This is a genomic window from Prosthecobacter sp., assembly GCF_044222345.1.
Taxonomy (GTDB): Bacteria; Verrucomicrobiota; Verrucomicrobiia; order Verrucomicrobiales; family Verrucomicrobiaceae; genus Prosthecobacter.
On record NZ_JBGANL010000011.1, the window covers coordinates 1 to 57,671 of the forward strand.

The 57,671-nt window shown below is 60.6% G+C and carries 46 protein-coding genes, 1 tRNA gene and 1 riboswitch (1 of these 48 running past the window's edge); of the genes, 23 read left to right on the plus strand and 24 right to left on the minus strand.

The window, feature by feature from the left end:
• The first annotated feature begins 374 nt into the window (after positions 1-374).
• Complete coding sequence (locus ACILSL_RS08235) at positions 375-1,922, plus strand: pyridoxal-phosphate dependent enzyme (RefSeq protein WP_395731526.1); 1,548 nt, start codon at positions 375-377, stop codon at positions 1,920-1,922.
• 38 nt (positions 1,923-1,960) lie between these two features.
• Here the strand turns inward: ACILSL_RS08235 and ACILSL_RS08240 are convergent.
• The 4 genes from ACILSL_RS08240 to ACILSL_RS08255 all read right to left on the minus strand — a co-directional run bounded on the left by ACILSL_RS08240 (position 1,961) and on the right by ACILSL_RS08255 (position 5,025).
• Positions 1,961-2,034 (minus strand) — tRNA-Gly (locus tag ACILSL_RS08240).
• A gap of 62 nt (positions 2,035-2,096) precedes the next feature.
• Positions 2,097-2,552: a hypothetical protein gene (locus ACILSL_RS08245; RefSeq protein WP_395731527.1), complete on the minus strand. Its 456-nt coding sequence runs from the start codon at positions 2,550-2,552 to the stop codon at positions 2,097-2,099.
• A gap of 119 nt (positions 2,553-2,671) precedes the next feature.
• Entirely contained in the window at positions 2,672-4,465 is a 1,794-nt protein-coding gene (locus ACILSL_RS08250; RefSeq protein WP_395731528.1) for an SPFH domain-containing protein, read from the minus strand.
• A 41-nt stretch (positions 4,466-4,506) separates the two neighbouring features.
• Positions 4,507-5,025, minus strand: coding sequence for a PH domain-containing protein (locus ACILSL_RS08255; RefSeq protein WP_395731529.1), 519 nt, complete (start codon positions 5,023-5,025; stop codon positions 4,507-4,509).
• A 350-nt stretch (positions 5,026-5,375) separates the two neighbouring features.
• Positions 5,376-5,545, minus strand: a riboswitch (cyclic di-AMP (ydaO/yuaA leader).
• Between the two features lie 228 nt (positions 5,546-5,773).
• Here ACILSL_RS08255 and ACILSL_RS08260 point away from each other — a divergent pair.
• The 5 genes from ACILSL_RS08260 (at position 5,774) to ACILSL_RS08280 (ending at position 12,754) form a co-directional block, all read left to right on the plus strand.
• Positions 5,774-6,904, plus strand: a complete 1,131-nt coding sequence (locus ACILSL_RS08260; protein WP_395731530.1) for a tetratricopeptide repeat protein — start codon at positions 5,774-5,776, stop codon at positions 6,902-6,904.
• Positions 6,905-7,068: 164 nt separating this feature from the next.
• Positions 7,069-8,838: a polyprenyl synthetase family protein gene (locus tag ACILSL_RS08265; protein WP_395731531.1), complete on the plus strand. Its 1,770-nt coding sequence runs from the start codon at positions 7,069-7,071 to the stop codon at positions 8,836-8,838.
• A 41-nt stretch (positions 8,839-8,879) separates the two neighbouring features.
• The gene (locus tag ACILSL_RS08270) at positions 8,880-10,352 is read left to right on the plus strand and encodes a sulfatase (RefSeq protein ID WP_395731532.1); all 1,473 of its coding nucleotides are present in this window, start codon (positions 8,880-8,882) and stop codon (positions 10,350-10,352) included.
• A gap of 3 nt (positions 10,353-10,355) precedes the next feature.
• Positions 10,356-11,510 carry a sensor histidine kinase gene (locus ACILSL_RS08275; protein WP_395731533.1) on the plus strand — a complete coding sequence of 385 codons (1,155 nt, stop codon included), beginning with the start codon at positions 10,356-10,358 and terminating at the stop codon, positions 11,508-11,510.
• The gene (locus ACILSL_RS08280) at positions 11,507-12,754 is read left to right on the plus strand and encodes a sigma-54-dependent transcriptional regulator (RefSeq protein WP_395731534.1); all 1,248 of its coding nucleotides are present in this window, start codon (positions 11,507-11,509) and stop codon (positions 12,752-12,754) included. Before ACILSL_RS08275 ends, ACILSL_RS08280 begins: the two co-directional genes overlap by 4 nt.
• Positions 12,755-12,938: 184 nt before the next feature.
• Here ACILSL_RS08280 and ggt read toward each other — a convergent pair whose 3' ends face one another.
• Together ggt and ACILSL_RS08290 are read right to left on the minus strand one after the other, a co-directional pair.
• Positions 12,939-14,600, minus strand: coding sequence for a gamma-glutamyltransferase (gene ggt / locus ACILSL_RS08285; RefSeq protein WP_395731535.1), 1,662 nt, complete (start codon positions 14,598-14,600; stop codon positions 12,939-12,941).
• A gap of 69 nt (positions 14,601-14,669) precedes the next feature.
• Positions 14,670-14,909, minus strand: coding sequence for a PEP-CTERM sorting domain-containing protein (locus tag ACILSL_RS08290; protein WP_395731536.1), 240 nt, complete (start codon positions 14,907-14,909; stop codon positions 14,670-14,672).
• Between the two features lie 205 nt (positions 14,910-15,114).
• Here ACILSL_RS08290 and ACILSL_RS08295 point away from each other — a divergent pair, with 205 nt between their 5' ends.
• Together ACILSL_RS08295 and lpxD are read left to right on the plus strand one after the other, a co-directional pair.
• On the plus strand, positions 15,115-16,437 hold the full coding sequence (locus ACILSL_RS08295; RefSeq protein ID WP_395731537.1) for a homoserine dehydrogenase: 1,323 nt from the start codon (positions 15,115-15,117) through the stop codon (positions 16,435-16,437).
• 75 nt (positions 16,438-16,512) lie between these two features.
• Positions 16,513-17,550, plus strand: coding sequence for a UDP-3-O-(3-hydroxymyristoyl)glucosamine N-acyltransferase (gene lpxD, locus ACILSL_RS08300; protein ID WP_395731538.1), 1,038 nt, complete (start codon positions 16,513-16,515; stop codon positions 17,548-17,550).
• Between the two features lie 611 nt (positions 17,551-18,161).
• Here lpxD and ACILSL_RS08305 read toward each other — a convergent pair.
• The 7 genes from ACILSL_RS08305 to ACILSL_RS08335 all read right to left on the minus strand — a co-directional run bounded on the left by ACILSL_RS08305 (position 18,162) and on the right by ACILSL_RS08335 (position 27,383).
• Positions 18,162-18,908: a CAAX prenyl protease-related protein gene (locus ACILSL_RS08305; RefSeq protein ID WP_395731539.1), complete on the minus strand. Its 747-nt coding sequence runs from the start codon at positions 18,906-18,908 to the stop codon at positions 18,162-18,164.
• A 190-nt stretch (positions 18,909-19,098) separates the two neighbouring features.
• Positions 19,099-20,388, minus strand: coding sequence for an NAD(P)/FAD-dependent oxidoreductase (locus tag ACILSL_RS08310; protein ID WP_395731540.1), 1,290 nt, complete (start codon positions 20,386-20,388; stop codon positions 19,099-19,101).
• Positions 20,389-20,391: 3 nt separating this feature from the next.
• Positions 20,392-21,762 (minus strand): class I adenylate-forming enzyme family protein, encoded by a 1,371-nt coding sequence (locus ACILSL_RS08315; RefSeq protein WP_395731541.1) that lies wholly within the window; start codon positions 21,760-21,762, stop codon positions 20,392-20,394.
• Positions 21,759-23,057, minus strand: a complete 1,299-nt coding sequence (locus ACILSL_RS08320) for an FAD-dependent oxidoreductase (protein ID WP_395731542.1) — start codon at positions 23,055-23,057, stop codon at positions 21,759-21,761. Before ACILSL_RS08320 ends, ACILSL_RS08315 begins: the two co-directional genes overlap by 4 nt.
• Positions 23,058-23,099: 42 nt before the next feature.
• Positions 23,100-25,238 (minus strand): fused MFS/spermidine synthase, encoded by a 2,139-nt coding sequence (locus ACILSL_RS08325; protein WP_395731543.1) that lies wholly within the window; start codon positions 25,236-25,238, stop codon positions 23,100-23,102.
• Between the two features lie 4 nt (positions 25,239-25,242).
• A complete protein-coding gene (locus tag ACILSL_RS08330; RefSeq protein ID WP_395731544.1) occupies positions 25,243-26,085 on the minus strand; it encodes a sugar phosphate isomerase/epimerase family protein in 843 nt (280 codons plus the stop codon).
• 53 nt (positions 26,086-26,138) lie between these two features.
• Positions 26,139-27,383 carry an RsmB/NOP family class I SAM-dependent RNA methyltransferase gene (locus tag ACILSL_RS08335; protein WP_395731545.1) on the minus strand — a complete coding sequence of 415 codons (1,245 nt, stop codon included), beginning with the start codon at positions 27,381-27,383 and terminating at the stop codon, positions 26,139-26,141.
• Positions 27,384-27,521: 138 nt separating this feature from the next.
• Between ACILSL_RS08335 and ACILSL_RS08340 the strand changes: the two genes are divergently transcribed.
• The 3 genes from ACILSL_RS08340 (at position 27,522) to ACILSL_RS08350 (ending at position 30,774) form a co-directional block, all read left to right on the plus strand.
• Positions 27,522-28,688: a pyridoxal phosphate-dependent aminotransferase gene (locus ACILSL_RS08340; RefSeq protein WP_395731546.1), complete on the plus strand. Its 1,167-nt coding sequence runs from the start codon at positions 27,522-27,524 to the stop codon at positions 28,686-28,688.
• Between the two features lie 57 nt (positions 28,689-28,745).
• Complete coding sequence (cysK, locus tag ACILSL_RS08345; RefSeq protein WP_395731547.1) at positions 28,746-29,726, plus strand: cysteine synthase A; 981 nt, start codon at positions 28,746-28,748, stop codon at positions 29,724-29,726.
• A gap of 115 nt (positions 29,727-29,841) precedes the next feature.
• Positions 29,842-30,774, plus strand: coding sequence for a tol-pal system YbgF family protein (locus ACILSL_RS08350; protein ID WP_395731548.1), 933 nt, complete (start codon positions 29,842-29,844; stop codon positions 30,772-30,774).
• 72 nt (positions 30,775-30,846) lie between these two features.
• Here the strand turns inward: ACILSL_RS08350 and ACILSL_RS08355 are convergent, their stop codons facing one another.
• The 10 genes from ACILSL_RS08355 to ACILSL_RS08400 all read right to left on the minus strand — a co-directional run bounded on the left by ACILSL_RS08355 (position 30,847) and on the right by ACILSL_RS08400 (position 42,965).
• On the minus strand, positions 30,847-32,034 hold the full coding sequence (locus ACILSL_RS08355; protein ID WP_395731549.1) for a DegT/DnrJ/EryC1/StrS family aminotransferase: 1,188 nt from the start codon (positions 32,032-32,034) through the stop codon (positions 30,847-30,849).
• A gap of 164 nt (positions 32,035-32,198) precedes the next feature.
• Positions 32,199-33,950, minus strand: coding sequence for an arginine--tRNA ligase (gene argS, locus ACILSL_RS08360; protein WP_395731550.1), 1,752 nt, complete (start codon positions 33,948-33,950; stop codon positions 32,199-32,201).
• A gap of 68 nt (positions 33,951-34,018) precedes the next feature.
• Positions 34,019-37,291 carry a WD40 repeat domain-containing serine/threonine protein kinase gene (locus ACILSL_RS08365; RefSeq protein ID WP_395731551.1) on the minus strand — a complete coding sequence of 1,091 codons (3,273 nt, stop codon included), beginning with the start codon at positions 37,289-37,291 and terminating at the stop codon, positions 34,019-34,021.
• A 124-nt stretch (positions 37,292-37,415) separates the two neighbouring features.
• Entirely contained in the window at positions 37,416-38,192 is a 777-nt protein-coding gene (locus ACILSL_RS08370) for a biotin--[acetyl-CoA-carboxylase] ligase (protein WP_395731552.1), read from the minus strand.
• The gene (locus ACILSL_RS08375) at positions 38,189-39,115 is read right to left on the minus strand and encodes a cation diffusion facilitator family transporter (RefSeq protein WP_395731553.1); all 927 of its coding nucleotides are present in this window, start codon (positions 39,113-39,115) and stop codon (positions 38,189-38,191) included. The genes ACILSL_RS08370 and ACILSL_RS08375 overlap by 4 nt, the downstream gene beginning before the upstream one ends.
• Positions 39,116-39,121: 6 nt before the next feature.
• Positions 39,122-39,814 carry an HAD family hydrolase gene (locus ACILSL_RS08380; protein WP_395731554.1) on the minus strand — a complete coding sequence of 231 codons (693 nt, stop codon included), beginning with the start codon at positions 39,812-39,814 and terminating at the stop codon, positions 39,122-39,124.
• A gap of 1 nt (position 39,815) precedes the next feature.
• On the minus strand, positions 39,816-40,379 hold the full coding sequence (locus ACILSL_RS08385) for a hypothetical protein (protein WP_395731555.1): 564 nt from the start codon (positions 40,377-40,379) through the stop codon (positions 39,816-39,818).
• Positions 40,380-40,806: 427 nt separating this feature from the next.
• Positions 40,807-41,265 carry an acyl-CoA thioesterase gene (locus ACILSL_RS08390; protein WP_395731556.1) on the minus strand — a complete coding sequence of 153 codons (459 nt, stop codon included), beginning with the start codon at positions 41,263-41,265 and terminating at the stop codon, positions 40,807-40,809.
• Positions 41,266-41,316: 51 nt separating this feature from the next.
• Positions 41,317-41,775, minus strand: coding sequence for a hypothetical protein (locus tag ACILSL_RS08395; protein WP_395731557.1), 459 nt, complete (start codon positions 41,773-41,775; stop codon positions 41,317-41,319).
• A 20-nt stretch (positions 41,776-41,795) separates the two neighbouring features.
• Entirely contained in the window at positions 41,796-42,965 is a 1,170-nt protein-coding gene (locus tag ACILSL_RS08400; protein ID WP_395731558.1) for a cysteine desulfurase family protein, read from the minus strand.
• Between the two features lie 87 nt (positions 42,966-43,052).
• Between ACILSL_RS08400 and serS the strand changes: the two genes are divergently transcribed.
• The 5 genes from serS to ACILSL_RS08425 all read left to right on the plus strand — a co-directional run bounded on the left by serS (position 43,053) and on the right by ACILSL_RS08425 (position 49,144).
• Positions 43,053-44,324 carry a serine--tRNA ligase gene (serS, locus tag ACILSL_RS08405; protein ID WP_395731559.1) on the plus strand — a complete coding sequence of 424 codons (1,272 nt, stop codon included), beginning with the start codon at positions 43,053-43,055 and terminating at the stop codon, positions 44,322-44,324.
• 272 nt (positions 44,325-44,596) lie between these two features.
• The gene (locus tag ACILSL_RS08410; protein ID WP_395731629.1) at positions 44,597-45,268 is read left to right on the plus strand and encodes a serine protease; all 672 of its coding nucleotides are present in this window, start codon (positions 44,597-44,599) and stop codon (positions 45,266-45,268) included.
• Positions 45,269-45,312: 44 nt separating this feature from the next.
• Entirely contained in the window at positions 45,313-46,464 is a 1,152-nt protein-coding gene (locus ACILSL_RS08415; RefSeq protein ID WP_395731560.1) for an alpha/beta hydrolase fold domain-containing protein, read from the plus strand.
• Between the two features lie 66 nt (positions 46,465-46,530).
• Entirely contained in the window at positions 46,531-47,487 is a 957-nt protein-coding gene (locus ACILSL_RS08420) for a hypothetical protein (RefSeq protein ID WP_395731561.1), read from the plus strand.
• Between the two features lie 55 nt (positions 47,488-47,542).
• Positions 47,543-49,144, plus strand: a complete 1,602-nt coding sequence (locus ACILSL_RS08425; protein WP_395731562.1) for an NAD(P)/FAD-dependent oxidoreductase — start codon at positions 47,543-47,545, stop codon at positions 49,142-49,144.
• On the opposite strand, the gene ACILSL_RS08430 is transcribed toward ACILSL_RS08425, so the two are convergent.
• The gene (locus ACILSL_RS08430; protein WP_395731563.1) at positions 49,130-49,612 is read right to left on the minus strand and encodes a low molecular weight protein-tyrosine-phosphatase; all 483 of its coding nucleotides are present in this window, start codon (positions 49,610-49,612) and stop codon (positions 49,130-49,132) included. The genes ACILSL_RS08425 and ACILSL_RS08430 overlap by 15 nt on opposite strands.
• A gap of 172 nt (positions 49,613-49,784) precedes the next feature.
• On the opposite strand from ACILSL_RS08430, the gene ACILSL_RS08435 reads away from it, so the two are divergent.
• The 7 genes from ACILSL_RS08435 to ACILSL_RS08465 all read left to right on the plus strand — a co-directional run.
• Positions 49,785-50,906, plus strand: a complete 1,122-nt coding sequence (locus ACILSL_RS08435; RefSeq protein WP_395731564.1) for a citrate synthase — start codon at positions 49,785-49,787, stop codon at positions 50,904-50,906.
• 87 nt (positions 50,907-50,993) lie between these two features.
• Entirely contained in the window at positions 50,994-52,817 is a 1,824-nt protein-coding gene (locus ACILSL_RS08440; protein ID WP_395731565.1) for a hypothetical protein, read from the plus strand.
• Positions 52,818-52,875: 58 nt separating this feature from the next.
• Positions 52,876-53,913 carry a GTPase ObgE gene (obgE, locus tag ACILSL_RS08445; RefSeq protein WP_395731566.1) on the plus strand — a complete coding sequence of 346 codons (1,038 nt, stop codon included), beginning with the start codon at positions 52,876-52,878 and terminating at the stop codon, positions 53,911-53,913.
• Between the two features lie 6 nt (positions 53,914-53,919).
• Positions 53,920-54,702, plus strand: coding sequence for an ABC transporter permease (locus ACILSL_RS08450; RefSeq protein ID WP_395731567.1), 783 nt, complete (start codon positions 53,920-53,922; stop codon positions 54,700-54,702).
• Positions 54,699-55,349 (plus strand): ATP-binding cassette domain-containing protein, encoded by a 651-nt coding sequence (locus ACILSL_RS08455; RefSeq protein WP_395731568.1) that lies wholly within the window; start codon positions 54,699-54,701, stop codon positions 55,347-55,349. The genes ACILSL_RS08450 and ACILSL_RS08455 overlap by 4 nt, the downstream gene beginning before the upstream one ends.
• A 63-nt stretch (positions 55,350-55,412) precedes the next feature.
• On the plus strand, positions 55,413-56,876 hold the full coding sequence (locus ACILSL_RS08460) for a hypothetical protein (RefSeq protein WP_395731569.1): 1,464 nt from the start codon (positions 55,413-55,415) through the stop codon (positions 56,874-56,876).
• A 5-nt stretch (positions 56,877-56,881) separates the two neighbouring features.
• A protein-coding gene (locus ACILSL_RS08465) for a GTPase domain-containing protein (protein ID WP_395731570.1) crosses the window boundary here: on the plus strand, positions 56,882-57,671 show its 5' portion. The gene runs 749 nt beyond the window's last position; the window shows 790 of its 1,539 coding nt (coding positions 1-790); its start codon is at positions 56,882-56,884; its stop codon lies beyond the right edge, outside the window.

A 57,671-nucleotide genomic window follows, 5' to 3' on the forward strand; every position in this document is an offset into this window, starting at 1 on the left:
GCTGCTCAAACGCGGCAAGCCCTTCAAAGTCGCCATCACCGCAGTCATGCGCAAAATGCTCTGCGTCCTCAATCGCTTGATCGCCGATCCAAAATTCCAGCTTGCCAACTGACACAGTTGCTGTCTGTCGATCAGCGCTCCCCAATCCCCCTGGCAAGCGAATCAACCAAGTTGGTCTGAATAGCTTTCTCAAGCTCTGAAGACATGGTACAACCCAACGCCGTATTGTAGTCCGGCTTCAGCCGGAATCTGGAAGCTTTCTTCGTGCAAGCGGCTCCCAAGTGACTCCTCGTTCCACAGCTCATTCAGCCCTCCCATTGAAATAGCGAAACCTCTTGCTCAAGCATGCACGGCGGGAATGTATGCCCCCACGAATGGAACGCGAAAATCTGCCTCTCGACCGCCGCTTGCGGCAGGAAATCTTGTTTGCCCGTGAGCGGGTCTACCGCTTCGGCCAGCCCACGCCCATGGAGCGTCTCATCCTGCCCGGCTCCGAGCCTGGCCCCGAGATCTGGGTGAAGCGCGAAGATCTCTCCCCCGTGAAATGCTACAAGTGGCGCGGCGCCTGCAATGCCATGACCGAGCTCACCCCTGAGCAGCGCGCCAAAGGCGTCGTCACCGCCTCCGCCGGCAATCACGCGCAGGGCGTCGCCCTTGCCGCCAAAACCCTTGGTATCCACGCCCGCATTTACATGCCGCGCTCCACACCCAAGGTGAAACAAAACGCCGTGCTGCACCACGGCGGCGAATTTGTCCGCATCGTGCTCGCAGGCGACAGCTACGACGAAGCCGTCACCTCCGCGCGTCAAGATGAGCGCAGTAGCGGCGCGACCTATGTGCACGCCTACGATGACCTCAAAGTCATGGCTGGGCAGGGGACCCTCGCAGACGAGGTCGTGCTCTCCGGTCACGGTCCTTTCGATGCCGCCTATCTGCAAATCGGCGGCGGCGGCATGGCCTCGGCGGTTTCCTGCTGGCTCAAAACCTACTGGCCCCACATGGAGGCCGTCGGCGTGGAAGGCGTGGGTCAGGCCTCCATGAAAGCCGCGCTCGCCGCAGGCAAGCCCGTCGAACTCCATGACCTCGACATCTTCTGCGATGGCACCGCCGTCCGCAAAGCCGGCACCCACCCCTTCGGCATCTGCCAGCAGTCTCTGGATCGCGTCGCCACCGTTACCAATGCCGAGGTCAGCGCCGCCATTCGCGTGCTCTGGGAGACGCTGCGCTGCGTCTCAGAGCCCTCCGGTGCCATGGGGCTCGCCGCCGTGCTGAAAGACCGCGCCGCACTCGCAGGAAAGAAAGTCCTCATCGTCATCACCGGTGCCAACATCGACTTCCTCCAGCTCGGCCTCATCGCCCAGTCCGAAGGCTCCAGCAGCACCGCCTCACGCGCCCTGCGCGTGCGCATCCCCGAGCGTCCCGGTGCCATGCTCGCGCTGTTGGATTCCTGCTTCGAAGGCCTCAACATCGCCGACTTCCAGTACGGCCTCCACCGCTCCGACGAAGCATGGCCCGTCTTCACCGTCACATCGGAAAACGCCGAAAAGCTTGCTTCGCTGCCCTCACGTCTCGAGTCCGGCGGTTACCTTTGGGAGGACCTCACCGGTGCCGTGGATGTCGCCTTCCGCGCCATCCCCTTGCGTGGCGATCTCCTCATCCATCCCGTCTTCCTGCGCCTCGACTTCTACGAGCGCTCCGGTGCCCTCCACGACTTCCTCTCCCGTCTCATCCGCGATCGCGCCAGCCTCTGCTACTTCAACTACCGCCAGTCCGGCGAGCGCATCGGCCGCGCTCTCATCGGTCTCGATTTCCAAACCACCGCAGCCCGCGCCGCCTTTCTCAGCGAGCTCCCCGAGCACGGTGAAGGTTACCGCTCCTGCAAACCAGTGGACGACGCTGTGCTCGCGCGCATGACTGCCTAGCCTGCTGACTCGCTTTAAAAAGCGGCCTTGATGCTCGCTGGAGCGGGTGATCAGAATCGAACTGACGTATGATGCTTGGGAAGCACCTGCTCTACCATTGAGCTACACCCGCGACTCATTCGAGCCATAAGTGCAGTCTGGCTGGCTGAGGCGGTGTTGTCAAATGCGCTCCGCTCAGATTGACGGCGGCATCGGCGGCATCATGAGCGCACGGTTCATCCCGCCCCGGCCATAACTGGCGGAGGGCACGGACATAAACGCGTCTCGCTTCGAGGAGTATTCCCGGTACAAGCGGCTGTACGTGGCCGCGAGCCGCTGGTGCAGCGCCTCATTTTCCGGTGTCCGGCTCAGTTTGCGCACACTGTGGCGCAGGTGGTTCATGGCCTGCCCCACCCCCACATAGCGCACATCCGGACTACCGGGCGGCGGAGTTGAATTCGTGGAGCCAAACCTCGCAACCACCTGCGTGTCCTTACCTTTGGGGCCGAGCAGGTCGCTGGCCATCGACTCCGTGCCAAAGTCATCATAGGCAAACGGCAGACCGGGAATCGCGTTCAAGTTGGCGTCGCAGCCGGCCAGAAAAAGAATGCTGAAGCAGGCAAACAGAGCAACGAGCGGAAGCGCTTTCATGTGCTCCCCATACCACAGTTGGAACTGAAAGCGAATGCAGGAACGTGAAAACGGGCCGCGGAAATGAATCCGCAGCCCGCTGTTTTTTTCAGAGCGCCAGCTGGCACCGATGCTGCCTTTCAAGGCGTTTCCAGCGTGGAGATGGGCAGGGATGCACGTTGCCTGGTGAGCATGGCCATGAGCGCGTCAAGGATGCCGCTGCTGTTCGGCCCGCTGTTCACGAGCACATCGGGGACGACACGGAGGTTTTTGTCGGCGATGATTTGGAAGGCCTGGAGCATGCCGTACACATCGGAACCAAGGGCGGTCACGCCTGCTTGATAGGCATCGGCCTTGGCCTGGCCCGTGGCGCGGATGGCTTCCGCTTCACCGCTTGCACGCAGCCGGGTGGAGGCGGCTTCACCTTCGCTTTTTTTCACGGCAGCCGTGGCGTGGAGTTCGGCAATGTTGACCCCCTGCTCGGCGCTCACCACCTGGTTTTGGATGTCGGCCAGCGACGTCTGGCGCACGAGCTGCTGGCGCTGCTTCTCGGCAGCTTCCTGCATCTCATAGGTTTTGCGGCTCTCTTCCGCCAGCTTGCGGTCCGTCTGTGTTTTCATCAGCGATTCGGGCGGCGTGATGTCGCCGATCAACGTGTCGATCCCTTCCACGTCATATTCACGCAGCGCGGTTTCGATGTGGCTGGCGGCCTCCCCCTGGCGCTGGCTGCGGGCGCTCAGGAAGTCCAGCACCGTGTAGTCCTGCGCGGAGTTGCGGAAGTAATTGCCAACGATGGGCTGCAGCACGTGGTCGATGAGGTTTTGCAGCGATCCCGCGCGGCTGATCACCTTGGGGGCTTCGTTCGCACCAATGTGGATGATCTGCGAGACGTCGAGGTTGAAGGCGAAGCCGTCACGTGAGCGCACGGTGATGCTGCTGAGCTTCGCATCAAAGTGGTGCGCCTCCGTGCGCGTTGCCCAGTTCAGCACGATGTTGGTGGTCGGCACCAGTTCCACCCGCATGATGCGTGTGTTCACGGGATGTTTGCCCGGCAGCAGCGGTTTGCCCCAGACACCTTTATGGCCCACGTCTACGAGGTCGCCGTGCTTGAACTCGGGCCCGCTGATGTCGAGGTGCGCCTTGCCCACATAAGAGATCACGACACCGACGTGCCCGATCGGAATCTCAAACCTGGGCACCTGCTCGATCTGCGCGAACCACGGATTGATGTTCCACTGGCCGCTGAGAAGCACCTGCTCTTGCAGGCCTCGATGGCCGCCGGCATTCAGGAAGGCCTGCGCATTCTGAAAGTTGTCGTGGCCGGCTACGATGGCTCCAGCGATTTCGGTTTGCTCAATGGGCATGCCATCCAGCGTCGTGACGATGCCGACGAGATCGGGATCCACGTGGCGGATGCGCAGCAGCTGCGGTTCAAGCCCGTGCTGCTGGGCATTTTCGGACGTGATGATGTTGAAGAGCGCAGGATTGATGCGATACGAACCTGCGGTGATGACACCGAGCTGACGGCCTTTTTCACCTCCGTGTTTTAGAAAGGCGCGGGCATCCTGGAAGTGGTCACAATCCACCGTGCGTGCCAGGATGCGGCCGGGTGGAATGGCTGCGCCGGTTTTTGCGACGATCAAAGCCAGCTCTCCCTGCGGGACTCTGACCATGGGCACTTTCTCGATGTAGTACTGCACGATCCAGAAACCAAAGTGCAGGCCCGGGGCCAGCGTGTCGGCCTGGTAACCCGCTTCACCATTGAGTGCGATGATTTCACCGGGAGGCAGGTTTTTGAAGGCAAAGCGTTTGACGACCACGCCGACTTTGCTCTCCGGAATGTAAACGCAGGAGACAAAGTAAAAAATGACAACGCCGACGACTGAGAGCGTGATGAGCCAGTGCTCGTAAGCAAATAAGAGAATGGAGTTCATGATGGAGGTGAAAAATTCAGGGTTCAGGAGTTCAAACGGGTTCAGGCATGGAGATGGGCACTCACGGCACGCGCAAAAGCCTCAGGATCGTCAGGAGAAAGCACCGCCGTGCGGTTGTTCATATGCACGATCACCGTGCGGTTGAGATCCGTGACGTAGGCACGGAAATGCCCGAGCTGCCTGCTCCAGTAGAAGCCCGTGAAGGAAAACATGCCGCCATTACCACAGGTGCGGAAGCTGTGGCTCAGCGCCAGCGGCTCCAATTCGACGGAACGCACCTCAGTGAAGGGCAGCACGGTATTCCACCACAGGCGTTTGATGAGAATGCCGTCCTTCGTGAGCACGTAGCCGCGAATCACGAAAGGCAGCGCCCCCAGCGGTATGAGCAGCACGGCGGCGATGACCAGTCCACGAGAAGGCAGTGCTGGCAGGTTGAGGAATGGCGGCGTTTGCCGCCCGAGAGTGAGAACGATGGCCGCTCCAAGCGTCACTAGCGTCATGAAAATGGAGATGATGAGCAAGGTGCGGCCCCAGGGGGCTTTGAAGTGATGATGTGTCATGAAGATGTCAGATTTTTGAAATGGAGTTTCAGGGGGTGGGTTCATTCCGCGTGGCGGAGCGGTGCGCTTTCTTGATCAGCAGCGCTCAGCGCCTGCTCTGCGTCCAGGTCTTGTGTTTCACGGTCCGGTTCGTGGATCACATGAATCCAGTTCAGCAGTGGGAAAGGCGGCGGCGGTGCGCCCCGGGCAGATGGATTGACCAAGCCCTCAGTCATGGGGCTTCGGTTCTCTTGGCAGTTCATGGGTATGGGTCTCGAAGGCCCCCGGTGTGTGAACGGTTTCCCGCCCACTCGCGGGTGCGGTGGTTCTGGGGAGACCATGGTCCCGGCGCACTCGCGACGGGCATAGGATCGCCCTTCCAATGTCGCCTGCGAGGTTAGCTGTCGGACTGGTCCTTGGAAGTGGACTGGTCGGTGGTTGCCCACCATCCTTCGCCCCGCCCTGGGTCTTTCGACTCAGGGTGTTTGGGTCCCCCGCGCCACCACTCTGGAAGGAGCGGCAGCTTCGGCTGCGGGGTAATTCACGCATGGAAGAGGCGTTTTGTCAAAACGCCGGCCCAAGATAAACGATGAGCAGGCGCTTGACATGGGTGGCGGTTTTTTGCTTTTTCAGGTGAGGAGTCATCGCTTGGCCACGGCTTTTTTCCTGGCCTCCGGTCTGCTGCGCCTTGAGGGGAAGGGGCCGCCAATTTACCCCGCACCTGCATTTTGATGGTTGAGACGGCCCCGGCCAGACGTAATTTCGCTCCATGAAGCATGCGTCCACTTCCCCCTTCCTTGCCGGCCTCCTCGTTGCTTTGCTGTTTGCTGCTTCCACCCTGACGGCGCAGCAGACTCAGCGCGTTGATGAAAAGGATCTTCGAGACTGGGCTGATCGCGGGGATGCCGATGCTCAGTTCGAGCTCGGGTTGCGCATGATCACGGGTGAAGGTTTGAAGAAAAACCTCGAAGCAGGCGTGAAGTCCGTCGAGAAAGCAGCCAGGCAGAAGCACCTGCGCGCGCAGCATGTTCTGGGTACCCTTTATGAAGACGGGGTGGGAGTAAAAAAGGATCTCGCTAAAGCAGCAGAGTGGTACCGCAGCTCCGCCGAACTCGGCTTTGCCCTCTCTCAGCACAGTCTCGCCGCCATGTATGAGGAAGGCAAAGGCGTGAAGAAGGATGCCGCCAAGGCGGCCGAATGGTTCAAGAAAGCCGCCGATCAGGGAAATCCCCCTTCGCAGACCGCCTATGCTTCAAAACTCGAACGGGGCGACGGCATCGACAAAAGCTCGGCCAAGGCGGCTCTCTGGTACCTCAAAGCCGCCCAGCAGGACTTCGTTCCCGCCATGACGCGCCTGGCCAATCTCTACTACACCGGTCAGGGCCTGCCGGTGGATTATCGCCGTGCCGGGGCCTGGTATCGCCGTGCTGCACGCTCCGAAGATCCCTGGGCTTCCAACAATCTCGCCTGGTTCCTGGCCACCTGCCCCGAGGACAATTTGCACAATGGCGAAAGCGCAGTTCTCCTCGCCCGGCGTGCCTTGAAGCTCGTGGCCGAAGTCGTCCAGAGCGACGAGCAGCCTTATGAAATGATCGACACCATGGCCGCAGCTCTCGCCCGCAACGGCGAATTCAAAGAGGCTGAACTCTGGCAGAAACGCTGCATCACCCTCCTCAAAGAGGACAAAGATCTTCCTGAAGAAGATCGCAAAAAGCTGCAGGAGGAATTCGACACCCGCCTCAAGCTCTACCAAAAGGCCACCCCTTTTGCCGAGCCTGACCCCAAAGGTGAGGATGGTGCGGAGCCGCTCCCTCAGGACACCATTCTCCAGGACGAAGGACTCCCTGAATCCAATCCCAAGAAAACCACGCCTAAAGGCGGCCGGGGCACGGTGGTTTGAGCTTGGTTTTTGCCGCTGCTGCATGACTCCTGCGGCCAGTCCGTATCCTTTCGTGGCGCAAGATTTGCATGCTTTAGCGCAATATCTGCAAGACTAAGCCCCTCTTACACGGTTAAACCGCCCACCCTTTTCATCCGGCATTCTGCCACTTTCCCTTTCCTCTCATGTCCGCTGCCGTCGTCCGTTCTGCCGCTCTTCCTCCGCCCATTCCCGGTCTGAACCGCCGTATCCGCCAGCCGAAGAAAAACATCCCGCAGACCAAGCAGGATCGTGATCAAATCCTGGGCTGGGTGCGCGCCTATGCCGAGGAGCAGAAACTCGTCCCCCCGGTGCCCTTGGCAGATCTGCAGGGCCACACGGATAAAATCGTCGCGATCCATGCCATCGACAAGATCCACCGTGACTACGTCGGCGTGCTGCTCGCCAACGAAACCTGGCGCGAATCCCTCGCCACCGTGCCGTTTGAAAAGCGTCTGCTGCTGATGCCGAAGTGTCTCCGCGTCGAAAGCAAATGCCCGGCCCCCTTTGATGAATTCGGCCTGCTCTGCAAGCAGTGCGGCCTCTGCTCCATCCAGGATTTCCAGAACGAGGCTGAAAAGCTCGGCTACGCCGTGCTCGTCGCCGAAGGCAGCGCCATCGTCATGTCCCTCATCCAGACCGGCAAGATCGAGGCCATCGTCGGTATCTCCTGCCTGCCCGTGCTGGAGCGCACCTTCCCCTACATCGAAGCCGCCGCCATCCCCGCTGTCGCCGTGCCCCTCCTTCAGGACGACTGCATCGACACCCTCGTCGATATCGACTGGGTCTGGGATTACATCCACCTCACCAGCGACGACAAAACCCGCCGCCTCAATCTAAACGCTCTGCACGATGAGGTGAAGACTTGGTTCACCTTGGACTCTCTCAATGCACTCATGGGCCCCTCCCGTGGTCACAGCGACGACATCGCTCGTGAATGGCTCGCCCGTGCCGGCAAACGCTGGCGTCCCTTCCTCACCGTCGCCGCCTATCAGGCCCTGCGCGAAGACCCCGAAGGCCCCATCTCTGACACCGTCAAGAAAGCCGCCATCGCCGTCGAAATCTTCCACAAGGCCTCCCTCGTTCACGACGACATCGAGGACGGCGATGCCGAGCGCTACGGCGAAACCACCCTGCACACCGAGCACGGCATTCCCGTGGCTCTGAATATCGGCGACCTTCTCATCGGTGAAGGCTACCGCCTCCTCGCCGACAATGATGCCGCCGCCCACGTCCGTAGCGCTGCCATCCTTGTGGCCGCCGAAGGCCAGCGCGAACTCTGCATCGGTCAGGGCGCGGAACTCCTCTGGACCCGCCACCCCGTCGCTCTCAGCAGCACGCAGGTTCTCGAAATCTTCCGCAGCAAAACCGCCCCCGCCTTTGAAGTCGCCCTCAAGGTCGGTGCCGCCCTCGCCGGTCAGCTTGATGAATGCGCCGACGTTCTCCACACCTACAGCGAAAACCTCGGCATCGCCTATCAGATCCGTGATGACCTCGACGATCTCGGCGAAGACTCCGCCGCCGGCAACGAATGGAACATGCGCCCCAGCATCGTCCTCTCCCTCCTGCGTGAGAAAGGCAAAGGCGAAGTCAAAGACCAGATGGAAGCCCTCTGGAACGGCCTCGCCAAAACCAAGCCCGACAACGCCACCATCCGCGATTGGGCCCTCGACAGCGGTGCTCACGAGAAGGCCATGACCCTCCTCGAAAGCTACAAGGAAGCCGCCATCCGTTCCCTTCAGGAAGTCGAGCTCCCCAATCTCAAAGGCCTCCTCCGCCGCGTCATCGGCAAGATCTTCAACGAACTTGAGATCAAAGGTTGGTGCCGCGAATTCGAACAGCAGAATCTCAATCCCGAACTCCGCGCCGAAGCCGCCAAAGCCGCCGAGCACCTCGTGCCAAACGTGGCCTCTTAATGCTGCTATTTTCATCGGTCGAGCTTCGTTTGAAGCCGACCATGAAGTTGTCCCTCCTGTTTGTCGCTTTAGCCTTTGCCTCCATCCACGCCGCTGACTCGCGGCCCAATGTTCTTTTCATCGCCATCGATGATCAGAACGACTGGATCGGCTGCCTGGGCGGGCATCCTCAGGTGAAGACACCTGCCATCGATGCCCTCGCCAAGCGCGGGACCCTCTTCGCCAGCGCCCACTGCCAGGCCCCCTTGTGCAATCCTTCGCGCAGCTCGCTGCTTACCGGCCTCCGTCCCTCCAGCACCGGCATCTACGGCCTCGCCCCCGGCATCCGCGAAGTGGAGCAAACGAAGCACCACGTCACCCTCCCGCAGACCTTCACGCAGGCCGGTTATTTCACCTTCAACAGCGGAAAAATCTACCACGACGGCTCCATGCGCGGCGGCGATCAAAAAGCCGAGTTCAACGAATGGGGCAATCGCGGCCCCATGCCAAAGCCGAAGACTCCCATCGCCCATCTCCCCGGCCCGGATCGCCATCCCGCCATGGACTGGGGCGTCTTCCCTGAGAAAGACCAGGACAACGCCGACTGGAAGATCGCCGACTCCGCCATCGACGCCCTGAAGCGCGCCCCTGCCGATAAGCCTTTCTTCATCGCCGCCGGCTTCCGCCTCCCCCACGTCCCATGCTTCGCCTCCCAGAAGTGGTTTGATCTCTATCCCGATGCCACGCTCCAGATGCCGCCCGTCAAAGAAGACGATCGCGCCGATCTCCCCAAGTTCGCTGATTTCCTCACTTGGAAGCTCCCCGAGCCACGCCTCTCCACCCTGCGTAAATTCAACGAATGGCGCCCCCTCGTCCGCGCCTACCTTGCCTGCGTCAGCTTCATGGACAGTCAGGTCGGTCGCTTGATGAAGGAGCTCGAAGCCACCGGTCGTTTGGACAACACCATCATCGTCGTCTGGGGCGATCACGGCTGGCATCTCGGCGAAAAACTCATCAGCGGAAAAAACACCCTCTGGGAGCGCAGCACCCGCGTGCCCCTCATCTTCGCCGGCCCCGGCATCAAGCCCGGCCAGGTCTGCACCAGCCCCGTCGAACTCCTCGACATCTTCCCCTCACTCCTCGCCCTCGCCAAACTGCCCGCCCGCCCCGACCTCGAAGGCCACAGCCTCGTGCCCCAGTTTCAAGACGCCAGCGCACCCCGCGAATGGCCCGCTATCACCACCCACAATCAGGGCAATCACACCATCCGCACCCAGGACTGGCGCTACATCCGCTACGCCGATGGCAGCGAAGAACTCTACGACATGAAGAACGATCCCAACGAGTGGACCAATCTCGCCAAAGATCCTCAGCACACCGTCAAAAAAACCGAGCTCGCCAAGTGGCTCCCCAAGATCGACAAAGCCCCCGTCCCCGGCAGCAAGAGTCGCGTCCTCACCTACGATCCCACCACCGGCGAAGCCATCTGGGAAGACAAGCCGATTGATAAAAGCGCCCCGCTGCCGGAACCGTAAGGCGTGTCCGCCTCTCCCCACAAGCTCCGCCTCACCCTCGGCCTCGGCTTCCTCGCCTTCATCATCGCGGGCTCGCTGCTTCTCCTCGCATGGCTGCGTCAGCGCGAGCGCGAGGAGTCCAACCGCCTTTTTCTGACTCTGGCAAAAGCGAACGCCGAATCCGTCAGGCAGATGAACCTGCCTCGCAGCGAAAAGCTCGCCAGAAGCCTGAAGGAGTTGCTCGGGGTGAGCGTCGCGTTCCTTGATCGCGAGACCATGATGCAAGCCGTGGAATCAACGATTCAGTCCGAGATCAAAGACGGCAGTGTTGAGGATTTCAATGATCACCAGCAGTCCGTGGTCGTTGAACTCGATAAGCGCCACTACATGCGTTTTTCCAGAAACACGCCTGCATCCTCCCTCTCTCTCCGCGATCCCGCCACCCGCAACGCCTTCATCACCTTCTGGCTCATCTCCGCCCTCGTCGGCTGGCTCCTTGTCCGCGAGCGCCTCAAGCGCGCCCAGTCAGAGCGCCTCGCCATGCTCGGCCGCGTCGCCACCAGCCTCGCCCACGACATCAAGAACCCCCTCGCCTCCATCCAGCTTCATGCGCAGCTGATGACCCCGCAGAATGAGGAAGACGCCCAGGCCATCAAACTCATCGAAAACGAATCCGAAGTCATCGCCGGCCTCGTGAACCAGTGGCTCCACCTAGCGAATCCTCTCCCGCCGAAACTCACCAAGCTCGATCTCACCGACTGCATTCGCCGCGTCGTCAAAAACATGGAGCCCCAGGCCCGCCACGCCGGCGTTGAAATCACCCTCGACCTTCCATCTCCCGTCTTCATCATGGGCGATTCCCCAAGGCTCGCCCAAGCCATGCGAAACCTCGTCATCAATGCCATTCAGGCCATGCCTCGCGGTGGCAAACTCATGATCAGCGGCCAGTCCACCGGCTCATGGTTTGAGCTCCGCTTCGCCGACTCCGGCACCGGCTTTTCCGAACTCGCTCTGGCCCAGGGCACCGAGCTTTTCTTCACCGAAAAAGAAGGCGGCATGGGCGTCGGCTTGAACATCGTCTCCAGCATCATCACCGCGCACGGCGGCAGCTTAAAGTTGCAAAATGACCCCAAGGGTGGAGCGGTGATCATCGTGCTGCTCCCCTTGCTCCCTGCATGACTCCCGCCATCCTCATCATCGAAGACGAATACGCCCTCGCTGCGGCACTCTCCACGGTGGTGCGCCGTCTGGATGCCACGCCGGTCGTGGCCGCTTCAGGGCAGGGCGGGATCGACAAGCTCGCGGCGCAAACCTTCGCGCTCATCATTCTCGATGTCGGCCTGCCGGACATGAGCGGCCTGAAGGTGCTGGAGAAAATCCAGTCTCTTCCACAATCACCTCCGGTGATGATCATCACCGCCCACGGCACGCTGGACACCGCCCTTGAGGCAAAGCGTCTCGGCGCTCGCGAGTATTTCCTCAAGCCGCTCAATCTCGCCGACATCCAGCGCGCCATCCGCGAAGTCTTCGCACCCGTGAAGACCGGGCAGCAGACTGAAACGACCATGATCGGCAACAGCGAGCCCATGCAGCGTGCGTTCGCTGTCATCGCCCAGGCCAGTGGCAATGACGCACCCGTCCTGCTTCAAGGTCCCCCCGGCAGTGGCAAGAGCCTGGCTGCGCAGGTCATTCATCGCCACAGTGCGCGCTCTGAAAAACCGCTGATCGTGTTTCGTGCCGATGAATGGCCTGAAAATCGCGCCGAAGCCGCGTTGGATGATGCCATCAGCAGAGCAGGGGACGGCGTCCTCTTTCTTGATGAAATCAGCGTGTGGTCCAAGCCGCTGCAAGCGGCACTCATGAATCGCCTCAGTTCAGGCACGCTCAAGGCGCGCCTCTTCAGCGCATCCAGTCAGGAGACCGCACCTCACCTGCGTGAAGACTTGTTTTACGCGCTCGCAGTTCTGCAGGTCCTCCTGCCCCCCTTGCGCGAGCGCACCTCGGACATCCCGGCTTTGGCAGTTTCCTTTCTGGCTGGCCAGGTGCTCTCCGCTGAGGCTCTCGCCGCGCTCAAAGCCCACACATGGCCGGGCAATGTGCGCGAGCTGAAAACCGCCATGGCCCATGCCGCCGCCGTCTGCAGTGGCAGCACCATTCTTCCTCATCATCTTCCCGCCAGCATCGTGAAGCCGGGGGAAACCAGTCATCTCGATGAAACGATGAAGCGCGCTCTCGCCGCCTGGCTGGATCAAAAGACCACCGGTTCCGATGAAATGATGCCTGCCTACGATGCCCTGCTCGAAACGGTGGAGGCCACCATGCTGGACACCCTCCTCAAGCGCTTCGATGGCAAGCCCACCCGCCTCGCCACCGCCCTCAAAATGAACCGCGCCACCCTCCGCCGAAAACTCCGCGAAGAGTGAACCTCTTCCCTCATGGTGTGGTGAAACATTGGTTGGCGAAGTAGGGCCATGAACCCTGCCGCACTTCTCTGGCCAATTTGAAATTCTCAGTTTTCAGTTCCCAGTTTACAATCCTCAGAAGTGCCGTCTACGCGTCCACCGTCCTATGGACCTGAGTCCTTTGCCGCAGAAAACAGGCCCCCACTCACTTCCCATCCGCCTTCCCCGGCACGCGCGGATCATTCGCAGGAAAAAAGAGCTTTTTGTCCTTATCAAAATAGATCGCCTGGCACGCTCCAAATCCTTCCGACTCCGCCAGCTTGTGCCCCAGAGCCTTCACTCGCGAAAGCGTATCTTCGCCAAACGCCTTCTCAATCTTCAGCTCGTCCGGATTCCACTGGTGGTGAAATCTCGGCTCCGCCAGCGCCTCCGCCGGCAGCATCCCGTCATCAATGATGTGCGTCAGCAGCAGCAGCGCCTGCGTGATGATGGTGGGCCCGCCCGCCGCTCCGGTCACGATCACCGGCTTGCCATCCTTCAGCACAATCGTCGGGCTCATGCTCGAAAGGGGGCGCTTGCCCGGTGCCACCGCATTCGCCTCCGCGCCCACCAGCTTGAAGGCATTCGGAATTCCAGGCTGCACCGCAAAGTCATCCATCTGGTTGTTGAGCAGCACCCCCGTCCCGGGAATCACCACCTTGCTGCCAAAGCCGGTGTTGATCGTCTGATTCAGCGCCACCCAGTTGCCCTCGGCGTCCGCCGTGCAGAGGAACGTGGTGTGCTTGCCAAAGATGTCTCCCTCCCAGTGCGGCGGCATGTTGTGCCCTGAAACGGCGGTGGCGTGATCCAGATCAATCTTCTTCGCCAGGTCCGCCGCATAAGCAGGATCCACGAGGCCCTTCGGCACCGGCGCAAAATCCGGATCCCCCAGCCAGTACGCACGATCCGCAAACGCCAGCTTCATCGCTTCCGTGATCACATGAATCCGGCTGCTGGCGCGGAAGTGGCGGATTGGGAAATGCTCCACAATATTGAGGATCTGCGCTACATGCACTCCGCCCGAACTCGGCGGCGGCATCGTGATCAGGTCGTAGCCACGATACTTCGAGCGGATCGCCGCACGCTCAGGCGCTTGATAGCTGGCGAAGTCCTGCGCCGTCATGAGCCCACCGTTGGCCGCCATCCATTCAGCAGTCCTTTGGGCGAATTCACCAGCGTAGAACCATTCGACCCCGTTTTCCGCCACAGACCGGTAAGTTTTTGCGAGGTCGTTTTGGATCAGCCGCTGACCTTTCTCCAGTGGCTTGCCATCCTTGATGAAGATGGCGGCTGAGGACGGAAACTTTGCGAGTTTGGCCGCCGTGGCCGCGAGCTTGCGCGCATACACCGCATCAATCTCAAATCCCTTTTCCGCAATGTCAGCGGCTGGCAGCAGCACATCGGCCAGCTTGAGTTTGCCATGCTTCGCCTGGGCCGTTGCACAGGCCTTCAGGTAGCCGGGCACTCCGGAGGCCAGTGCGCCCGTCTTACTGGCTTCATCGTCCAGTTTGCCATCGATCACATACATGTCGCGGCTTGCCTTGGCCGGCGCCATTTCACGGCCATCGATGCACGTCACCGTGCCATCTGCCGCATGAATGACAAAGAAGCAGCCCCCGCCGATGCCGGAGTTGTGCCCATCCACCACGCCCAGCGTCAGTCCCGCTGCAATGGCCGCGTCGATGGCATTGCCACCCTTTTCAAACGCCTGCTGGCCCGCCTCAGTCGCCAGGGGGTGCACCGTCGCGATGGCATGTTTCGCAAAGGCTGCATCCACGGCGGACAGTGCCGGTTGAGCTAGCAGGACAAGGGCGGCCAGGACTTTCATACCACGGATGCTAGTCGCGGCGGCGGATGCGTCGAATCAAAAAGACACGCCAAGTGAGATGGACTGTCTTCAGGACTGTGCACTGCGCTTCCAGCTCAGCCATGCGTGGCGGTAGGTGAAAGCCATGGCCATGATGCCTGCAAACATCATCAAAGCTCGGCTGGGTTCTGGCACCGCAATCACACTGCTGATGGCAGTTCCCGGCACTGTGAGATCCAGCGTTCTTGCCTGGTCAGGTTCCGTCGCTCCCACAGCCACGGCGGCAGCTATGCTGCTGGCTAACCAATAACTAAAGGAACGGAAGGACATGGATTTGAATTAATCTTTATCAGGTCCCCCCCGGGTCGAACAAGAATTTTTTTGTTCCGAAATTGATGCAGAAGGCTCAATTTCAGTTCTTTGCTTGGTGCCATGTAGGAGATTTGCTGAGTTTTGCATTGCCCGCCTTCTCGCTTGCGCGTTCCCTGTGCCTCCGCCATGACTACGGCCCCCCATCTCCGGCATCTTATCCATCATGTCTAACGTCAGTACTCCGCGTGTCATCAACATAGGCTTGGCCGGTTTAGGCAATGTGGGGGCTGGAGTGTTCAAGAATCTCCAAAAGAATCGCTCCCTGATCAGTCAGCGCATCGGTGCCGAACTCCGTGTCTCCAAAATAGCCGTCCGTGATCTCTCCCGCCCGCGGGATATTGAGGTGCCTGCGGAATTGCTCACCACAGATTGGAAGGTGCTCGTCAATGATCCTGCCATTCCAGTCATCGTCGAACTCATCGGTGGCACGACCACCGCCTACGATCTCGTGGCCGCTGCCTTGCGAGCCAGGAAAATCGTCGTCACCGGCAACAAGGCCCTGCTCGCGGAGCGCGGAAAAGAATTGTTCGCCCTGGCCGAGGAATGCGGCGTGCCGATTTACTTTGAGGCGGCGGTCGCAGGCGGAATTCCCATCATTCAGGTCCTGCAGGAAGGACTGGTTGGAAATCACATCCGCTCCATTCACGGCATCATCAACGGCACCTGCAATTACATCCTCACCCGCATGTCCCAGGCTGGTCTCAGCTATGCAGATGCTTTGCAGGAGGCTCAGGACAAGGGCTATGCCGAGGCAGATCCCACCCTCGATGTCAGCGGATGGGATGCCGCTCACAAGGCCATCATTCTGGCTTCCTTGAGCTATGGATTCTGGATTCCGCAGGACAAAGTCTATGTGGAAGGCGTGGATCGCGTCAGCATCACCGATTTCCGCTTTGCTGAACGTCTTGGCTACACCATCAAGCTGCTTTCGGTCATCCGCGCAGACGAAAACGGCCTCGTCGAAGTGCGCACGCAACCCTCCTTGGTGCCGCTCTCTCATGTCCTTGCCAATGTAAGCGGTGCCTTCAATGCGGTGCTCGTGAACGGTGATGTCGTCGGCGAAACCCTCTTCTACGGACGCGGTGCCGGTCAGGATCCGACCAGCAGCAGCGTCATCAGCGATCTCTGTGAAGCCGCCGCCGTTTTGCTGCATGGCGCCCGCCACAGCGGCTTTGTTCCGCACGGCCTTTACGGCAAGTCCAAGCCCATGGATGACACCGTTTCGCACTACTACCTGCGGCTGACGGTTGACGATGTTCCGGGTGTCCTGGCTCAGGTCGCCACAGCACTTGGAGAGCGCGGCATTGGCATTTCTTCCATGATCCAGCCGGAGGATCTTGAAGACACCAGTGGCGAAACCTCGCTCGTGCTCATGATCCACGATGCACGTCTGGGAGACATGAAGGCGGCTCTCGAGGCCATCAGCCGGCTCAAGTGTGTGCGCTGCGCTCCAAGCTGGATGCGCGTGGAAACTTTGCAGGGCTAGTGGTTGGATGAGCAAATCTAACGCCGATCAAAAATGGGCGTGGAATGCAGCTCTATCCATGAGATGATGCATTCCATGAAAATCGCTCTCTCCAATCTCGCCAGCCTTGTCGGAGGGACTGTTTTGTGCGGTGATCCCGCCGGGCAGATCACAGGTTTTGCATCCTTGAAGGAAGCCATGGCTGGAGATTTGAGTTTTTTTAACGATCCACGCTACAACGAGAGGCTGGTGAACACGAAGGCCAGCGCCATCCTTGTGCCCCTGGGGTGGAAAGAGTTTCCGCCAAACGCCTCCTGCATCGAAGTCGCGGACCCTTCACGCTCCTTTGAAAAGATTGTGGAAACTTATGGCTTCCAGCCCGCCCCCTTTGCGCCCGGAGTACATCCTTCCGCTGTGGTCGCTGACGGTGTCAAATTCGATCCCGCGCATGTGTGTATTGGGCCCAACGCCGTCATCGAAGCCGGAGTCGAACTCGGGGATGAAGTCGAGGTCGGCCCCGGTTGTTTTGTCGGCCGCAATGTCATCATCGGCAAAGGCTCCCGTCTCCATGCAAACTCCACCGTGCATGCCGAATGCATTCTCGGAGAAAATGTGTTTCTTCATTCCGGTGTCGTCATCGGTGCCGATGGTTTCGGTTATGAATTCGGTCACGGACGCCATCGCAAAGTGCGTCAGGCCGGCATCGTGCAGATCGACAACGATGTGGAGATCGGCGCTGGCAGCACCGTGGATCGTGCGCGTTTTGGCCGCACCTGGATCGGAGAGGGAACCAAGATCGACAACCTCGTGCAGATCGGGCACAACGTCGTCATTGGCAAACATTGCATCATCGTCGCCTGCACCGCCATTGCCGGCAGTGCGGTCATTGGGGATTATGTGGTGATCGCCGCCCAGGTCGGCATCGCCGGGCATGTTCATGTGGGCTCCCAGAGCACCCTCGCCGCACGTTGTGGAGTCACCCGTGATCTCCCAGGTGGAAAGACCTATCTGGGCTTTCCAGCGATCCCCTCCGGAGAAGAAAAGCGCCGCCTCGCCGGCATCAACCGGCTGCCTCAGCTCGTGGCACGTGTGAAAGAACTCGCCGCCCAGATTGCCGGCACCAAGCCAGCCTGATCACCCCAGGAGCCCCCGCTAACAGCCTGCTGAAAAGCTTCATCAGCATCTGAGCGACAACGCCCCATCTCCTGCAGGAGAGGGATCATTCTGATCCCTCATCACTCCGCTTCCTCCATCGCTCCGAACAGGCATCAAACTCAGCACCAAAAGCACGTCCGTTCGTCCTCCTGCGCAACGCATTGCGCTGACAGGAGAGGGATCACGTTCTCTGCTCCCTCTGCATCTCTGCCCCTCTGCGGCAAAATCGAACGTCTCATCGACTTCGAAACAAAATGTCGCCGAACCCTCTTTTCGAATATCCGTTTTGGAAAATCCTGTAGCCCCCACGGCTCGTCGTTTGTGCATCACCTGACGCGCGCTCTCACACGATGCTTTCGCAGCATGCCAGTCCTGAAGGGACTGCGGAACATAGAGCATTTTAAATAAAAATGTGGCCTCATCTGGGTTGAAAAATCCAAAGCTATCGCGAGGGCGACAGCAAAGTGGTCCGCACAGTCCCCTGTGCGGCGCTCCGCCACACCCATCAAATCCGCGTCCACCGCCGCCGCCCCATTAAGCTATAATATAATTTAAAATGCTCTAGCCTTGGGCCATGCAGCCCCCCCCGCTCACCAGAAACCCCACTGCTGCGTCTTCATCACATAAAGACCCAGCGCCAGATTCCCCACCGCGTGCATGAACACACACGCCCCCAGGCTCTTCGTGCGCACCGCCACAAAATAAACCAGCGCCCCCCACACGAACGCCCCCAGATAGTCCTCCGTGTTGTGAATCAGCATCACCGCCAGCGTCACAATCCAAAACACCTTCCACCCGTGCGTGCCAAACGGAACGCGTTCAAACCGCCCGTCCTCCGTCATCAAATAGCGCATCAAAAAACCGCGCCAAAACAACTCTTCCACAAACGGCACCACCAGCACCATGCGCGCAAAGCGCATGCCCACCACCAGACTGAACCACAGCGGTGACGCCTGCGCGATCATCGGATCAAAACCCTCCTTGCGCTCCGCAAGTCCCAGCCAGTTCCACCACCCAGCCGGCTCATGCCCCTGCTGGATCAGGCTCTCACGCAGCACCGACGGCGCCACCCACACAGCGATTCCAACAAGCCCCAGTGTGAACGCCAGTCCTAGACCCCGCCACGGTCTGAACGTGTAGTGCTGCCGAAACCACACCAGCGCTATGCCGCAAATCACCGTTTGCAGCGGATAGGCCCAGTGCTCCGGCGCACGCACATGCCACGGCAGTTCGGAATTCTCGATGCGGAAAAGCCCGGGCACACCATTCAGCAGCGTGAACAGCAGCAGCGGCAGCACATAGGCTGCAGTGGAGGAGGCGCGCAGGCGTGCAAACATCACTTCAGTCAGGTGAGTGTATTTTGAAGGGATCTCGCACCCTCTCCGGCTAGTCGCAGGATGCGGCCAAACAGCGAATCCCCTCGCCCCCTCGACGATGTGGCAATGCCCAGGATATCCATGGGGGAGAGACCGGGTGAGGGGGGCATCCCCATCCTGACGAAGCGCAGAAACGATGGTTTGAAATGTTTCACGGCAGCGCCAGATCCTTCGCACGGTCATTGTTCAGCAGCCACTTGGAGCAGCCCTTCAAATACATCCGGTTCCAGACGGAGAGCGTGCCAGCACCCGTCGCCATCAGCGCGATGGTCCGGTTGGAAATAAACTCCATCATGTTGCTGAAGCGGCCGGGATGGTCCGCCTTGAGCTGCGTGCCGCGTTCATAAAAAGCCACGATGCGGCCGTCGTAAAAATACTCGATCAGCTCATGCCACGCCTCATGCCAGGCACGCTGGCGCTGCTCATAGCGGCCCAGCTCCTTGGCCAGCCGCTCCGGGGAATCCAGCAGCTTCTCGCCATGCTTGGCAAACATCGCGCTCAGAGACTCAGCCGAGTCGAGCGCCAGAAACACCCCGGGCGAAAGCATCGGATCCACAAACCCAAACGCATCTCCTGCCGACACCCAGCCCGGACCCTGCGCGCGGTCTGAAATGAGCTGATAGTTGGTGTAGGTGTAAACATCCGTCACGCGCTTCCGGTTGGCCGTCAGCGGTGAAAGCACCGGATCAGTCGCCAGTACTCGGTCGAGCCGTTCTTCACCATTCGAGCCAAACTCCGGCAGCGCCTTGGGATTCATCACAATGCCAAAGCTCAGTTTGTCCGGCAGCGGAATCCGCCAGCTCCAGCCCCAGGGGTGATACATGATCGCAATCTGCCCCGGCTCATACGGATGTTCGATCCCGGTGAAGTGTGCAAAGTGCGCCGTGTCCCGGCGCTGCCCGGTCGCCGCCTTGATCCCCAGCAGCTTCGCCGACGTGCGCGCGCGTCCGCTGCAGTCGATGACCAGATCCGGCTTCGCGCCGTCGCAGAAACCGCCAGCCTCCAGCGCCGCCACATCCAGCTCCAGCTCCGGTGTGCCACCCGGATGCGCCACCAGTCCGGCACGGTGTTTCACAAACTTCACCCCCAGCTCCTTCGCGTAATCCTTCAACACATCATCAAACTCAGGGCGCGGTACATTGTAGGCATACGGCGGCAGGCGGCCTTCCACGGACTTGAAATTGAAATTCATGCGCGTGCCCAGATGGTGCAAAAAGCTCGCACCCGGCTTGAACTGAGAGATCGCAGCCACCCGGTCTTCAATGCCCATCCGTTGCAGAATCGCCACAATCGCGGGAATCAACGACTCGCCCACCAGCAGCGCCGGACGTTTCTCATCATCATAGACCAGCGTCTGGATGCCCTGCTTGGCGAGCATCGCTGCAAGCGCGCTGCCGGCAGGTCCGGCTCCGAGAATGGCAATGCGGGGAGATGGGTTCATGAGTCAATAGCGGCGGAGTTTGCCGCTGGCAGTCAGCGGCAGTTCGGAAACGAAGGTGTAGAACAGCGGCACTTTGTAGGCGGAGAGTCGCTGCTGGCAAAGTTTTCTCAATTCAATCGCCGCTGGCGGCGCCTCGGCGTTTTGCGGAATGATTTCTGCCGCAGGCATGGCTCCCAGTGCGGGATGGGCGCGCCCGGACACACGAGCGGCCTTGACCCCCGCATGGCTGCACAGCACCGCCTCCACCTCTTCAGGAAAGCACTTCAATCCACCCACATTGATCACGCTGCGCACCCGCCCTCGCAGATACAAACAGCCGTCCTCATCCATCTCCGCAATGTCTCCTGTCGCGAACCATCCGTCTCGCAAAACACTTTCGCGCGGCTGCCACGGCGTCAGATACGCATCAAACACTCCCGGCCCGCGTAGCATCAGCTCACCGTCATCCAGCTTCACCTCAAACGCTGGCAGCGGCTGGCCGATGGAAGTCGGCTTGTCCTTCGCATGCTTCAAATTCAAAATCGGCAGCCCCGCTTCGATGATGCCCATGCCCTGCGTCAGATGCAGCCCGGTCTTGCTGGCAAACAACTCCGCCACTTCAGCCGTCAGCGCAAACGCCGTCGAAACCGCGAGCCGCAGCGCCCCCAGACGCTCAGCGTCTGGCAGGCCTGACAGCATCGTATAATGGTAGGGCGATCCATACATCACCGTCGCCCCATGCGCCTGCATCATCTCCAGCATCACCTTGGGATCACTCGCCGGCGCAAGGATCGTCGTGGCTCCGTGATACAAATAGAGCACGATGGAAACCGCAAAGTGATGCGCCATCGGCAGCACCCACAGCACGCGATCCTGCGGCCCGATGCGCAATCCCTCGTTCGCCGCCGTGATGCGCGCCAGCAGCGTCTCATGTGAAATCACGATCCCCTTCGACGCTCCCGTGGTTCCGCTGCTGAAACGAATGAACGCCGGGTTCAAAGCCTCCAGCGCCGCTTCATCAAAAGCCGGCGGCGTATCATGCACCACCGCTTCCACACGCCACTCCTCCGCACTCTGCGCATGCACGATGGCATCCATCGCCGTCGCTTTGCCCAGTTGCTCACGCTCGCTGACCGTCAACTCATGCGGGATCGGAACAAAGCACGCGTTCTGCTGCAAAATCGCCAGCGCCACCACGATGTAGTCCGCTCCGCTCGGAGCATTCAATCCAATGCGCGGCCGCGCCTTCTTCGGCCAGTTCGGGTCGTCATTCAGTCGCTGTGCGCAGTTCTTCATGCGCGCCTCCAGTTCACCAAAGGTGAGTTGCAGTTCCGGGCTCACCACCGCTGAATGCGTGGGAGTGCTGCGTGCAAAAATAAGATCGACGATGTTCACTTGGCGGGTTCCAGTTGGCTCAAAATGCTTCGCACCTGCGGTGCCAGGTCAGCGGTGTCTTGTTCAGGAAAAGTCGCGGCAATCCCCGCCGCTTGGCCCGTGGCCAGCGCCGTGCCCATGACCCGCGTGCTCGCCTGCGCCCGATGCGTCGTGGAAATGCAGCGTCCCGCGATGAACACATTCCGCAAATCACGCGCCCTTAGCGCCCCCAGCGGAATGCCACAGGCCTTCGCTTCCTTCGGATACAGCAGACGCGGCCCCCTCGCTGTTTCCCGCAGCTCCATGGGCCACGTCGCATTCGCCACCGCATGCACATCGCTCCGGCTTTCAAGAATGTCGTCTTCCGTCAAAGTCGCTTCGCCAATCCATCTCCGGCTTTCCCGGATGCCAGCACGCACCGGCAGGGTCGTGATCCGCGCTTTGGCAAAACCCTCAAGCGCTGTCTTCAAATGCTCCACAATCGCATAAGCCACCTCGCGCCCCTGCATCTCAACCCACGTCAGACTTCGGGCATCCGTCGCATCAAACACGCACTCCGGCGAGTCACCCGTCAGATCCAGCGTTAGAAACGCCTCGTTCAAAACAGTGCTGCTTCTGAAGTGCGCACCCGCAGCTTCCGCCGGCAGCTTCTTCTCCTGAATCGCCCGTGCCAGGCATCCCGCAATTTTCAACGGACCATCGCCACTGAGGGCGGCGGCATCCACATCACCCAGCCCGACAATGTAGGCCGGACGTTGAAGCTCGTTTGCCGAAGTCGAATCCCACGGCTGTTTCGCCAAAGGGGCTAGCACCGCATCACCACTCGCATCGACTAGACTGCGCGGCTGCAGCGTCCAAGCCGTGCCGCGACATTGCAAAGTGACTTCCGCGATGCGCCTTTCTTCGACCCGGCATCCGGCCACCTCAGTATGCAGTAAAACCCGTAAGTTTTGCTGAATCCGACACAGGCTGTCAAAGAACAAAGCCAGTCTCATCGGCTGATGCATCAGCACATCCACCCGTCCCATCCGCACCGGTCCATGACCAATGCCCTGAGCCCGCATCTCACGTTCCAGTTCCACCACCAACCCAGGATTAGCTACGCGTGGCACCACACCAGGAGTCGGCAGATCATACAAACCGCAGAACGAATGCACCAGTGAAGCCGTGCCAGCCCCTCCCAAAATTCCATGACGTTCCACGAGCAGCGTGTTCATGCTCCGACGTGCGGCGGCCAGCGCTGCGGCCACGCCCGCACTGCCACCGCCGATGACGAGAACGTCAGGGTTCGTGGTGATGGCGTTGGAATCGGGCATGCAGATAGATGAACTGAAGCGCACGAAAGCGCAAATCACGGCTCAAGGATACTCATGGCCCAGATTATCGTCCGTGATGACCTCCGCACCACCCCAGGCCGCCTCCATGGCCGGGCGGCGGCACCAGTGCCACATGTCACCGGGAACCGGCAGAGCTTCACCCTTGAGGAAGTCCAGCACGCCTTCGATTTGATCCGCCGCGATGACGGGCTGGCCGTCGATCTGGTAAGAGGCGAGAATTTTCTGCCAGCGTTCCCGATTCGGCTCCAGCGGCGTGATGCTGGCGAGGCAGTGGTTCATGACCATCAGTGTGTGTGGAAACACCTCCATGCCGGTGCGTGCAGCACGAGGTGACTCAGTGCAGTTCCAGAAGGCGATGCCGTCGGGCGTCAGATGCGCTTTGACCTCGGTCAAAAATTCGCGCGAGAGCAGTGCTGAGGCAAACTCACGCCAGTGGTGCGTGGTGTTCATGACGATGGCGTCAAAACGCGCATCGGGATGCTGGCGCAACCAGCGGCGGCCATCGTCGATGACGAGCTCAAACTTGGGATTGGTGAGCAGGCTCGAGACTTCCGGACGAGCCCGAATGAGATCCAGGTAGCCATGGCTGAGCTCAATGGCGGTGACCTTCTTCACTTGGGGGTGATTGACCAGAATTTGTGTCCATGATCCGCTGGCGACACCGATGACGAGGACGTTTTCAATGCGATCCCGCACGGCGGAAAGAAAGTAAGGCCGCACCAGCCATGATTTCGGCTCCAGCTTCGTGCCGATCATCCCATCGTAGGCGCCGTTGCCATAAACGGCACCGCTGGTGTCCACCGTGATGACGCCGTGGCGTGATTCGATGGTCTGCGCGAAGTGCATGCCGTATTTGAAGTCATGCTTGTACTGCAGGCGCTCGTAGAAGCCTTGGAAGGTACCCAAGGCGACGGCAATGACGCACAGCGGCTGCAAACGCTGGCGAAGGGGCAGTTGAAATCGACCAATGGATTCAGCCCAGAGCCACGAAACGAGCAGCAATGCCACGCTGAGCGTCTGCATGCTCATCCATTCCATGAACAGAAAGCCGGTGAGCAGGCTGCCGGTTCCGGAGCCGATGATGTTGGCAAGATAGAGCCAGGACAAGCGGCTGCCGGTGTCTTTGCTGGGTGGAATGGCCGCCTGGCAGAGCAGGGGGAAGGTGACTCCCAGCAACGTGCCCGCTGCGATCACGAGGTAGAACCCATATTCCCAATAAGCCTGCGTCGCCAGGATGGCCGTGAGAGGCGCAATCATGAAAGCACCCACACTGGAAAGAAGCACCCAGCGCCCAAACTTAAGCCGCAGGTCGCGGGTTTGTTTCAGAGTCCGGGGACTGAGCAGAGAACCGAGCGCGAGTCCGAGCAGGTAGCTGCCAAGCATGTAACCAAATACCGGGGCCTTGGAGGCGCTGGCAAAGTTGAACACCCGTGACCAGATGATCTCCCAGGAGAGCGCCAGAAAGCCGGAGAACGCAGACCAGAGCAAGGCGGTGCGGAAAGGAATCTCGCAGCCCGCATTGGCAGCAGGTTCCTTGGCATTGTCAGCAGACCCTGCGGCGGGTTTTCTCAAGACGACCAGCACAATCAGCGCTGCGGCGGCATTCAAACAAGCCGCGATGCGCGTGGTGCCGCTCATGCCAAAGCTGCCGAGCAGCCAGTGTGCAGCGATGAAAGCTCCGAGCGCGGCCCCCAGCGTGTTCACAAAGTAGAGGCGGCTCACACTCTGGCCCACATGCGCAGTATCGCGCACCTGATGCGCCACCAGCAGCGGCAGTGTGGCCCCCATGAGCAGCGTGGGCAGAAACACCAGCAGGAAAACCAGAGCGCCGGTGGTGAGACCATGGGCTTGCACGGAAGTCAGAGCACCCACGGCGTCGAACAACTTCAGCGAAATGAGCCCATAGGCACCCACCCCCAGTTCGGCGAGGCCGAACAGCAGCACGAGCGGCGCGCGCGTCGATTTGGAAATCCAGCCGCCTGCGATGCTGCCGATGCCGAGCCCGGCCAGGAAGGCCGCCACCACCATCGCCACGGATTCGACGTTGCTGCCGTAGATCGTCAGCAGCGCGCGCTGCCACACGAGCTGATAGATCAGCGCCGAGATGCCCGAGAGGATGAAAACTCCATGCAGGATGATGGCGTGGAGACGGCGTGACATGGGATCACTCGAAGCCGTTGGCGCGCAGGAAGGTCAGGCTGTTGGGAATCTGCTCCAGGGAAGTGGGGGATTCGTCTTCGATGAAGTAGTGTTGCACTCCCTCCTTGCGGGCGGCGGCAAAAATGGCTTTCCAGTCCATCTGGCCGGTGCCGAGGGTGACATCGTTGGCGACGTCGGTCTTGCCAGTGAGGAAGCCGGTGGCGACGCCTTTTTTCAAGTCCTTGAGATGCATGAGCTTCCAGCGGCCGCTGTATTTTTCGAGCAGCTTCACGGGATCCTGGCCGGGGAAGATGATCCACAGGATGTCCATCTGCATGGAGACGAATTCAGGCTTCGTTTCGCGCAGGAAGAGATCCAGCAGCGTGCCGTCGCCGTAAGGCTCAAACTCGAAACCGTGGGCGTGGTAGAACATCGTGATGCCTTCCTTGGCCAAAGCCTCACCGGCTTTGTTGAAAACGGCGATTGCATCGCGGCACTCCGCTTCGTCAAAGCTGTCCTTGTGGTCGATCCACGCACAGCCCGCATACTTGAGGCCGAGGGTTTTCGCTTCCTTCACCACGTTGTCGAGGTCGTTCTTGTAGCGCGCGTAGGGGAAGTGGCTGCTGACAGCCTTCAGCCCGCGTTGCTCCAGTTCGGCTTTGAACTGCTCTGGCGTGAGATCGTAAGTGCCGGCGAGTTCAACCTCCTTGATGCCAAACTCCTTCACGCGGTCGAGCGTCCATGGCACGCCACGCAGTTTGAACTGGCTGCGCAGGCTGTAGAGCTGCAAACCGGCGGCGTTCGTTGCATCTGCGGCGAAGGCTTGCGCCGTTAGCGCAAGGGTGAGAAGGAGTGACGTGAGTTTCATAAATAGAGAGAATGATTTTTGAAGAATGGAGGAGCGAATGTCACGCATGAACTTCACACCCTCCGGATCGCCGCTGCAAAGGCTCCGTCCATTTGATCTTCTGGCGGAAAGCTGTGGCGGGTGGTGACGAGTTCGTAACCGGGCGTGGATTTGAGGACGCTGGCAACGAGCAGCTCGTTCTCGGCGGGTTCGATGCTGCAGGTACTGTAAACGAGGATGCCGCCGGGTTTGAGGACGCGGAGGCAGTTTTTGAGCAGCTGCGTCTGCGTTTCCACCTGAGCGGTGATGTCTTCCGGCGTTAAACGCCAGCGCACATCGACGCGACGGCGCATGACGCCGGTGTTGGAGCAGGGGACATCGAGCAGGATGCGGTCAAATCCGGCCTTGGCGAATTCAGGTATCTGCGGGTCGGCCCAGTCGTGCTGCTCGATGTGGGTATTGGCAACGTGGAGGCGCTGCAAATTTCCTTCCAGACGGCGCAGGCGACCCGGGGCGACATCGCAGGCGATGATCTCGCCGGTGTTTTCCATGAGCTGGGCCAGCAGGGCGGTTTTGCCGCCGGGGGCGGCACAGGCATCTAGCACGCGCTGGCCCGGCTGCGGGGCGAGCAGGCGCGGGGCCATGGCGGTGCTGGGGTCCTGCATGTACACTTTTCCCACGCTCAAATCTTCACGCGGCAGATGGTCGCAGACGATGAAGTCCTCCTCCGTCGTCTCGGTCATTTGCGGATAAAGGCGGTTGATGCGGGCGCAGATCGGAGCTGGGACCTGGTTCCATTCACAGAGAGCGATGGTTTTGGCTTCGCCGAACAGGCCGAGCCAGTGCTCGACAAGCCACTTCGGGTGCGAGGTGCGCGTTTCCAGTGGTAGCGTGGCTGCCATGGCCAGCAGTTCTTCGGATTCGCGGCAGGCACGACGCAGGACGGCATTGATCAGGCTTCGTGCGCGGCCGGTGGCGGCCACGGTTTCGTTCACGGCGGCATATTCTGAAACCTTGAGAATCAACACCTGACACAGGCCGATGCGCAGGCCCCAGCGGCTGCGGTGGTCGAGGTGCTTGTCCTCGGTGATCACGGCGATCCAGTGGTCTAGAAGGGAGAGATTGCGCAGGGTCGTGAGGACAATGTCGCGTAAAAAAGCGGCATCGGGCAGGCTGAGGCCGCAGTCTCGCTGGATGTGATCCATCAGATCGGCGGCAAAACGCTCCCCTGCGGACCATTCCCCCAAAACATCCAGCGCCATGCCTCGGATAGGGACGGCGGGCTGACGGGAAGGGGAGGGCGGGCGTGGTTGACTCATGGGCTTTACGACTAAGGCGGTGTGGCGCTGGACACAAGCCGCCCTTTGTCTGCGGTGGGAGGAATGATTGACAAACTTCCCGCCCCCGCCTTTATAGACGGCCCCCCGCCTTTTTCACCCGCCCAACCACATCTGACCATGGATTTTATCGCCAAGAACATCGCCGAAGTAGCCCCTTCAATGACTCTTTCCATCACCGCCCAGGCGAAGGCATTGAAGAAGCAGGGAGTGGACGTGCTGAGCTTTGGAGCCGGTGAGCCCGACTTCGACACGCCTGCACCGATCATCGCCGCTGCCGTGGAAGCCCTGAATTCCGGCAAAACCCGCTACACCGAAAGCGCCGGCATCCTCGAACTGCGCGAAGCCATCGCTGCCAAGCTGATGGTGGACAACAACGTGCAGTATGAGCCCTCCCAGATCAGCGTGAACTGCGGTGCCAAGCACTCCTGCTACAACGCCATTCTCGCCTGCGTGAATCCAGGTGACGAAGTGATCATTCCCGCCCCTTACTGGACCAGCTATCCTGAGATGGTGCGCATCGTCGGCGGTATTCCGGTGATCGTCGAAACCAAGCGTGAAAACGGCTGGAAGCTCACTCCTGATGAGTTCGAGGACGCCATGTCCCCGATGACGAAGATGATCATCCTGAACACCCCAGGCAATCCGACCGGCTCCATCTACAGCAAGGAAGAACTCACCGCCCTGGCCGAGATCGCCGTGGGTGAAGGCATCGTCATCCTGTCTGACGAAATCTATGAGAAGCTGGTCTATGGTGGCAACGAGCACATCAGCATCGCCTCCCTGAGCAAGGACATCTACGACCACACCATCACCATCAACGGCTTCTCCAAGGCTTATGCGATGACCGGCTGGCGTCTGGGTTACACCGCCGCTCCGAAGAAGATCGCCGAAGCCATCGACACCATCCAGAGCCACACCACCAGCAATCCGACCAGCTTTGCCCAATATGGCGCTCTGGCCGCCCTGCAGATGGACCAGCAGATCGTCAGCGACATGCGTGATGAGTTCGACGTGCGCCGCCAGTACATGCTGGGCCGCCTGAACAACATCAAGAACGTGCGCGTGGTCGAGCCTATGGGCGCCTTCTACTTCCTGGTGGACATCGAGCCGACGCAGATCAAGAGCGTGAACTTCTGCGAAAAACTGCTCAGCAAGCAGAAGGTCGCCGTCGTTCCCGGCGTCGCCTTTGGAGCGGAGCACACCGTGCGTTTCAGCTACGCCACCGGTCTGGACGTGATCAACGCCGGCATGGATCGCTTCGAAGAGTTCTGCAATCAGCATTAATCCCGCACCGTTGCCAAAACGGCCAGCCTCGTCTTCAACTGCTAACCTCCAAACATCATGGGCATCTACAACAACATCGTCGAAACCGTCGGCAAAACACCGCTGGTGAAGCTCAACAAAGTCACCGCCGGACTCAACGCCACGATCGCTTTGAAGTGTGAATTCTTCAATCCGCTCGGCAGCGTGAAGGATCGTATCGGTGCCGCCATGATCGAGGACGCAGAGAAGCGCGGGATTCTGAAGCCTGACACCGTCATCGTCGAGCCCACCAGTGGCAACACCGGCATCGCGCTGGCTTTTGTCGCTGCTGCGAAGGGCTACAGCCTGATTCTGACGATGCCGGAGACGATGTCCTTGGAGCGCCGCACTCTGCTGGCTCTTCTGGGTGCCGAACTCGTGCTCACGCCGGGTGCGCAGGGCATGAAGGGTGCCATCGCCAAGGCTACGGAAATCGTCGCCTCCACGCCGAACGCCTGGATGCCGCAGCAGTTTGAGAATCCGGCCAATCCGGCCATCCACTCGAAAACCACCGCTGAAGAGCTGTGGGCCGACACTGATGGCAAGATCGACATCCTCGTCGCCGCTGTCGGCACGGGTGGTACGATCACTGGCGTGACCGAAGTTCTCAAACCGCGCAAGCCCAGCTTCCAGGCCGTCGCCGTCGAGCCTGATGCGTCCCCGGTCATCAATCAAACTCTTGCTGGCCAGCCCTTGCAGCCTGGTCCGCACAAGATCCAAGGAACCGGTGCCGGATTCATTCCTGGCAATCTCCATCTCAAAGACAGCGCTGGAAACGTTCAGATCACCGAGTGCATCAAGGTCAGCAATGACGAAGCCTTCGCCATGGCACGCCGCCTGGCCAAGGAAGAAGGCATCCTCGTCGGCATCAGCACCGGTGCCAATGTGGTCGCCGCCATCGAAGTTGCCAAGCGTCCTGAAAACGCCGGCAAGCTGATCGTCACCGTCGCCTGCTCCACCGGCGAGCGCTACCTCTCCACCGCGCTGGCTGACGAAGCCCGTGCCAAAGTGGGGGCGTGAGCCTCACAATGACGATTGAAACCCGAATGCCAGGGCACCTTGACGGGTGACTGTCTTCTTTTCACTTCGTTATACTTCTGAACCAGCCGTTCACCGCCTCTCAAAACCACCCTTTATGTCCCAACTCGAATCCACCTCCCAAGAACTCCCGGCCACTGGCATGGAAAAGTTTCTGGAGGACAACCTCAGCAAGCTCGTCTGGCTTTTCGTCATCGTGGTGGTCTCGATCATTGCCTTCGGCGTGATCAAGCACCAAAACACCCTCAAGGCCAATGAGGCCGCTGAAGCCTTTACGGGGGCGAAAACGGTGGAGGACTGTGATCTCGTCATCTCGCGCTATCCCGGCTCCAATGCCGCCGCCAACGCGCTGCTGCTAAAAGCGGATCTGCTTTGGGACCAGAACAAAAAATCTTCCGCAGTGGAAGCCCTCAAGGAATTCACCACCAAGGACTCTGGCAATCCGCTGGCTGTTTTTGCACTGCTCGGTCTTGGCTCCAAGCTCGATGCCATGGGCGAAAGCAAAGAGGCGCAGGCCATTTTTGAGCGCATCACCAACGAATTCGCCTCCAGTGAGGCTGCTCCGCTGGCGCAAGTGCGTCTGGGTGACCTCCTGTGGGCGCAGGGCAAGGCCGATGCGGCCAAGAAGGCCTACGAAGAGCTTGCCGTGAAGTTCCCCGACATGCCTGAATTCCAGTCCATCAGTCAAAACCGTCTTGGCTGGATCGCCGCCTCACTTCCGACCAAGGAAGTCGATGCCCCGCCTGCCCCCAAAGTGGAGCCAAAACCTGCCGCAGCCGTCCCAGGAATGCCCAACATCAAGCTGAATGCGACCAACAGCGGCATCGGTGCCACCATCGCTCCGGTTTCAGTGCCTTCTCCTGCACCTGCACCTGCACCTGCACCTGCACCTGCCCCGGCTGCGACTACGCCTGCACCTGCAACGCCAGCACCAGCAGCTACGCCGCCACCAGCCGCTGCAGCGCCTGCTCCTCCGGCCACTCCTGCGCCTGCAGCCGCTGCACCCGTGCCGGCGGCTCCAAAGCCCTAAGCCGCACGACGGACAGTATTGCCCGTCGGTTGGTGTGAACTCAAAAGCCGGACAAGATTTGTCCGGCTTTTTTTATGCCAGCCACTCCGCAATCGCCGCGATCACTTCATTGCGCTGCGCTTCGGTGAGTTCGCCGTAGATCGGGATGCTGAGCACCTCACCTGCCACGCGATGGGAAACCTCGCAGCCTGAGAGCGAGGCTGCTGGAAGATCGGCAAAGCACTTCTGCTGATCGAGGGTGACGGGATAGTAAATGTCGCAGCCGATCTTTTTGGCCACGAGGTGGTCGCGCAGGGCGTCGCGCTGGCCGCCAAGCACACGGATGGTGAACTGGTTCCAGATGTGCTCATTGTGGGCGTAGCTGACGGGCAGCACGATCCTGGCATTCTGTGCGGTCAGCCAGGTGTCCTGGGTGCTGACACATTTGCAGTGGGCAGGATCCGCCTGCACCACGCCGGGAAGTTTCGAAAGGGCCTCGATGTAGTGCGCGGCGTTGCGCTGGCGGTCCGCCGTGTATTGCGCATAGCGCTTCACCTTCACGCTCAGCAGGGCGCATTGCAGCGTGTCCATGCGGAAATTGCCACCCACATAATGGTGGTAGTACTTGGGCTTGCCGCCGTGGACGCGGAGGATGCGCGCGTATTCGGCCAGGGCGTCGTCATTCGTCACCAGCATGCCGCCATCGCCAAAGCCGCCGAGGTTCTTGCTGGGGAAGAAGCTGTAGGTGCCGAAGTCGCCCAGCGTGCCGCTGCTTTGGCCGCGGTACCTGGCGCCGATGGACTGCGCGGCGTCTTCGATGACTTTGAGTCCGTGTTCTTTCGCCAAAGCGAGGATGGGAATCATGTCCGCACACTGGCCGAAGAGATGGACGGGGATGATCGCCCGGGTCTTTTCGGTGATCTTTTTCCGCGCATCGTTCACATCCATGTTGAAGCAGATGGGGCAGACATCGGTGAACACCGGCACAGCGCCGAGGCGTGAGACGGCTCCCGCTGTGGCAAAGAAGGTGAACGCAGGGCAGAGCACTTCATCGCCGGCCTTGATGTCCAGCGCCATGAGGGCCAGCAGCAGGGCATCGGTGCCGGAGGAGACGGACAGCGCATGCTTCACGCCCACCATTTCCGCGATTTCTTTTTCAAAGGTCTCCAACTCCGGCCCCATGATGAACCTGCCATGATGCAGCACCTGCGTGAAGGCGGCCTGGAGTTCGGATTCGAGGGGCAGGTTCTGGGCGTTGACGTCGAGAAGTGGGACGGGCATGGGAGGAGGGAAATGACGAATGCGGGATGATGAATGACGAATGGCAGGCGTGCCAGCGATTCCTTATTTCGTCAGTTCAGGCCAGCCACCCCATCGTTTTGAAAGCGGACCACGGGCTGGAATTGTTTCTCACGCGCACGGTTGATGATGCAAGGCCTGCCTGATCACATCCTCTCAGTCGTCTGAATGCCAAGCAGGCCGAGACCGGTCTTGAGCACACGGCTGGTGGCTTCGCAGAGGGTCAGGCGGGTGTTGCGGGCCGTGCCTTCGGAACGCAGAACGTGGCAGGCTTCGTAGAAACTGTGGTAGGTGTCCGCGAGTTCGTAGAGGTAATTCGCCAGCAGGTTCGGACGATGGTCGTCGAGGATGTCGTGCGCGTTTTCCGCGAACTGGGCCAGCTTCATCGCGAGGGCACGCTCGGCGGGTTCGGTGATGGCCAGATCATCGGTGAGTGTGACTTCACCATCGAGCTTGCGGAAGATGCTACGGGTACGGACGTAGGCATTGATGAGGTAGGGCGCAGTGTTGCCTTGCAGGCTCAGCATTTTGTCCCAGCTGAATTTGTAGTCGGTGAGGCGGTTCTGGCTGAGTTCAGCGTACTTAACGGCACCGCCGCCGATGATGCGGGCGATTTCGTCTTTCTCAATGTCGCTGAGGCCCTGCTCTTTTTCGTCAGCAGCAGTACGGGCTCGCTCGATGGCTTCGTCGATGACTTCGAGGAGTCCCACGGTTTCACCACTGCGGGTTTTGAACATCTTGCCGTCGGGGCCGAGGATGCTGCCGAAGGCGATGTGGATCATCTTCGTGGTGACGCCGCGACGCTGGGCGGCGGCGAAGACCTGGCGGAAGTGGAGCTGCTGGGGGGCACCAACGACATACCAGATTTCGTCTGCCTGCCATTCCTTCACGCGGTAGTCGATGGTGGCGAGATCGGTGGTGGCGTAGAGGAAGCCGCCGTCGCCTTTGCGGATGATGCAGGGGGCGGGTTTCCACTCGTCCTTGTCGCGGATGAGGAAGGGGTCGTTCTCGGGCTTCACGCTGCCGTCGCTGAAGACCACGGTGGCGCCTTCGCTGATCGTGGCGATGCCTTGATTGAGCATCTCGGCCACCAGCGGGGCCAGGGCGTCATTGTAGAAGCTCTCACCGAGGTAATAGTCGAACTTGATGTCGAGCGCGCCGTAGACTTTTTCGAGCTGTTCGAGCGTGAGGCGCACGCATTCCTTCCAGATGCCGAGGTTTTCGGCGTCGCCCTGCTGGAGCTTTACGAGTTCGCCTTTGCAGACTTCGAGCACGGCTTCATCCGCTTTGGCGGTGGCGTTGACGGCTTTGTAAACGCTGACGAGTTCATGAATCGGATCAGCCTTGAGCTTCTCCTGATCGAGCTGTGTCTTCCAGCCGTGGATGATCATGCCGAACTGCGTGCCCCAGTCGCCGACGTGGTTGTCGGTGATGACCTTGTGGCCGATGAAGCGCGCGACGCGGGCAAGGGAATCGCCGATGAAGGTGCTGCGGATGTGGCCCACGTGCATGGGCTTGGCGATGTTGGGCGCGGAAAAATCGACCACGATGGTCTTGGGCTTTTCCACCGGAGGGACGCCGACGTGGTCGTCTTTGACGATGACGGAGAGCCTCTGGGCCAGCGCGGCGGGGCTGAGCGTGAGGTTCAGAAAGCCGGGGCCGTCCACGGTGATTTTTTCACACAGGTCTTCCACCTGGAGCGCCGCCTTGATCTGCTCGGCAAGGGCGCGTGGATTTGTCTTGAGCTGCTTGGCCAGGATCATCGCCGCATTGCTCTGGTAGTCGCCAAAGCGTGTGTCGGATGCGATGACGACGCCGGGGGTGAAACCTTCCGGCAGATCAATGCCGGCGGCGGTGAAAGCTGCCTGGAGACGGGACGTGAGGAGGGCGCGAAACATGGGTGGCCTGCCTCATAGTATGAGGTGACGGGCAGTTCAATCACGAACACCGTTGATTGCCGTTCGGCCTAAAAACGTCTGTCTGGGTCTGAGACGCTCGTGAGCTTCTTGTCATAGCACTCGTCCGCCTTCATCAGTTTGACCTTCTCCGCCAGTTTTTCAAAAGCCGAGGAGGTGGATTTGGTCAGGACGATCACGCCATTTGGATCCGTGACCTGCACCACCCAGCCTTGATACTTGAAGCCAAAAACAGCGCCTGTGGTGTCAAACTGAGTGGTGACACTGGGCAGCTTGTTTTCATACACCTGGCGGATGGGAAGGGACACCGGGAAATCCACCCGCTGCAGGACTTTGGCGACTTTCATGTCCACCGTGCTTTCGCCGAGAAGAATGAAACTCACCGTGTAGCCATCGTAGACCTGAGCGGTCGAAGTATTGGTGAATTTGACGCGCGGATTGATCACCTGCATCTCGTCGTCAAAGTCACCGCCCTCGGTTTTGGCGGGACGACCTATCATGACTTCGATTTTGACACCGGTTGCGAAGGGGACTCTGGGAGCCGCCGTGTTGATCGGCATCGGAGCAGTGGGGGGCGCCGGGGGAGCGGTGACAGGAGATGGGGCTGGCACCGCAGCTAGAGTCGGAGTGCCGAAAGAAGATACATTGTTGAGAGGCTTGGGGGGCGGCAGGCTGGCGAGCAGTGCATCGCAGCGGGCTGAGCCAAGACGGTCGCCCTTCTGCTGGCGTTTGGAGGCGAGGTTTTTGACTCCGCTTTCGAGGTTCTTGCGCATGGCCTCTGCCGATTCAATGCGGCGGGTTTGAAGCTGCTCGATCTGCTGGCGGTAGATGCCACGAAAGCGTTTGTGATCCCCCGAAGTCGCGGCGTCGGTGGAAGGGTCAGGAACGGGCTGTCCGGTAGCGATGGCGTTTGCTTCTGCGCGCATGGCGAGCTGGTCTTTGGGCGAAGCAGAGGCGGAGGAGCGAAGCAAAGCGGCACCGTATTTGCTGGTGAGGTCGCGGATCTGGGCATTGAACTGCTCATCGTTGACGAGCGAGTCAGTCGGAGCTGACTGAGAGCGCAAAGCGGCGAGTTCAGGGTCAAATTTTTCCAGGCTGGAGATCTGACGCGAGGCCAAGGAGAGGAAGCTTTTGTTTGTGCCGAGTTTGTTCAGCTCCGGGAGGCGGATGACGAGCGCATCGAAGTCATCTGGCTGCGGATTTTTCATGTCGATCGGGAACCCGGTGACTACCATCCAGCCCTCATCCTGGGAGATGCGGATCGTGTTGGCACGTATGCCGATGTCTAGGCTGGCCAGTTCAGCTCCGGTGTCGGCTTCGCGGATGAGGAGGCTGCCATTGGAATAGGCGCACACGAGGATTCGGCCAGCCCCCGCCCAGGCCGTGCCGGAGCAACTGAGGCCGGCAGGGGGATTGATGAGGAAACGCGTGGTGAGGGCAGGAACATTGAGCAGATAGAGGGGGCCGAGGCCGCCGACGATGGTGCTGCCGTCCGGGGAGAGGGAGAGGCGGTTGCGAATATTGGTGTAGTCCGGCAGATCACGGATGTGGTGATGGTCCGGAGCGGAGAACAGCGCCGCAAAGGGCTTGTCCATGATGATGCTTTGATTTGAGCCAGGACCCGGATTGGGATTGGGCTTCATGGTGCTGCCGATCACCAGAACCTGAGGGGCCTCCTCGGGCTTGGTCGCGGGCAGGGGGAAGATGTGATAAGCCGCACGGGGCCAATTGGAGAACTGCTGCAGCACGGCCCCCTTTGACGGGTCCCAGTAATAGACGCCGCCGCTGGCGTCATTGCAGAGCAGATAGACGCCTTTTTGGTCGGCGGTCCAGGTGGCGTAAGTCAGCCGGTTGGCGGGAGCCTTGATGCTGGCAATCGTTCTGCCTTGTTCGATGTCGAAGATGGCGACCTGATGTGAGCGAAATGAATAGACCAGGATGCGCCTGCCATCAGCCGCCGCCTCGACGCTGTGGATATCGCCGACGGGAGAGGGGAAGCGTTTCAGTTCAGCGCCTGTGGCCACGTCCCAGAGCATCAGCGTATCATCATGCCCCCCGGAAACGGCGCGCCGCTGGTCCGGGAGGAGGGTGCAGGAATAGACGAGTTCCTTGTGCCCTTTGAGGCGTTTGAGAATGGTGAAGTCCCCGGCCTCGGGTTTGAACGGCCCGGCTGGCGCATTGCTGATGATGGCGGGCGCGGGCGTAGTGGCCGCATTCGTCATGGGAACTGGGGCTGCCGCGTCTTTCTTTGCGTTCGTCTCACTCGTTGTTGCGACCTTCTCATCTGGTTTGGACTGGGCAGAGGTGTCAGGCTTGTTCTGCTGCTGGATGAACCAGCCGCCCGCGATCAGCAAAGCAATGCAGGCCGCTGCCCAGAGCCATCCGTACGATCTCTGCTTTGGTTGCGCGTGGGCAGAACCTTGCGGGCGTACCCTGGCCTGCAGTTGCGGCGGTGGTGCACGATGCACGGATGCTGCCGGAGCGGCTGCTGCTGTGGCAGCAACTTGCAAGAAGGCTTTGATTTCGCCACAGTTCTGAAAACGGCGGGCGGGGTCCGCCATCATGCAGCGGTTCACGACACTGGCATAAGGTGCCGGCAGCCCCTGGCCTGCCGAAGTTCCCGCCGCACCTGGCGTCAGCTTGGTGAACATTTCATGGATGACCACGCCCAGCGCGTAGATGTCAGCGCGGTGATCCACGGCGGCGCCACTCTGCAGGCGTTCGGGGGCCACGTAGTCCGGAGTGCCGTATTCCATTTCGCCCCCGGCATCGGTGGTCTTGTCGTGCGCGAGGCCGAAATCGACGATCTTCGCCTGCCAGTCATCGGTGACGAGGATGTTGGCGGGCTTGATGTCGCGATGAACGATGTGGTGACTGTGGGCGTAGGCGAGCGCATCACACAGCTGCGGGACGATGCTGCGGATGCGCTCGGGAGTCACTTCATCGCTATGGATGAGGCGGTGGAGGTCCGATCCGTTCACATACTCCATCACCAGATAGAGATGCCCCTGCATCGTCTGACCGAAATCATAAACCGCCGCGATGTGCACATGCGAAAGTCTGGCCATGGAGCGTGCTTCCGTGATGAAGCGGCGTGCATCCTCCTCATTCTGAGAGGCGGACTCCGGCAGAAGCTTGATGGCCACCCAGCGATCCAGCGCCGCCTGTCTGGCGAGATACACCGCCCCCATGCCTCCGATACCGAGGATGCCATGAAATTCATACTGCGGCAGCAGCGCCGTCATTTCCTCCAGCGTTGGGAAGGTGTGGCCTTCGGCAGGCTTCTCTTCGGAAGAAATCGGGGTTTCAGGTTCGTCGCTCATGCAAAAATAGTCGTGGATGGTCGGTCGCATCCAAAGATGCATTCGGTAAAAAACTCAAGATGATAGTGTGAGGCAGGTTCCAATGCTTAGGAAGCTGAACCTGCGCCAATTTAGCTGAAATTCATCAAATTCTCACATCGCGAATTTCTTCGGCGCTGGTGAGCGTGAGCGAGCTGCCGTCAGGCAGCGCCAGCATGAGGTGACCCTCTTCATTCAAATCAACGACACGTCCATGCACTTCACGGCCTTCGGCACGGCAGCGGATCTGTCTGCCCGAAAGCCAGCTGCGCTCACGGACTTCCGCGATGGCTGCGGGGAAGTCACCTTCGATACGCTCAAACTCCGTATGCAAAGAGCCCAGCAGTCGGTGGGCAAGGGCGTTGCGGTCGAGTTCGGGCACCACGGGGCTGGCCAGCTCACGCAGCAATGAAGTGGCATGGATCTCAGGCGGGAAATCGCGCGTGTTCACGTTCAACCCGATGCCCAGCACAATCCGCATCCCGTCACGAGTGGAGACGGTTTCAGCCAGCAGGCCGCTGATCTTGCGGTCGCTCAAATAGATGTCATTGGGCCATTTGATGCGCGGCCCCAGTGGCAGCTCGGCCTCGATGGCTTTGCAGATGGCGAGTGCCGCCAGGGTGGTGATGCGCGGCCATTTCTCCAGGGCGGCCTCAGGTTTCAGCAGCAGGGAAAGCATCAAATCTTTGCCGCGCGGGGCGATCCAGCGGTTGTCGCGCCGTCCCCGGCCTGCGGTTTGAGATTCGGCGAAGACCACCGCACCGATCGGGAGAGTGGCGGCGTTTTGTTTGAGCCAGTCGCTGGTGGAGCCCACCTCATCCAGCACCGTGACGTGCCACGGTTGGGCGGGATCGTTCAAGGCTCTGGCGTCGAGCGGGATCATGCGCGGAGGCGGTGCGGGTCACTGGCCTCGCCGTGCTGATGCAGTTCATCATGATCGCCCTGGCATTCGAGATGCGTGGTGATCAGCACCGGATGGGCCACGCTGTCCTGCACGGCGGTTTCGATCTCGGTGGCGATGCGGTGGGCGTCGCGCAGCATGATGTCGTCGGAGAAGAGCAGATGCACCTCAACGTAGTGCATTTCACCGGCGTCGCGGTGGCGCAGGGCGTGAAATTTCAGGCCGTGTTTTTCGGTTTCGCGGCGCAGCGCGGCATCCAGCACGGTGTTCAGCTTCGGATCGGCCGTGTCCATGAGACCGCCGACGCTCTGACGCATGAGGCCGTAGCCGGTCCAGATGATGTTGGCAGCCATGACGAGGCCGCAGATGGAATCCCAGCTGTGCCAGCCCGTCAAAGCGACAAGACCCAGACCGATGATGGCGCCAAGACTGGTCCACACATCGGTGAGGACGTGTTTGCCATTGGATTCGAGAATCAAGGAGCCTTGTTTTTTTCCGGTGCGGATGAGATAGGCACCGAGGACGGCATTGATGACAATCGTGAGCGCCGTCAGCGCCAGCCCCTGGTCCAGATTGGCGGGCGGCAGATGCAGCAGCAGCCGGCGCACTGATTCGTAAATGATGAACAAGGCGGCAAGAATGATCAGTCCGCCTTCGATGCCGGCGGAGAAGAAGGCGATCTTGCTGTGACCGTAGGGGTGGTCGGTGTCCGCCGGTTTGTGCAGCAGGCCAAGGCTGAAGGTGGCAAACATCACAGCGGCCACATGCACGACGGATTCGGCCGCATCACCAAGGATCGCCGCCGAGCCTGTCAGCACATACGCCCCCATTTTGAGCACGAGCATCAGGAACCCCACGGCGAGCGAGAGCCGCATGGCGCGCGTGGCGTCGGAGGTGTTGCTCATGAGGGATCAGTCACGCAGCAGCAGCTCGACGATGCCCGGCACATCGGCAAACGATTCGACGCAGCGCCAGGGATTCAGGGCGCTGAGTTCAGCGTGGGAATACTGCCCCGTCGCAACGGCAAGACACTTGGCGCCAAAGGCCTCGGCGCAGCGGATGTCTTTCGGGGTGTCACCGATGACGATCACATCGTCGATGTGGTAGGTCGTGCCGGTGGCCTCCTGCATGCGCTGCAGCGCCACGGGGCCGAGCTGGTTGCGGTCATGATGATCACTGCCGAAGCCGCCTTCGATGAAATGCTCATAGATGCCATGGCGGGACAGCTTGATCACCGCGCCACGACGCACGTTGCCTGTGAGCAGGCCAAGGTGCGCCTCGCTTTCACTGCGCAGGGCTTCCAGCAGTTGCGTCACACCGGGCAGGGTGTAGCCGCTGAAGTCCGGCGCTTGGAGGCGGCGCTGGAGATGGGACAGGTAGCGGTCAAGAAACGTGATGACTTCTTCCGGCGTATGCTGACGGCTGACGTGACCGAACACATCCATGGCAATCGCCGGGTCGGTGGACCCGGCGAGCTGGAGCGGTGGCAGATGTTCGCGCTGAATGCCGAAGTATTCTTCAGCGGCGTCGAGAATGGCTGCGCCTCCCGCGCCATTGCTGTCGATCAGAGTGCCGTCGATGTCGAAAAGAAGCAGGCGTGCCATCTCAGTGTGGCTTGGAGGCTGCGGCAGGAGGGTGTGCTGCGCCGCCGGTGTTGGACGGGGCGTATTTGGATACCATGACCGTGCCGATGACGGCGAGTACGCAGCCGATGATGAACTGCGGCGGGATGGCCTTTTCCGGCCGGTGGAGCAGCATGGCGGTGAGGGTGTTGATCACCGGTGCGCCACCGAAGACAATGGGCATGACTGCCGCGGCAGCAGCGACACCGAAGCCACCACCGCCTTTGAGGATGGGAGTGGCGGCAGCGCCGAGGGCGAGGACCAGCGTGAGCGCACCCAGCGCACCTGCCATCCCTGCGATGAGACTGAGAGGAATGCCGCTGCCGGTTTCACCGGTGAAGCTCCAATTGGTGCCCCGGGCCTTCAGCACCAGCGCGGTCACAATGCCGATGAGTGCGTAGGCGATGCAGACAAAAAGGAAGGCCTTCAGACTGGCATTGGGGGTTTCAGCCCCCATGGGCATCTTGGAGCGCGCCGCGTGAAGAATGACACCATAGACGCCCCAGGAGAGCACGGTGAGGAGGGCGTACATGAGCCAGGTCTGCATGATTTTAGATTTGGGTTGGGAGTTCACAAGAGTTGGAGAGTGAGGCAATGAATTGCCTTTGGAAAACGCCCGTCACAACGGCTTTGTTCACTTTTTATGGTCAGGGGACTTTGAACGGGCAATGCGACAGCTCTCGGACTAGAATTCTCTCCGTCTGGAGTAGTGGTAACGATAAAAACTCGTGGCCAGAGCCAGGCTGGCAGTGCCGAGTATAAGCCGCCAGCCTATATGGACTTGAGCTGGTGGGGTTGAGTCTGAAGTGATCGCCGTATTGCCCTTTGTGAAAACTTCAGACATCTCATGGTGAATCTGGAGAAGTTCGCAGACGCACGCGCTGAACAGATAGAGTCCACCCGCCCCTCAGGCGGCCATCAACAGCAGAAGAACCGCCGGATGGATGTGAAACCCCAAGAAGTTCATGAAGAGTTTACTTTCGATCAGGCCGTTTCAGCAATTCCGGCGGCGCAGCCTCAATCTTGTCGCGAAAGCGCTGGGGGATCACGACGGCCTTCATCTGGCCGGTGGCTTTGTCTTTGCGCACGCAGGCGGCGGTGATGCGGCCTTCGGCGCACAGGGTGCCGTCGAGCTTCCAGAAGCGGATGAAATGGCGGATGACCTTGCTGCGGACTTCTTCGACGATGAGTTCGCATTCAAACTCCTCCTCCACGCGCAGCGGGGCCATGTAGTCGCAGGAGGCGTGCACACGGGGCCAGCCGACACGTTCTTCACCTTCCACGGGCTTGTCCACGATGGAGAAGCCGAGGCTGCGGAAGAAGGCATGCTCCACGCGCTCCATGTAGCGGAAGAAATTGGAGAAATGGACGATGCCGGCCATGTCGGTGTCAGAGAACTGGACGCGTTCGATGCAAGTGAAACGGTGGGCCATGAGGCTGTATGCTTAGTCGCTGAATGCCGGATTCTCAAACGCTCATCGCCTTCAAATCTCCGGCGGCGGCAGTGCCGGGAGCATGAGCCTGCGATTCATTCCGCCGAACGGTTGGATGAAGGAACCGCTCAATGCGATGTTATGGCGCCGAAGCTGCAGCGGGTAGAGCCGGGAATAAGTGGTGCGCAGGCGCTGGCGCAGGGGTTCATTGGCCGCAGTGAGCGGCAGCTTGTGAACTTCCTGCCGCAGGAAGTTCAGGCTTTGCAGCACATTCACATAGCGAACATCCTCAGGTCCCGAGGGGGTGAGGTCGTTGAATCCATAATGCGCGACGATGACCGTGCGGGAGCCTCGTGGCCCCAGAAACGGCGCGGCCATGCGCTCGGGGCCGAAGTCATCATAATTCAACGTGAGCGATTGTCCGGCAAAGGCCCTGCTCACTCCTCCCGCCGCGCAGCCTGGGAGAAGCAGAAGAGCCAGGAGCAATAGCAGCAGTGGGGTGGATTTCATGGCTTTGTCTGGGTGGCGGGTTAGTGGGAAATGACGCCGGGCTCACAACCCTGCGCCTCGCGCATTTTGTGTGCGGACTCGATCACCGCATGCGCTGCAGCTTCGGCCTCCGCCTTGGTGTTGAAACGGTTGAAGGAAAAACGCAGCGTGCAGGCGGCATCGCGGGCGCTGACACCCGTGGCCTCAAGCACATGCGAGGCATGCAATGCGCCGGTGTGGCAGGCGGACCCGGCGGAGCAGGCAATGCCTGCCTGATCCAGCAGGATGAGCATTCCGGCTGCATCGATTTCTGGCAGGCAGAAGGAGCTGGTGGTGTGCAGGCGATGCGTCGGGCAGCCGTGAATCCGCATGTCTGGCATCGCAGCGTGGATGAGGTGCTCAAAGCGGTCCCTCAGGGATTTGAGACGGGCCTTGTTGCCGTCTGCGAGATGTTGTCCGGCGAGTTCGGCGGCTTTGCCGAGGGCGATGATGCCGGGCACATTCTCCGTGCCGCCACGTCGTTCGCCTTCCTGACCACCGCCCACGAGCAGCGGCGCAAAGCGGACGCGCTGGCTGATGTAGAGCGCACCAATGCCTTTCGGCGCATGCATCTTGTGCCCGCTGAGGCTGAGAAAATCGACCGGCGTCGTGTTCACATCGAGGTGAATTTTTCCCGCCGCCTGCACGGCATCTGTATGCACCAGCGCGCCGGCAGCGTGCGCCAGTGTGACGATTTCATGCATGGGGGCGAGCACTCCGGTCTCGTTATTCGCCCACATGATGGAGACGAGCGCGGTGACTCCGGGCCGAATGAGGGCGTGCAAGGCATTCAGATCAACACGGCCATCAGAATGCACGGGAACTCTGGTGACTTTGCCTCCCTCCGCCTGCCAGCGCCGGGCAGACTCCAAAACTGCGGCGTGCTCCGTGCCGGTGATGATGAGTTCCGGCTTCTCCGGCCACAGGGCGCGCACGGAGGCGTGCACGGCATTGATGGATTCGGTGCCGCCACTGGTGAAGGTGATCTCCCCCAGATGGGCATTGAGCAGGGCTGCTACCTGACCCCGCGCCTGCTCTATGGCGCGGCGCACCCTGCGCCCGGCGGCGTAGCTCGCGGAGGGATTGGCGTAGTGCTCGCGCAGGAACGGCAGCATCGCCTCCAGCACTGCTGGATCGACCGGCGTGGTGGCGTTGGCGTCGAGGTAGATCACAGCCGGAAGGTCGGACTGCGATTCCCGCTGTCAATACCCCTTCCTGCACTCGACAAGCCGCCCACTCCCGCTAACCTCCCGGCCCTTATGCTCGACATCCGCCTCATTCGTGACAATCCAGAACAGGTCAAACAGCGCCTCGCCAACCGCAGTGGCGACTTCGCATCATTGGTGGATGAAGTGCAGTCCATTGACGCTCAGCGCCGCGCCGCTGAGACGGAACGGCAGAAGCTGCAGAGTGACCGCAACCGCATCAGCAAAGAGATCGGCATCGCAAAAAAGAACGGCCAGGACACCAGCGCCATCGAGGCGGAGGTGCGTGGCATCGGCAGCCGCATCGAAGAAATCGGCCGTGAGGCGGATGTGGCGGATGCACGCCAGCGCGATCTGCTCCTGAGCATTCCGAACCTGCCGCATGAAGCCTGCCCGGTGGGCAGCACGGCGGAGGAGAATCCTGAAGTGAAGGTCTGGGGTGAGAAGCCCACGTATGATTTCCAGCCGAAGGACCACACCGTGCTCGGCGCGGCTCTCGGCATGCTCGATTTCGAGGCCGGGGCGAAAATTTCCGGCAGCGCCTTTGTGGTGTATCGCGCCGCTGGCGCCAGACTTGAGCGCGCTTTGATCAGCTTCCTGCTGGATCTGCACACCACGCAGCATGGCTATGAGGAAATCAGCCCGCCGCTGCTGGTGAAGTCGGAGTGTCTCGTCGGCACCGGCCAGCTTCCTAAATTTGGCGATCAGGTCTATCACAGTGCGGCAGACGATCTCTATCTCATCCCGACCGCTGAAGTGCCGGTGACGAACCTGCATCGTGATGAAATCCTGCCTTTGGAAAAGCTGCCGGTGAACTACGCGGCCTACACGCCCTGCTTCCGTCGTGAGGCGGGCAGCGCGGGGCTTGGCACTCGCGGGCTGATCCGCATGCATCAGTTCGACAAGGTTGAGCTGGTGAAGATCGTCACTCCAGAGACGAGCATGGCCGAACTGGAAAGCCTCACGGCGAATGCAGAGAAGGTGCTGCAACTGCTCGGCCTGCACTATCGCGTGATCGAACTCTGCACGGGCGACATTGGATTTGGCTCGGCCAAGACCTACGACATCGAAGTCTGGGCACCAGGGCAGGGGACCTATCTTGAAGTGTCGAGCTGCTCGAACTTCGGCGACTACCAGGCCCGCCGCATGAACCTGCGCTACAAGGATGAGCACGGCAAAAACCGCATCCCCCACACTCTCAATGGCTCGGGCACGGCGCTGGCGCGTTTGTTTGTCGCGCTCGTCGAAACGTATCAGCAGGCCGATGGGACGATCCTGATTCCTGAAGCCCTGCGTGGTCACTTCGGTGCCGCAAAAATCGGCTGATCACCATGAAACACGCCTGCGTCCTGTTGTTCCTGCTGGTGTCTGCCCGCATTGCCGGTGCGCAGGCTCCTGGAGTGCCGGTTTATGCGGAAGGGCGTGGAGCGCGCCCGAATGCGGCGCTGATGGAGCAGGCGAAGAAGCTGCAGGGTGCTTCAGAGCTGCTTTCGATGACGAAGGCCCTGGAGCAGGCGCAACGCACGCAGTGTGACATTACTCTGCCGGTCGCTGACTCCAAGCCGCTCAGCCCACGCGAACGCTGGCAGCGTGCGCGCATGTCACACCTGCGCGTGGGGCAGTTGTACCTGTGCTCCAAGTGTGACAAATGGCACCTCGATCTGTCGGGTGGCTATGCCATCACGGCAGACGGCGTGGTGGCCACCTGTGCGCATGTGATCGCGCCGCCGCCCAGTATGAAGGAAGGCTGGCTCGTGGTGGCCACGGAGGAGGATGTGATCCTGCCCGTCACGGAGGTGCTTGCCTGCAATGCCGGTACCGACTGTGCCATTCTGCGGGTGAAGCCGGACAAACCGCTCACCCCGCTACCGCTCAGTCTGGACGTGAGTCCGGGGGATTCTGTGTGGTGTTTCAGCGACCCCAGCGGCAAACACGGCTACTTCAGCGAGGGCATTGTAAGCCGTTTTGTGAAGCGCTCGTTCATGACCAAAAAGGAGGCGGACAAGCTGCCCGAAGGCACCGAGGCACCCAAGCCCGTGTGGCTCGAAACGACGACGGATTGGGCACCGGGATCAAGCGGATCGGCACTGATCGACCAGTTTGGCAATGCGGTGGGGCATGTGTCCGAAATTCAGACCGTGATCGAAGATGCACTGCCGGCACGAAAAAAGAAAAGCGAGGCCACCGTCATTCATCAGCTGGGCACCCAGATGGTGTTTCATCAGGCCATTGGTGCGGTGGAAGTGATGGCTCTGGTGAAAAAACCTTGAGTCTGAGGCGCAACTTTCAGTGGGGCCATGCATTCATCAGGCCTATGAGATGCATCACCCTCTCCTTCTTTGCTGCGCTGAGTCTTGTCATTTCTGCACAGGGGCAGATCGCGGGAGTGCTGGGGCATCGTGATCTCGTATATGTCGAAGGCGGGCACGAGCGGCACAAGCTTGATCTCTATCTGCCGGAAAAGGCAGAAGGCCCTCTGCCGCTCATCATCTGGGTGCATGGTGGCGGCTGGCAGAATGGCAGCAAGGATGGCTGCCCGCCGCTGCGTGCTGGTTATGCTGCGCAGGGCTATGCGGTGGCCAGCATTAATTACCGCCTGAGCGGCCATGCGGTGTTTCCGGCGCAGATCGAGGACTGCAAGGCTGCAATCCGCTGGCTGCGGGCGCATGCCAAGGAGTATTCGCTCGATCCGCAGCGCTTTGGCGTGTGGGGGAGTTCGGCTGGCGGACATCTGGTGGCGCTGATCGGCACCAGCGGTGATGTGAAGGAGTTCGACGTAGGCGCGAACCTGGACCAGTCCAGCCGTGTGCAGGCGGTGTGCGATTACTATGGGCCGACGGATTTCACCGTCTTCGTCACCACTCCGGGGTATGAAAGTCATGCCACGGATGCTTCACCCGAGGCGAAACTCATCGGCGGCGCAGTGATGCAAAACAAAGACAAGGCCGGGCGGGTGAACCCGATCACCTATGTGACCAAGGATGATCCTCCCTTTCTCATCGTGCATGGCGACAAGGACCCCACCGTGCCGATCAATCAGAGCCAGTTCCTGTTTGAAGCCTTGAAGAAGACCGAAGTCAGCGCGCATTTTCACACCATCCACGGCGCAGGTCATGGCGGGCCGGGTTTTGCCGGGAAAAACATCGACGAGATGGTTGGCCAGTTCTTTGCCGAGAGGCTCAAAAGCAGCACGGCAAAGACCGAGGCACTCACCACCGAAAGCACTGCGGATGCGGCGATGATGGAGCGTGATCCACGCAAAGGCATGCCTCCAACCGGCGGGCGGCGCGGCATTCCTTGGGAGGTCATCACCGGCCGCGACGACAAGGACAAGGACGGCAAGGTCAGCAAAGCGGAGTTCAGCGGCCCGCCCCAGCTCTTCCAGCGGCTTGATCAAAATGGCGACGGAATGCTGGAGAAGGCCGAGCACGAAGCTTTCGTAAACCCGCCTGCCACACGCCCCTGAAAGGGGCCAGATTTCGCTTCCCAAGCGAATTTTGAACCTTTAACATCGCTTGAACACCAACAGGCCATGTATAAGCACCGAAGCACCTTCGTCCTGGCTGCTCTTCTGAGCACGGTCATCTCCGCCAAAATACACGCCGAAGGCGACTGGAGTGTGAAAAGCGCGGAACGCCCCAAGGTGGCGATCTTGGCCGAGGATGTAACGGTGGACGGCACCCGGCGTCCCGATCTGGGCCGGGCGCTGGCGGACAGTCTCAGCACCAACCTGCTGCGTCGCGGGCAGATGCGTGTCTTCAATCTGACCACCGAGGAGACCAAGAACGGTACTCAGACCTTGGTGCTGCCCAAAGATGCGCCCACCAAGGTGCCGACGCTGGACAAGGACATCGACTACCTGCTGAGCTTCAATTTGTTTTCCAATGCCAATGAGCACCGTCTGACGGTCAAAAAGACCCGTGTTTCGACTTCTGAGCTGATGGATTCCCACCAGTTCTTCACCTATGGACGGGTGAGTGATGTGTTCTCGCTCGTGGGCAAAATTGCGGACCGCGTCGATCCGCTGCCGGTGCGCCACAATTTCCCGGTCACACAATCTCCGGCGGCGATCCGTGCCGCGCAGCCTGATCCCACCCCATATCAGCGGTTCTGGACCGGGGATTACTCCAACCCGGGCAGCCCTGCCTATGACCCATGGCGCGCCAACAATGTGGCGCAGTATGATCTCAAGAACGTGCCCAAGGCTCTGATCTACCGTGAACTGGGCTCCATCCAGCACATCAATACCACCTGGAGATTCACCGTCGTCAAACCGGTCAAAGGCGTGCAGTTGAGCAGCCGAGATCCGCTGCATGTGCTCTACGATGAAGGCGACGTCTATGCCAATCTGCGCGTGGGCACGGTGGAGCAGGCGGGAGTCATCGCCGACTACGGCGGCATGACGCCGGAGCATCACAAGCTGTTCAATGGCGACAAGGTCTTCGGCTGGTACTCGCCACCCCAGGAGAAGCCGGCGAACACGAAGTAGGGTTGATATGGCTTTGACGTGGGCTATTGGCACTGCCGCCAAATCCCGCCCCCCCATGCTGCAGCTCTCCCAGGTTCTCCTTCCCGTCGATCATCAAGAGGATGATCTTCGTCGTGCCGTGGTGAAACAACTGGGCACACGCGATGAAGATGTGATCAGCGTCAAGGTGAAGCAGCGGGCGATTGATGCCCGGCGCGGGCATGTGGAGTTCAGCTTCACGCTCCTGGTCGAAGTGAAAGACGAGGCGCGTGTGCTCAAGCGCATCGGCAAAAATCCGCGCATTGGCCCGGCTCCGGAGGAGATTTATCAGGAGGTGGCGCAAAACGTGGCGCATTCGGCCTCTGCGCGCCCGGTGATCGTTGGCACCGGGCCCTGCGGTTTGTTTTGTGGCCTGCTGCTGGCGCGTGCGGGCCTGAAGCCCCTGCTGCTGGAGCGCGGCAAGGCTGCCGGGGATCGCGCCCGCGATGTGACCGGCTTCTGGCGGCGCGGCTGGGATTTCAATCCCGAATCCAACGTACAGTTTGGTGAAGGCGGTGCCGGCACATTTTCGGACGGCAAGCTCTACACGCAGATTCGGGACCGTGAGCACCGCATCCCCTGGCTGCTGCGTGAAATGGTGGCCGCAGGCGCACCTGAGGACATTTTGATCAAGAGCAGGCCGCACATCGGCACGGACCGGCTCATCAAGGTCGTGCGGCATGTGCGTGAGGAAATCATCGCCCTGGGCGGCGAGGTGCGTTTTGGCGCCCGCGTGGCGGATGTGGTGATCGAAGACGGCGTGATGCGCGCGCTGACGCTTGCGGATGGTGAAACGATCGAAGGCTCGCGTTTCATCTTCGCCATCGGCCACAGTTCACGGGACACCTTTTACATGCTGCACCGGCATGGGGTGCCGTTTGAGGCCAAGCCATTTTCCATTGGCGTGCGCATTGAGCACCCGCAGAAGCTGATCGACCGCAGTCTCTACGGCAAATGGGCGGGGCACGCACGGCTGGGTTCGGCACCCTACAAGTTCGTGGCTCACTGCGGCACAGGGCGTGCGGCCTACAGCTTCTGCATGTGCCCCGGCGGACTCGTCGTGGCGGCCACATCGGAGCCGGGAATGGTGGTGACCAACGGCATGAGCAGCTACGCCCGCGAGGAGTCGAATGCCAACAGCGGCTTCATGGTGGACGTGCGGCCCGAGGACATGCCTGCGGGCGATGTGCTGAGCGGCATCGAGTTTCAGCGCGATCTGGAGCGCCGGGCCTTCGTGCTCGGTGGTGGCAACTATCACGCCCCAGCGCAGCTGCTCGGCGATTTCCTCGCAGGACGCGCCTCGACCGGCCCCGGCAAGGTGCTGCCCTCCTATGAGCCGGGCGTGGTGTGGTCCAATTTGTGCGAGATACTGCCTGAATACACGATTGAGACGATTCAGGAGGCCATTCCGCGCATCGACAAAAACCTGCCCGGCTTTGCCTTGGATGAAGCGGTGCTCACAGGCGTGGAAACTCGCAGTTCCTCACCCGCCCGCATCCCGCGAGATGCGCAGACTCTGCAATGCACCGGTGTGAAGCATTTTTACCCAGCGGGCGAAGGCGCGGGCTACGCCGGTGGCATCATCTCCGCCGCTGCGGACGGCATGCGTGTGGCGGAGGCCATTCTACGCGAGGGTTGATTGGATGTGCGCCAGCACTCCCCGGCAGCCATCTTCCAGCAAATCCAGCACGAGCTCAAAGCCCTGCTCGCCGCCGTAGTAGGGATCCGGCACTTCGCTTTCCTGGTGGTCGGTGCAAAATTCGCAGAAAAGGCGGATTTTGGAACTGAACTGGGAGGTGCGGTCAAAAGACTGCACGTCGCGCAGGTTTTGCCGGTCCATGACGAGGACGAGGTCGTACTCGCTCAAATCGTTTTCCGTGACCTGCCGGGCGCGGCTGCTGAGATCATATCCCCGATTTTGCGCTGCGGTGCGCATTCTTTGATCGGGCAGTTTGCCCGCATGCCAGCCGGCCGTGCCTGCGGAACGGATCGAGACGCGATCAGCATATCCTTTAGCTTCGACTAATGCGCGCATGACGCCCTCTGCCGCAGGGGAGCGGCAGATGTTGCCCAGGCAGACAAACAGGAGGCGAAAAGGGGCGGCCATCGAGGGAGCTAGGCCAGCGAAAGGCGTTTCACAAACAAAACCTGCCTCCTGTCCTCAGGGGATGCCGGGCCTCCCCCTGCAGAAGATTTCTTTTTCTGTTAATGAGTCTTTGGTTGAGCCGTAGTTTGAGCACGCTATCTGCTACCAAAACCTAAACCCCACGCCCTCACTCATGTCTGTTGTATCCAAAGGTCTCGAAGGAATCGTTGCTGCTGAAACCCGTCTCGGGGAAGTGAATGGAGCAGAAGGCATCTTGTTCTACTGCGGTTATGACATCAACGAACTGGTCAAGGTCAGCTACGAAGAAGTCGTTTACCTGCTTTACTACAACAAGCTCCCGAATCGCACCGAGCTCAACAAGCTGACCACGGCGCTGCGTGCCGAGCGTGAGATCCCGCAGGGAGTCATCGACTTCCTCAAGGCCGCGCCAAAGACTGCCAAGCCCATCGACATCATGCGCACGGCCGTCTCGATGCTCGGCTGCTATGACTTGAATCGTTACGACCTCGAAGTCAGCGAAAACATGGCCAACGCCATCCGCCTCACCTCGCAGATCGGCGTCATTGCCGCCTACTTCCACCGTGCACGTCATGGGCTGGAACTGCCGCCCGTGCGCAAGGACCTCAGCGAAGCCGCCCATTTCCTCTATCTGATGAACGGCGAAGTGCCGAGCAAGGAAGCCGAAAAGACCCTCGACATCGCCTACATTCTGCATGCCGAGCACGGCTTCAACGCCTCCACCTTCACCGCCCGCGTCGTGGCCTCGACTCTGAGCGACATGTTCTCCGCCATCAGCGCCGCCATCGGCGCCCTCAAAGGACCTCTGCACGGCGGTGCCAATGAAGGCGTGATCCACATGCTCGAAGAAATCGGCTCCCCTGACAAGGTGGACGCCTGGGTCGCCGACGCACTGGCCCAGAAAAAGAAAATCATGGGTATCGGCCACCGCGTTTACAAGGTCCTCGACCCCCGCGCTCCGCATCTGCGTGAGATGGCCGTCCAGCTCACCAGCCAGCTCGGCGAATCCAAGTGGATCCAGATGTCCGAGCGCATCGCCCAGATCATGCGCGAGCAGAAGGGCCTCAATGCGAACGTCGATTTCTACAGCGCCACGGTTTACTACAGCCTCGGCATTCCGACCGACCTTTTCACCCCGATCTTCGCTATCGCCCGCATGAGCGGCTGGACCGCCCACGTGCTGGAGCAGTGGAGCGAAAACCGCCTCTTCCGTCCGCTGAGCCAGTATGTCGGCAAGCCGTACGGCCAGAAGGTCGTGCCGATTGACGAGCGCTGAGTGATGCGGCCGAGGGGGAGGGCCTGCCTAAATTTGCATGCTGCAAAGGTGGCCAATCCATGTGGTTGCCGCTATCGTAGATGCTTTATGCGTCTCCTTCCAACCATCGGAGCCGTCCTTGTGATGCTTGGCGCACAAACGATGGCCCAGCCTGCCACACGTCTCGTGTGGCAGCCGGTGCAGGAGTATTTCATTCATCGTGACGAAGGACAGCAGGTCCTCGCGGGGACCAAGCGGCTGAATTCATTCACGGCTTACACCCACATCGGCACCGATTTCGGTTTCCATGGGCCGGCGGAGCACGAGATCGAATGGCTCACCGATGAAGTCGTGGTGCACCTCGGTCAGCAGCCTGACGCATGGGCGGGCATATGGCACAGCCTGGCCGGGCAGGCGCGCAATGCGAGCCGCGTGATGGATTTTACGCATGCCTACCCTGAGCCCGTCACCGCCAGATACCAGCCGCGCGTCACGGCGGTCATGCTCCGGGCGTCCGGGCGTGGCAAAATCAAGCTTGAGATCAAATCTCCCTCCGACGAACCGCGTTGGACGCAGATGATCGAGCTCAATGAGCCGCAATACCGCATGTTTGTCCATCCGGTGGCTCCTGAAGCGGTGCGCGATGGCAAAACCATTGTTTGGACGGCCGAGCCCGGTTCTGAAGTGAGGGTGTCGGGCCTGTTTCTCGGCATCGAGCAGCCCCAGATTCCCTGGGATGCCTATGCTTTCCTCGCCTCGTATGCGAAGATCGCCCGCAGTTATTCCATCGGGACCGGTTTCGTGCGCGACCGCGCCCACATTGAGGAGGGGGCGTTTGAGTCCGTTTCCGCCACGGGCATGTACGTACTGGCTTCGGCGGCGGCTGCGCAGGAGTCGCTGGGCATTGTCACGGCAGATTACGCCCGCTGGGTGCTCACGCGCACGCATGAGGCGGTGAAAAAACTCAAAACCGGGCGCGGCCTGCTGCCCCATTTTGTGCACCGGCATGGGCGGGGGGACGCCTACAGCATCCATCCGGGCACTGAATACAGTACGGTGGACACGGCTCTTTACACCCAGTCCATGCTGCTGGCTGCCATCATGCTGGATGTCCCTGCAGTGGCCGAAGACCTGATCCTGCAGATCCAAGAGATCGACTACGATCTGCTGCACCTGCCAGATGGCCATCTCTCGCACGGTCTTGCTGACGACGGCATCACCCTCCTGCCGCATGGCTGGCAGGACTGGGGTGGCGAAACCACCCTGGTGATGCTCATGGAAGGCATCGCCAACCCCGAGCACCGCCCGCCGCCCATGCGCACTCCGGGCAAGGCCTGGCAGGGCACAGGTTTCATCACCGAACTGCAAAGCTTGCTCCACCCCGATTTCGACAGTGACGTGCCCGATGCCCATGATGGTGTGCGCTGGCTAAGCGTGCGCCGCGCCATGCTGGGCGCGCAGCGCGCCTACATTCCGAAACGCTGGCCGCAGTCCCATGCCGCGCGCAATGGCATCTACGGTCTCTCTGCCGGGGAAAATGAGGCGGGGAACGGCTATTACGTGGGCGGTGTCGATCTGCGGAATCAAAAGCTCATCCATCCGCACTACATCCTGATGTCTGCCACGCTGAATCCCCAAACGCAGGAGACGTATGACCTGCTCGAACGCATGGAGAAGGCCAGTTACTTCCCGCCCTGGGGCATGGTCGAGAATCTCAACGTCGATGGCCGCAGCTACCTGCCGATGGAAGGTTCGCTGAATGCCGGCTTTGAGGCTCTCAGCGCCTACCATTTGTTTGCCAAGCACCGCAAAATCCCCGACGCCATCCATGCGGCCAGCCTGAAAAGTCCGCAGATCCGTCGTGCCATGCAGCTCTTTTATCCCCTTCCAGCCAAGGTGGCGGGCGGGGACCGGGAGGCCGCCGCGCAGTAGCAGGGACATGAAGCTAAGCCTTGCTCCCATGCCCATCCCCGGTTAACTGGGCCGTCACATGTTTGTCGATCAAATCAAAGTTCATGCTCGCGCCGGAAAAGGCGGGGATGGCAGCGCCCATTTTCATCGCGGAAAATTCCGTCCCAAAGGCGGCCCTGACGGCGGCGACGGCGGGAACGGGGGCAGCCTCATTCTGCTGGTGGATCCCAGCACGGACAGCCTGCGCAATTACGTTTTCAACAACAAGCTCATCGCCGAAGACGGCGCCAAGGGCGGCGCCACCCAGTGCTCCGGCCGCAGTGGCAAGGACGTGGTGTACAAGGTGCCGCCGGGCACCCTCGTCAGCCGCGTCACGCAGGAGTACGACAACGAAACCAACGAACTCGTCACCCGCTACGAGCCAGTGGCTGACCTGACCGAGACCAATTCCACCTACGTGCTCTGCAAAGGCGGCAAAGGCGGGAAGGGGAACGTGCACTTCAAGACCTCCACGCATCAGGCTCCGCGTGAATTCACCCCCGGCACTCCCGGCGAAGAAGGAGATTTCCACTTTGAAATGCGCAGCATCGCAGATGCCGGATTCGTGGGCGCGCCGAATGCAGGCAAATCCACGCTCCTTTCCAAGCTGAGCGCCGCCAAGCCGAAGATCGCCAACTATCCCTTCACCACGCTGAAACCCATGGTCGGCGTGATCGAGTTTGGTCCCAACCGCCGCGGCAGTCTGGCGGACATCCCCGGCCTGATCGAAGGCGCGCACGAAAACATCGGCCTCGGCCATGATTTCCTGCGTCACATCATGCGCTGCCGTGTCCTGCTTTTTGTCGTCGACACCGCCGGCACCGAAGGCCGCGATCCTGTCTCAGATCTGGAAATCGTGCGCAAGGAGGTCTCGCTGTACTCCAAGGAACTGGCCAAGCGCCCCTGGTGCATCATTGCCAACAAGATTGACCTGCCTGAGAGCGCCGAAAACCTCGTTCACTTCAAGGAGCGCTTCAAACGCATCAAGATCCACCCCGTCTCCGCCGAAACCGGCGAGGGCCTCGACAAACTGCGCAAATGGCTCGACGAGAAGATCGGGCAGGATGTGGACTGGTGACCTGTCATGCGCCTGAACCGTTCTAATCTTTGCTGGCTGGTTCTGGCGTTGATCACGGTGAGTTACCTCGTCTTCTGGGCGTTGCTGCTCGGAGCCACGGCGACGTACAGCACGCCGGATTCGTGGTTGCAGGTGCTGCGGTCGCCTGAGATCCGGCATGCGACTTTTTTGAGCCTTGTGACCTGCTCCCTGGCTGCGGGTTTTGCGCTGCTGCTGGCAGTGCCGGTGGCGTATCTGATGACGCGTCTCGAATTTCGCGGCAAATCGTGGCTGGATGCCGCGCTGGACATTCCCATCATCCTGCCGCCGCTGGTGGTGGGGTTGTGCCTGCTGATCTTTTTCCAGACGCGCATTGGCAAGGTGATCGAGATGGCGATTCCCTTCACCTATCAAGTCAGTGGTGTCGTGCTGGCACAGTTCGTCGTGGCCGCTGCGTTTGCGATCCGTACGATGCGTGGCACGTTTCAGCATCTCTCGGCACGGCCGGAGGATGTAGCGCTCACACTCGGCTGCACGCGCTTTCAGGCCCTGTGGCACGTCGCGCTGCCGGCGGCACGGCGGGGAATGGTGGCGGCGTTTTGTATCGCCTGGGCGCGCAGTCTGGGGGAATTTGGGCCCATCCTCGTCTTTGCCGGAGCCACGCGTATGAAGACAGAAGTGCTGCCGACGACGGTCTGGCTGGAGCTCAGCGTGGGAAATCTCGAAGCCGCCGTGGCGGTCAGCTTGTTCATGGTGCTGCTGGCCGTGCTGGTGCTGGTGGCGGTGCGTGCCACGGGGGAAAAAGTATGATCCAGCTCGAACAACTCACCTGGAATGTTTCTGGCCGCACGATCCTGGAGGGCGTGACGGTGGCGATCCCGGCCAACACCTACGCAGTGTTGATGGGCTCGACCGGCTGCGGCAAAACGACGTTGCTCGAAATCCTCTGCGGCCTGCGGCAGCCGACCTCCGGCCGCGTGTTGCTGGATGGCGTGGACGTGACCGATCTGGAACCTCGTGAGCGCGGCATCGGCTACGTGCCGCAGGATCTGGCGCTGTTTCCGGGCTTGCGCGTGCGTGAGCAGATCGGCTTCGCCCCGAAACTGCGTGGCATGGCTCCAGACGAGCTGAATCAACGTGTGAACCGCCTCGCGGAGCAGTTTGGCATCACTCACCTGCTGGATCGCCTGCCAGACATGCTTTCCGGTGGCGAAAAGCAGCGCGTGGCTCTTGCGCGTGCTCTGGCGGCTCAACCGAAGCTGCTGCTGCTCGATGAACCGCTCTCTGCTCTCGATGAAAGCATGCGCGCAGAGGCTGTGACGCTGCTGCAGCGCGTGCAGCAGGAGCATTCGCTGACCGTTTTGCACGTGACCCACTCCAGCAGTGAAGCGGCTGCGCTCGGAACCCTGCATTTGCGAATGGTGGCCGGGCGGCTGGCGGTGGAATCGAAGGGATGATTTTCACTGTGCGGTTGGAATCACGCCGAAGCTGCGTTTAATGTCCCAAAAACAACCCCCTGCATGGATTGGACTGACTGGCAGCGCGTCCTAAAATGGCGCGCACTCGAAGAAGGCGATGCCGATGGCGTTCTCGTCAATGCGGAGCGTCGGCGCGAAGCCACGGCCCACACGCGTGCCGGACTCGCCTCCGAGGAGATCACGGGGGATGTGATCGAAGAGCGCTCGGAGTCGTTTCTGGACAAACGGGCCGAGTGGCTGGAGCGCGAAGCCGTGGGCTGGCGCGGCGACCTGATCCATGTTCTTGATCTGCTGCGTGTGCCGCAGGGGCGCTGGTCCTGGGCGCTGGCGGGATGGGGCCTGGCGCTGGTTGCGGGCTATTGGTTTACGGATCTCGGGCAGGCGGGCGAATTCAATCTGCTGGCACTGCCGCTGGTGGGGCTGCTGGCCTGGAATGCGGTGGTGATCATCCTCGGATTGTTGTGCGAACTGATGCCGACCTCCGCAGTGGCTGGTCGCGGTGGCTGGGTGGCGGAATTTCTCGCGCATGGCATCTCACGCATGGGCAAATCCACCAAGGAGGTCGAAAGCGGAGTGGCTGAAACCGTTCGCTCACGATATGAAGAACTGGCCTGGCCGCTGGCCTGGCGGCGCCTGCAGATGCGGCTGCGCATGTGGCTGCATGTGGCTGCAGCGTTGCTGGCCATCGGCGGCGCGGCAGCCCTGTATGCCCGTGGCTGGTCGCACGAATATCGTGCAGTCTGGGAAAGCACCCTGCTGGGGGAGCGCGAGGCATCGGCCTTTTTTGAGACCTTGTTCAAACCTGCCTCAAAGGTGCTGCGGACCCCCGTGCCATTGGACCAGATCGCCGGCATGCATCGAACCTTGGGCAAGGTGGCGAAACCGGCTCCTGCACTGCCGTGGATTCATTTGTACGCTGGCACCCTGCTGGTGCTGATTGTTCTTCCTCGTCTTCTGCTGGCAGGGCTGGGCCTGGCCCGTTGCAGCCGGGTGGTCGCGCAACCGGCCCGTGCCTTGAACTGGGGCGGCTACCTGCGCTCCTTGCTGCGCGCGGTGGAAGGCGGCAGCGAGCTTATCCAGGTGCTCGTCCATGCGATCGAGCCCACCGCCCATCACCGCGAGGTGTGGGACCGTGGCATAAGGGAGCGTTTCGGCGGCATGGCGCGCGCGGAGTATGTGCGCATCCCGGCCGGGGAAGAGGACGAATTTGCTGCTGTCTGGCAGCCCGTGTGCCCCAATTTGGTGATGCTCTTCAACATGGCCACCACCCCTGAGGCCGAGGTGCAGCGTCGACTGGTCTCCGATGTGCGTCAGCGTTTGCTCACAAAACATGCCGAGCCGGAGCTCATCGTGCTGCTGGACGGCACGAGTCTTGCGGGACGCTGGACACCAGAAAAAATCGCCGGACGTGAGCAGTTATGGTCGCAGATGGTCGAAGGCCTGGCCTCTGAAGTGATTGTGGCCGTGCGCAAAGAATCCGCACGCGCAAAGCCTCTGATGTCGTAATGTTCATGAAGTTTTCGTCTCTAGTGCCCGCTCTTTTTTCCAGAACCAAAACTGCCAGCTCCTCTGACCGACAGTCGGCGGAGCTGAATGTGCGTGATGCCTCGGACATCGTCACGCTGAGCCTCATTTCGCACACGAACGCGGGCAAGACCACCCTGGCCCGCACGCTGCTGCGCCGTGATGTGGGGGAGGTGAAGGATGCGCCGCATGTCACCCTTTTCAATGAATCGCACACGCTGCTCGAAACAGGCGGCTTCATGCTGCGGCTGTGGGACACCCCGGGCTTTGGCGACAGTGCGCGGCTGTTGAAGCGCCTCCAGCGTGAGCGCAGCCCGGTGCTCTGGTTTCTGTCGCAGACCTGGGACCGCATCACCGACCGGCCTTTGTGGTGCAGCCAGCAGGCGCTAAAAAATGTGCGCGATGAAGCGGACGTGGTGCTGTATCTCGTCAATGCCGCCGAACCGCCTGAGGCCGCCGCCTACATCGGGCCTGAGATGGAGATCCTCAGCTGGGTGGAAAAACCCGTGATCGTGCTGCTGAATCAGACCGGGCTTCCGGGCAGTTCATCCATGGAAGCCGCTGAGCTGGATTCCTGGCGGACACATTTGCAGCAGTATGAGATGGTGCGCGAAGTGCTGACGCTGGATGCCTTTGCCCGCTGCTGGGTGCAGGAGGACATTCTCATGGACTCTCTGGCACCCTTGATGCAAGGCTCCAAAATCCCGACCTTCCTGCAGATCAAACGCGCCTGGGCGCAGCGCAATGTGGAGGTGTTTCAAGCTTCGGTGCGCCTGA

What these genes read in the sequence shown, in the direction of transcription:
- ACILSL_RS08335 (WP_395731545.1), bottom strand. Translation starts at nt 27,383, where the DNA reads ATGAGTCAACCACGCCCGCCCTCCCCTTCCCGTCAGCCCGCCGTCCCT.
- ACILSL_RS08325 (WP_395731543.1), bottom strand. Translation starts at nt 25,238, where the DNA reads ATGTCACGCCGTCTCCACGCCATCATCCTGCATGGAGTTTTCATCCTC.
- obgE (WP_395731566.1), top strand. Translation starts at nt 52,876, where the DNA reads ATGTTTGTCGATCAAATCAAAGTTCATGCTCGCGCCGGAAAAGGCGGG.
- ACILSL_RS08260 (WP_395731530.1), top strand. Translation starts at nt 5,774, where the DNA reads ATGAAGCATGCGTCCACTTCCCCCTTCCTTGCCGGCCTCCTCGTTGCT.
- ACILSL_RS08415 (WP_395731560.1), top strand. Translation starts at nt 45,313, where the DNA reads ATGAGATGCATCACCCTCTCCTTCTTTGCTGCGCTGAGTCTTGTCATT.
- ACILSL_RS08365 (WP_395731551.1), bottom strand. Translation starts at nt 37,291, where the DNA reads ATGAGCGACGAACCTGAAACCCCGATTTCTTCCGAAGAGAAGCCTGCC.
- ACILSL_RS08420 (WP_395731561.1), top strand. Translation starts at nt 46,531, where the DNA reads ATGTATAAGCACCGAAGCACCTTCGTCCTGGCTGCTCTTCTGAGCACG.
- ACILSL_RS08245 (WP_395731527.1), bottom strand. Translation starts at nt 2,552, where the DNA reads ATGAAAGCGCTTCCGCTCGTTGCTCTGTTTGCCTGCTTCAGCATTCTT.
- ACILSL_RS08380 (WP_395731554.1), bottom strand. Translation starts at nt 39,814, where the DNA reads ATGGCACGCCTGCTTCTTTTCGACATCGACGGCACTCTGATCGACAGC.
- ACILSL_RS08235 (WP_395731526.1), top strand. Translation starts at nt 375, where the DNA reads ATGGAACGCGAAAATCTGCCTCTCGACCGCCGCTTGCGGCAGGAAATC.
- ACILSL_RS08295 (WP_395731537.1), top strand. Translation starts at nt 15,115, where the DNA reads ATGTCTAACGTCAGTACTCCGCGTGTCATCAACATAGGCTTGGCCGGT.
- serS (WP_395731559.1), top strand. Translation starts at nt 43,053, where the DNA reads ATGCTCGACATCCGCCTCATTCGTGACAATCCAGAACAGGTCAAACAG.
- ACILSL_RS08340 (WP_395731546.1), top strand. Translation starts at nt 27,522, where the DNA reads ATGGATTTTATCGCCAAGAACATCGCCGAAGTAGCCCCTTCAATGACT.
- ACILSL_RS08330 (WP_395731544.1), bottom strand. Translation starts at nt 26,085, where the DNA reads ATGAAACTCACGTCACTCCTTCTCACCCTTGCGCTAACGGCGCAAGCC.
- ACILSL_RS08375 (WP_395731553.1), bottom strand. Translation starts at nt 39,115, where the DNA reads ATGAGCAACACCTCCGACGCCACGCGCGCCATGCGGCTCTCGCTCGCC.
- ACILSL_RS08385 (WP_395731555.1), bottom strand. Translation starts at nt 40,379, where the DNA reads ATGCAGACCTGGCTCATGTACGCCCTCCTCACCGTGCTCTCCTGGGGC.
- ggt (WP_395731535.1), bottom strand. Translation starts at nt 14,600, where the DNA reads ATGAAAGTCCTGGCCGCCCTTGTCCTGCTAGCTCAACCGGCACTGTCC.
- cysK (WP_395731547.1), top strand. Translation starts at nt 28,746, where the DNA reads ATGGGCATCTACAACAACATCGTCGAAACCGTCGGCAAAACACCGCTG.
- ACILSL_RS08425 (WP_395731562.1), top strand. Translation starts at nt 47,543, where the DNA reads ATGCTGCAGCTCTCCCAGGTTCTCCTTCCCGTCGATCATCAAGAGGAT.
- ACILSL_RS08430 (WP_395731563.1), bottom strand. Translation starts at nt 49,612, where the DNA reads ATGGCCGCCCCTTTTCGCCTCCTGTTTGTCTGCCTGGGCAACATCTGC.
- lpxD (WP_395731538.1), top strand. Translation starts at nt 16,513, where the DNA reads ATGAAAATCGCTCTCTCCAATCTCGCCAGCCTTGTCGGAGGGACTGTT.
- ACILSL_RS08370 (WP_395731552.1), bottom strand. Translation starts at nt 38,192, where the DNA reads ATGATCCCGCTCGACGCCAGAGCCTTGAACGATCCCGCCCAACCGTGG.
- ACILSL_RS08265 (WP_395731531.1), top strand. Translation starts at nt 7,069, where the DNA reads ATGTCCGCTGCCGTCGTCCGTTCTGCCGCTCTTCCTCCGCCCATTCCC.
- argS (WP_395731550.1), bottom strand. Translation starts at nt 33,950, where the DNA reads ATGTTTCGCGCCCTCCTCACGTCCCGTCTCCAGGCAGCTTTCACCGCC.
- ACILSL_RS08290 (WP_395731536.1), bottom strand. Translation starts at nt 14,909, where the DNA reads ATGTCCTTCCGTTCCTTTAGTTATTGGTTAGCCAGCAGCATAGCTGCC.
- ACILSL_RS08250 (WP_395731528.1), bottom strand. Translation starts at nt 4,465, where the DNA reads ATGAACTCCATTCTCTTATTTGCTTACGAGCACTGGCTCATCACGCTC.
- ACILSL_RS08350 (WP_395731548.1), top strand. Translation starts at nt 29,842, where the DNA reads ATGTCCCAACTCGAATCCACCTCCCAAGAACTCCCGGCCACTGGCATG.
- ACILSL_RS08280 (WP_395731534.1), top strand. Translation starts at nt 11,507, where the DNA reads ATGACTCCCGCCATCCTCATCATCGAAGACGAATACGCCCTCGCTGCG.
- ACILSL_RS08320 (WP_395731542.1), bottom strand. Translation starts at nt 23,057, where the DNA reads ATGCCCGATTCCAACGCCATCACCACGAACCCTGACGTTCTCGTCATC.
- ACILSL_RS08460 (WP_395731569.1), top strand. Translation starts at nt 55,413, where the DNA reads ATGGATTGGACTGACTGGCAGCGCGTCCTAAAATGGCGCGCACTCGAA.
- ACILSL_RS08455 (WP_395731568.1), top strand. Translation starts at nt 54,699, where the DNA reads ATGATCCAGCTCGAACAACTCACCTGGAATGTTTCTGGCCGCACGATC.
- ACILSL_RS08270 (WP_395731532.1), top strand. Translation starts at nt 8,880, where the DNA reads ATGAAGTTGTCCCTCCTGTTTGTCGCTTTAGCCTTTGCCTCCATCCAC.
- ACILSL_RS08450 (WP_395731567.1), top strand. Translation starts at nt 53,920, where the DNA reads ATGCGCCTGAACCGTTCTAATCTTTGCTGGCTGGTTCTGGCGTTGATC.
- ACILSL_RS08395 (WP_395731557.1), bottom strand. Translation starts at nt 41,775, where the DNA reads ATGAAATCCACCCCACTGCTGCTATTGCTCCTGGCTCTTCTGCTTCTC.
- ACILSL_RS08410 (WP_395731629.1), top strand. Translation starts at nt 44,597, where the DNA reads ATGTCACACCTGCGCGTGGGGCAGTTGTACCTGTGCTCCAAGTGTGAC.
- ACILSL_RS08255 (WP_395731529.1), bottom strand. Translation starts at nt 5,025, where the DNA reads ATGACACATCATCACTTCAAAGCCCCCTGGGGCCGCACCTTGCTCATC.
- ACILSL_RS08440 (WP_395731565.1), top strand. Translation starts at nt 50,994, where the DNA reads ATGCGTCTCCTTCCAACCATCGGAGCCGTCCTTGTGATGCTTGGCGCA.
- ACILSL_RS08390 (WP_395731556.1), bottom strand. Translation starts at nt 41,265, where the DNA reads ATGGCCCACCGTTTCACTTGCATCGAACGCGTCCAGTTCTCTGACACC.
- ACILSL_RS08435 (WP_395731564.1), top strand. Translation starts at nt 49,785, where the DNA reads ATGTCTGTTGTATCCAAAGGTCTCGAAGGAATCGTTGCTGCTGAAACC.
- ACILSL_RS08310 (WP_395731540.1), bottom strand. Translation starts at nt 20,388, where the DNA reads ATGAACCCATCTCCCCGCATTGCCATTCTCGGAGCCGGACCTGCCGGC.
- ACILSL_RS08355 (WP_395731549.1), bottom strand. Translation starts at nt 32,034, where the DNA reads ATGCCCGTCCCACTTCTCGACGTCAACGCCCAGAACCTGCCCCTCGAA.
- ACILSL_RS08305 (WP_395731539.1), bottom strand. Translation starts at nt 18,908, where the DNA reads ATGTTTGCACGCCTGCGCGCCTCCTCCACTGCAGCCTATGTGCTGCCG.